Genomic DNA, 57671 nt, shown 5'->3' with positions numbered 1-57671 from the left:
GGGCAAGGGCGGCGCCAGGCGCACCGCCGAGGCAGCCAAGTACTCCAGAACCATCCCGGGCGTGGGTGCGCAGCTCCGCGCGCGCATCCCCGCCGACACACGGCAGGTCGTCGCCGTTCGCGGCGAGGGCGCCGACTCGCCCGACGCCACGCTGGCCCTGTACGAGAAGACGGCCAAGGGGTGGCAGCGTACGGCCGACTGGCCCGCGCACAACGGCAGGAAGGGCTGGACCAACGACCACCATGAGGACGACCTGCGCAGCCCGGTCGGCGTCTTCGGCCTCTCCGACGCGGGCGGCGTACTGCCCGACCCGGGCGCGAAGCTGCCGTACACCCATTCGGCGGCCTTCACCCCGCCCCCGTACTGGGAGAAGAAGACCCGGCACGATTTCGACCACGTCATCGCCATCGACTACAACCGCGTCCAGGGCACCTCGCCCCTGGACCCGACCCGGCCGCAGGGCCGGAAGAAGGGCGGCGGCATCTGGCTCCACCTCGACCACGGCAGCGGCACATCCGGCTGCGTGAGCATTTCCAAGGCGGGCATGGTCGCGCTGCTGCGCACCCTCGACCCGCGGCAGCACCCTGTCGTGGTCATGGGCGACACGGCGCACCTCGCGGCCTGAACGACCGCTGTACGTTCTCGCCTCGGAGACCGCGGGAAGGCCCTGCCTCCGGCACTGCGTCATGCCGGAATCAGAACGTGCAGGGCGTGACATCACTTGCCGTCGGGTACTATTCCTGGGCCGTCATCTTCCATTGACGCCCCTCTTCCGCCAGAAGGTCGTAGAGCCTGGACAGGCGGGCGTCGTACTGCGAGCCGGAACGCGTCGCGAGATAGAACGTATTGATCGGCGGTACCTCCGGGTCCAGCAGCGTCACCAGTTGCCCGCCCGTCAGTTCACGGGCGCACAGATAGGTGGGGACAACGGAGAAACCGGCGTCCGCCACGACGGCGGCGACGACGGCACGCAGGTCGGGTACGACAACGGCAGGGTGGGCCGGTGGCGGAATCTCGAATACCGTCCGCCAATAGCGGCGTATGATCGGCACGGTATCGGCATAGGCGATCAGCGGGACCTTCTCCAGCGCCCGGGTGAAATCCGCGGCGGCCAGTCCCGCAGGCAGGCTGTCGGCGATGCGGGGCGAGGCCACGAGAGCGAACTCTTCGTCGGTCAGCGGCAGGCCCTCGACACCGCGGCAGCGGGGCTGGATGGTGGAGATGGCGATGTCCAGCTGACCGTTCTTCAGGGCGGCGAGCAGTTCGGGCGATTCTCCGAGGCTGATGCGTACGTCGATGCCGGAGGCGATGAGCGGGCTGATCGAGGGAAGCACGCGGGCGGTGACCAGCTCCGCGGGCCCGCCGATATGCACGGGGCGGTTGCTCGACGTCTGGTCCAGATACCGGTCGACGGCCGCGTTGATCTGGGTGATGGGGGTTTCGATGTCGTGCGCCAGGGCTTTGCCTTCGACCGTGGGTTCGGCTCCCTGCGGAGTCCGGTCGAACAGCGGCTTCCCGAGATCCGCTTCCAGACCTCTGATGTGCTGGGTGACAGCCGGCTGCGTGATACCCAGAAGCCGCGCCGCCTTGGTGAATGATCCGGTGTGGTAAACGGCTATGAAGGTTTGTAACCAACCCAGTTGCATGTCGTCCGGCCCCCCGTTGCCGGCGGGGAAGGCTGCGCGCCGTTCAGCGTAATCCATACCGTCCCCCTGGTCATTGTGCCACGTAGATGATTCTGTCAAGCGCCGGCGGGCGCATCGCGCCCCTCCCCACATCCGGAATTCAACCTTTTCGCCCGCCGGTCACCCTCCGAAGAAAAGCAGGTCAGGCCGGGGTGGCCTGGAGAATGGCCAGTTCGGCGACCCTGGTGGCCGAGGCCGGATTCTGGCCGGTCACCAAACGGCCGTCGGCGACCGCGTGCGCGGCGAAATTCTCCACCTTGGTGATCTTCGCGCCCTTCTCGATCAGTGCGGTCTCCAGCGCGAACGGGACCACGTCGTCGAGGCCCACGGCGGCTTCCTCCTCGTTCGTGAAGGCGGCGACCTGCTTGCCCTGCACGATCGGGCTGCCGTCGTCCAGATCGGCCGAGAGCAGGCCGGCCGGGCCGTGGCAGACGGCCGCGACCACACCGCCGCGCGAGTAGATCGCGGAGGCCAGTGCGGCGAGATCGGTGGCGCCGGGGAAGTCCCACATGGTGCCGTGGCCGCCGACGAAGTAGATCACGTCGTAGTCGGCCGGATCGAGCTGGTCGGCGGAGGGGGTGTTCTTCAGCTCGTCGGCGTAGGCGGCGAGGAACGCGGCGGAGACGGTGTCGCCCTCCTTGACACCGTCCCGGGGGGCTTCACCGCCCTTGACGGATACCACGCCCACGTCCCACCCGGCCGCGGTGAACACCTCGGCGGGGTGGGCGATCTCGGGCACATAGAAGCCGGTGCGCCGGCCGGTGTCGCCGAGCCGGTCGTGGGAGGTCAGGGCGAAGAGAACCTTCGGCATGACGGTGTCCTTTCTTCGTGGATCAGGCTGTGAGAGCGGCCAGTTCGGGCAAGTAGATGCGTCGTTGCCCGCGGGCGACGGCGCGTTCGATGTGCTCGTCGGTGTGATAGCCCCACCAGGCCCACAGGGAGCGGGCGCCGGTGTCGCGTACCGCGAGCGCGTTGGTGATGTGATCGTCGACGAAGGTCACCGCGTCGTTCGGCAGGCCGTCGGCGGCTGCCAGGGCGAGGACGGCCGAGCGCTTGTCGGAGCAGTCACCGACCACTTCGACCACGGTGTTCTCCAACCGGTGGTGGGCCAGGATCTCCCACACGGAGGCGGCGTCCTTCGCGGTGACGATCGACGTGCCGCGTCCACGATGCCGGTGCAGCAGCTCGTGTACGCCTGGGTAGAGGGTGTGCATGTCCAGCCAGGGGCCTGGCTGCGCCGTACGCAGCGCGGCCCGGACGGCGCTCGCCCCCGAGGCGAGGGCGGCGAGCTTCTTGGGCGACAGGCGGGCCAGCAACGCTTCGTGGTCGGCCGTGCTGCGGATGGCCTCGGCGGCCGGATCGCGGGCCGCCATGAAGTCTTCCAGCAGCCGTGCGTACTTCCGTACGGTGCGGAAGCGGACCAGGAAGCTCTTGGGCAGCGCGTCGGCCAGGTCCCGGACCGGTCGGGCGGCCAGCTGCTCGGGATCGTGCTCGGCGTAGTAGGTGACCAGGGCGCATTCGAGGAACGCGTCGGCGATGACGCCGTCGAAGTCGAGTACCAGCAAAGGTGGTTCACCTCCAGGATCGTCGGCTGTGCGGGGCGCCGGCTCGCCGGCCGGGGGAAGCCTCCGGCGGCGCCCCGCACGCATCAGGGCGGCGTCCTGCCGGTCCGAAGATGCGCGGACGGATAGGGGTCAGCTCGCCGTCCGGGCCCGGTCCGGGTGCTTCGCGCCGACGGTGGCGAAGACCTCCCGCATGAACCGGCCCACGTAGGCGTAGTAGGAGCAGGTGATGATGTGGCCGTCCACGATCACATCGGAATCGACCACGTTCGCGCCCGCATTGATCACGTCGTCGCGGAGGCCGATGTAGGCGCAGGCGGTACGTCCCTTGAGAACTCCGGCGGAGACCATGATCCAGGGGCCGTGACACAGGCCGGCGACGACCTTCTCGGCGGCGTCCATGGCGCGCACGAATGCCAGGACGTGGGGGTCCTGGCGGACCCGGTCGGGGGCCTCGTGGCCACCGGTCAGGATGACCGCGTCGTAGGTGTCGGCATCGAGCCGGTCGAAGGCGACCAGCGGCTTGGCGGTCTTGTCCATCGGCAGCGGGACGCCGTACTTGCCGATGACATCGGCGCCGTTCTTGGTGGCGACATCGACGTGCCAGCCCTCTTCGATGAACCGGTAGTAGGTGTAGACGACGTCGTGGTCCTGGAATCCGGGCCCGGTGACGATCACCGCGTGGGGCATGGGTGTCCTCCTGGAGTCGGTGCGAAAGGTATCGGTGTGCGTGGTGCCGGGTCAGGCGAGGGCGAGGGAGAGGTAGTACTGATCCAGCGCCGGGCGCCGGTCGTCTGCCCTGGCGGGGGCGAGAACGTCGATCTCACCGGTGACCACGCCGGTCAGGCCCAGCGGTACGTGGAAGAGGTCCGCTGCCCGGCGGCGGTAGAAGATGTCGGCGCCGGCGCGGATGGAGAAGGCGAACTCGCCGTCGGGGGACCGCTCGCGCAGTCGGGCCTGGGGCAGGTAGGAGACCGGCTTGGCCGGGAGTTCGGGCACGTCGGCGTGGTCGGTCTCGTACGCGGTGTTCTCCCGGCTGTAGTGGTCGCGCAGCCGGATCAGGTCGAACTTGTTGCGGGGGGCTTCGAGTTCGGCCAGCCACAGCGGGCCGGGGCCCAGGCTGCGGGTGGAGTGGAAGGCGCCGCCCCCGATCCGCAGGATCGATCCGGCACCTACCGGGTACTGGGCGGTGAGGGTGTCGGTGACCCCCTGTCCGGCCAGGCAGAGCAGGTAGGTGAGCTTGCGCGGGTGGACATGCATCGAGGTGGCCTGATCCTCGTCGATTTTCAGATTCCACACGTCGATGAAGTCGTCCACGTAGATCCGGAACTCCATGCCCCAGGGTTTGGGGATCACTTCGTTGAGATGGTCGTCACCGTCGAGGCGTTCGTTGCCGATACGGCTTCCCTTGCGGACGACCTCGCTGAGTGCGGAGAAGTCACGCGGACCCGGATCTATCCGGGTGATGCGTTCGTGGATCTGGGCCGCCATTGGGCGGTGCGTCAACTCGGACATGAGCATGCTCCCCGTTGGTTGTCGGCCGCGTCCCCCGGCCGTCAACGAACCTAGGGATCAGCCGGGGAAGAGCCAAATAGACGGCACACCAGCCCCCCATAACGCCCCTTGACCCCGAAGCTTCCCTGATGCCCCCTGTCCGACTGGTTATTTGATTCCGTTGGTCAGGGGGTGTGAAGGTCGTCGGCAGGCCCCGGCAGGGGCACAGGCCGTTTCCTTCGAGGAAGGGAAAGCACACTGTGAATGCGCCCACTCCCATGCGCGAACGCCGGACCGCTCCGGAGGCCCGGACGCCGGGAACCCGCACCACTCAGATCGACTCCATCGGTGTCCTGGGATACGAATCGGTCTCCGAACAGGACTGCCTCACCCCCACCGAGATATTCAAGGGCACCGCGATGGTCCTCAACGGTTCCATCGCCCCCTGGCAGCGGGAAGCGGCTCCCCGGGACCTGAGCGTGCGTCTGATCGCCCTGGAACCCGGCGTGATCAAAATGCAGATGGGCACCAACGTCGTTCCCGACGGCGTCCTCTCGGAGGACGACCTGTTCGACATCTTCTATATCCCCGGCGGCGTCGGCTCGGCCGCGCTGCTGTCCGACGAGCGCGTCCAGAAGGCCATTCGGCGCCATCACGAGGCCGGCAAGGTGATCGCCGCCAACTGCTCGGGCGTAGGGGCGCTGACCCGCTCCGGCATCATCAACGGAGAGGTCCTCACCTCCGTCGCCGCCATCGCCCGCGGTATGCGCAACGAGGGCTTCAACGTGCCGGAGAACCGGCGCATGTGGTACGGCGATCCGGTCTCCCGCATCTGGACCTTCACCGGCTCCTACGGCATCAACGGCGGCGCGGTCGCCCTGGTCGCCCACTATTTCGGCCGGGAGGTCGGCACCATCGTCTCGATGATGTTCGACACCTACGGCGGCATCGGGGACGCGATTTTCGAGGAGACCGGCCCGGAGTTCTACCACCACCCGGAGCTGGAGGAGGCGTTCCAGAACCTCTTCGAACCGATGCTGTACCCGGCCAGGACCGACGACGAGCTGTGACCGGAAGGGATACCGCTCCCGTGGCTGCCCAGGTGACGCCCGTCTTCCTGCGCGACATCAGCTGGATTCGCGGAGCCCTCCAGACCGCTGTGGCGCTGGAGCACTCCACCATGCCGCTGTACTGCGCGGCCATGTATTCCCTGGAGGTACAGAACTACCCCTCCTACAACACCATTCGCTCGGTGCTGATGGAAGAGATGGTCCACATGGCCATCGCCGCCAACATGGTTGCCGCCCTAGGCGGCACACCGCGCATCGCCACCCTGGACCCGGCCTACGCCACCCGCGGTCTTCCCGGCGGCGTGGCACCCGACCTGCCGGTCATCCTCGCGCAGCTCTCCCCGCGTTCGCTGGAGAACTTCATGCGTCTGGAGGCGCCGGACTATCTGCTCGACTCCCGGCAGCGCGCTGCGGTCTACCCGACCATCGGCGCCTTTTACGACGCGATCCGCGAGGCGATCGACAACCACAAGGACGCCCTGCGGCGTGCCGTCGAACAAGGCGGGCCGGCCAATCAGATCGGTGGCAATCTCGGCTACCTCACCTTCGAGCCGGCCGAGGGCGCCGATCCCGTGGAGAAGTTCCACGCCGGGCTCGATCTCATCACCGAACAAGGCGAGGGCCGGGGAACCGGAACAGTGGAAGCCGGTGAGGACTTCCAGCGGGAGGGGTCCCACTACGCCCGCTTCGCCGAACTGCGGTACGGCCGGCGTTATCTCGCTCCCGAAGAGGGCATCGGGATCACGCGGGAGAACGAGGCCGCCTTCTTCCAGGGTGAAGAGATCGTGTGGCCGGTGGTCATCAATACCCTCGCGGTCCCCTCCGACGGCTATGCGGCCGTACTGGCCGAAGACCCGGACGCGGCGGAGGTCCGTAAGGAACTGGCAAGGTTCGACGACGCCTACACCGAAATGATGGCCTGTCTCGACCGCGCGTGGAACGGCCCGGCGGAAACCTGGTGGCCCTCCCTGGGGGCAGCGGTGACGCAGATGGACCAGATGCGGGTGAGGTCGTGTTTCACCATCATGCGCCACCGGGTGCCCGCGCAGGTCATCGGCCGCCTCGAAGAGCTTTACCCGCGTCAGTACAAAGCGCTTGCGCGGTACACCGAGCTGAGTCGGCCGGTTTTCTACGGACCCCGCTTCATCAACAACAACGGCGTCCGCTGATCCCCTAGGGTCTCCTGGCGGCTTCGGCCGTGAGGCCACCGGACGGCCCTGCCGTACTTCCGCGCCGCGCGGGGCCCACCAGACACTGTTCAACAAGGGGGAACGTCACCGTCGTGACACGTACACGTGGCACCTTTCCATTAGGTGGTCTGCTGGCCCTGGCCACTGCCGGGTTCCTGACCATGCTGACCGAAACCGTCCCTGCCGGTCTCCTGGGTGATGTCGGTCGCGGACTCGATGTCTCCGAGGCCCAGGCCGGTCAGCTCCTGACCGTCTACGCTGCCGGGTCCGTCATCGCCGCCATACCCCTGACCTCGCTCACGCGCGGTCTGCCCCGGCGGCCCCTGCTCGTGGCCACTGTCGCCGTCGTGGCACTGGTCAACATCCTCACCGCCGTATCCGACTCCTACGCGCTGACCATGGCCACCCGGCTCGTCGCCGGTATGGGGGCGGGGGTCCAGTGGGCCATGATCGCCGGATACGCCATGCGGCTGGTCGACGAGCCGGTCAAGGGCCGGGCCCTGGCCGTCTCCATGGCCGGCGTGCCCACCGCCCTGGCCTTCGGCGTCCCCGTGGGAACGTACGCCGGAGATCTTCTCGGCTGGCGCTACACCTTCGCCGTCATGGGCGGACTCGCCCTCCTCGTCGCCCTGTGGATCCTCACCACCGTGCGCCCCTTCCCGGGCGAGGAGGCCGCCACCCGCATGCCGCTGCGCCGCGTCTTCCTACTGCCGGGCCTGGTGGCCATCCTGGCCTCTGCCCTGCTGTTCGAGATCGGCCACATGAACCTCTACACCTATGTCGACCCCTACCTGCGGCGCGCCGGTCTCGGGGACGCGGTGAGCCCGGTTCTGCTCGCGTTCGGCGTCGCCGCCATGGCCGGGCTGTTCGCCGCCGGAGCGTTCATCGACAGAAACCTCCGTGCCGTCGTCATCGGTACGCTCGGCCTGTTCGCCGCCTGTATGGCCCTGTTCGGGCTGCTCGGAACCGAGGCGTGGCCGGTCGTCGTCGTGATGTTCGGCTGGGGATCGGCCCTCGGTCTCGCCCCGACCATGTTCCAGGCCGCGTCCGCCCGCGCCGCCGGACCGGCTGCCGATGTCGCCCAGTCGATGATCGTCACCGTGCTGAACGCGGGCATGTCCATCGGCTCCGTCACCGGCGGTGTCGCTCTGGGCTTCGGCGGTGTGGCCGTCCTGCCGTGGATCTCGTGCGCCGTCTTCGTGCTGGCGGCCGCCATCGCGGTGGGCGCGCGCCGCAACGCCTTCCCCGCACCGGTCACGGCACACGCGGCGCAGCCGGAAACCGAGCGGGAGAATGTGGCGTGAGCGACTTCTACCACGTCTGTTTCACCGTCCCGCATCTGGAGGCGGCGATGCGGGACCTGACCACGGCGGCAGCCGTCCAGTGGAGTGAGCCGGTCGAGGCATCGATCGGTGAGTGGGACTACCGAATCGTGTTCACCGCCGGCGGGGCGCCGTACATCGAGCTGATCGAGGCCCCGCCCGGCGGCCCCTGGGGTGATACGAGCAGGCCCGGATTCCACCACCTGGGGTGGTGGACCTCCGACTTCACGTCCGGTACGGACAGGCTCTCCGCGGCCGGCTTTCCGCAGACGTTCAGTGGCTGCCCCTTCGGGCGGCCGTTCGCCTACCACCGCCTCGACAGTCTCGGCGGGCACGTCGAACTGGTCGGACTCGGCCGCCAGCCCGTCTTCATCGACACCTGGAACCCCGGCGGAGACCCGATGCCCGCCATCAACGAGGAGGCATACCCATGGAACCCGTCACGCTGATCACCGGCGGCTCCACCGGAATCGGGGCCGAAACCGCGCGCCGGCTCCTCGAGCGGGGACACCGGGTGGCCGTCACGGCCCGCCGCGCCGAACGGCTGGCGGAGTTCGCCGACAGTACCGGCGCGGCGAAGGACCAGCTCATGACGCTGCCCGGGGACACCGCCGACGCCGAGCACGTGCGCCGGGCCGTCGACCTGACCGTGCAGTCCTGGGGGCAGCTGGACAACGTCGTCGTCAGCGCCGGATTCTCCCTCCCGGGCACGCTCGCCGACCACGTGCCCGAGGCGATGCGTTCGATGATCCTCACGAACGTCCTCGGGCCCGCGCTCGTCGTCCAGGCCGCCCTGCCGCATCTGAAGGACACCAAGGGGCGGCTGGTTCTGGTCGGTTCGGTGGCCGGCGTGAAGAACACGCCCGGCAACCTCTACTCGGTCACCAAGTGGGCCGTGCACGCCCTCGCGGAGAACACCCGGCTCATGGCCACCCCCGACGGAGTGGGCGTCACCCTGGTGGCGCCGGGCATGGTCGACACCCCCTTCTGGGAGAACCGCGGCGGACGTCCCAACGCACCGGTCATGACTGCCGGGCAGATCGCCGACTGCGTCCTGTTCGCCCTGGACCAGCCGGAGGGAATGGACATCAACCACATCCAGATGCGCCCCATCGGCCAGATCAACTAGTGCCGGGACCGGCCCGGGGGCCGGGCGCGGCATCAGGCCCGCCCGGCCCCGGCGCCGCTACCCCTTCGGCCTGGGAGAGTCCACCCCCGGGCGGGGCTTGTGCCACAGTCCGCGGGTGAAGTCCGGTATCTCCTGCGGCTCGCCCTTCGCCTTGATCGAGGCGTGGCTCAGCGGCACCGGCGCGCTCCACACCGCCGCGTCGTAGACGTCGAAGTCCGGTACCAGCCCGAGCTGGAAGCACTGCATGAGCCGGAACAGCATGATGTAGTCCATGCCGCCGTGGCCGCCGGGCGGGTTGGCGTGCTCCTTCCACAGCCAGTGGTCCCACTCCGCGTACTTGCTGAAGTCGCCCCACTGGTCGTCGGTGTGGTCGGGCTCGATGTAGATCCGCTCCGGGTAGTCCTCGAAGACGCCCTTGGTGCCGCCGAGGCTGTTGATGCGGCTGTAGGGGTGCGGCGTGGACACGTCGTGCTCCAGCCGCAGCACCCGGCCCCTGGCGGTCTGGATGAGGCTGAAGGTGCGGTCGCTCTCGATGTACGACTCCTTCCAGCTCGGGTCGCCCGGCGGCATGTGCGCCGCGCGGTACTCGGCGAGTCCCAGCGCGGGCGTGCCGAAGCTGGAGATGCGCAGGACCCGGTCGCCGCGGTTGACGTCCATGTAGTTGGCGATCGGCCCGAAGCCGTGGGTCGGGTAGAGGTCGCCGCGCAGCCGGGTGTGCCACAGCCGCCGCCACGGGCCCTCGTAGTAGTCCGGGTCGAACATCAGCTGGCGCAGATCGTGGTTGTACGCGCCCGCGGCGTGCAGCAGTTTGCCGAAGCGGCCCGCGTGCGCCATCCGCAGGACGCGCATCTCGTTACGGCCGTAACAGCAGTTCTCCACCTGCATGCAGTGCCGGCGGGTGCGCTCGGAGAGGTCCACCAGCTCCCAGAGGTGGTCCATGCGCATGGCGAGGGGACACTCCACGCCGGCGTGCTTGCCGTTGAGGAGCACGGCCCTGGCCATCTCGAAGTGCCAGTCCCACGGTGTGGCGATGTAGACGAAGTCGAGGTCGCCGCGCTTGCACAGGTTCTCGAAGTCGTGTTCGCCCTTGCTGTAGACGGCCGGTGCCGGCTGCCCGGCGCCGGTGACCAGCTGAACGGCCTTGGCCGCCTTGTCCTTGACCGGGTCGCAGACCGCCACGACCCGTACGCCCGGGATGGCGAGGAAGAGGGGCAGCATGCCCATGCCGCGGTTGCCCAGGCCGATGATGCCGACCCGTACGGTGCTGCGCCGCTCGAACGGTACGCCGATCATGGTCTTGTACCGGCGTCGGGGAGCCGCCGCCCCGGCCGCCGCCGCTTCCGCCGCCGACCGGCCGGCATCGGCCGCCGCGGCGCTGCCCGCGCCCAGTCCGCCGATCCCCAGGCCCGCCCCCGCCGCTCCGGCGGTCCACAGGACGGAGCGCCTGGTGGGTCTCGGTCCGTCGTGACCGGCGCCGTCCTCGTGACCGTCGTGCTCGTGGGGCTCGTGGCGCTGCGATGGTGCCTCGTGCATCGGTCCTCCAAAAGGAACGGATGGTGCGTGGCGGAAGCGTGAACCTCGGAAAGGACCTTGACGGTTGAGCGGTACGAGGCACAAGAGGGCCGTTCGGACGGATTTCCCGGGTGGGCGGCCTCGGCACCGGCAGCGACCGGCGCGCACCACGACCGCCGGACGCGTCGGCGACCTGCGGGTGCCGGGTGGGGACGGCTTACGCGTGGACGCCGCGCAGTACGTGGCTGCCGCCGGTTACGTCACGGGCTGAGGAGCCGTACGGCACGTCCGTCTCTCCCTCAAACCCCCACCCGCGTCGCCTTCTCCAGGGCGATCAGGGCCGAGTGGTAGCCCCGCCCGCCGGTCGCGTGGTCCATTCCCACCTCGCACATCCGGTTCGCCGACAGGTGCGCGTCGAAGTGACGGGACGTCACCTCGGCCGCCTCCTTGGCGGTCGCCGCCTCGGTCAGTTCCTTGTGCAGCAGGCCGCGGTCGCCCGCGAAGGCGCAGCAGCCCGCGTCGTCCGGGACGACGACCTCCGTCGCGCACGCCTCGGCGACGGCGCGCAGCTGCGCCTCGTCGCCCAGGTGCCGCATGGAGCACGTCGGGTGGAGTACGGCGGAGCCGACCGTACGCCGGATCTCCAGGTGCGGCAGCAGTTCCTCGGCCGCCCAGACCACGGAGTCGACGACGGTCAGCTCGGCGTGCAGCTCCCGGTTGTCCGGGGTGAGGTACGGGACGACCTCGTGGGCGATGCCCAGGGTGCACGAGGACGCGTCCACGACCAGCGGCAGCCGTCCGCCCGCGGTCCAGCCCCAGGCCGCCTCGACGATGCGGTTGGCCATCACCGCGTTGCCCTCGTCGTAGCCCTTGGAGTGCCAGATGGTGGCGCAGCAGGTGCCCGTGACGTCGTCGGGGATCCACACCGGCTTTCCGGCGCGCGCGGACACCGCCACGACCGCCTCGGGAAGGGAGGGCCCGTCGAAGCCGTCCGGTTCCCCGAAGATGCGGTTGACGCAGGCCGGGTAGTAGACCGCGCTGGCTCCCACCCGCCGGGTGACGGGCAGTTTCCGGGCCGCCGCGCCGGGGATCTGCGGCAGCCATTCCGGTACGAGGTCGGGCCGTACGGCCTTGCGGGCCGCGACCGTCAGGGACTTCAGCAGCCGGTCGCCGCGCTCTCCGCCGAGCCGGTCGCCGATCTTCGCGGCGGCGGCCACCGCCAGCCGCGCCGACCGCTCCACCGCCGTGAAGTGCCGGGCGGTCAGCGCCGCGGCGCGTTCCTCCGCGGGGGAGTGGCGCCGGTGCCGGAACTCCTTCATCATCGCGCCGGTGTCGATGCCGACCGGGCACGCCAGCTTGCAGGTCGAGTCGCCCGCGCAGGTGTCCACCGCGTCGTATCCGTACGCGTCCAGCAGGGCGCCGGTGACCGGTGACCTCGGGGTCTGGCGCATCATCTCGCGGCGCAGCACGATGCGCTGGCGCGGCGTCGTGGTCAGGTCCTGGCTGGGGCAGGTCGGTTCGCAGAAACCGCACTCGATGCACGGGTCGGCGACCGCCTCCACCTGCGGGATGGTCTTCAGGCCGCGCAGGTGCGCCTTCGGATCGCGGTCGAGCAGGACGCGCGGGGCCAGGATGCCGTGCGGGTCCACGGTCTGCTTGATACGCCACATCAGCTCCGTGGCGCGCGGCCCCCATTCCAGCTCCAGGAACGGCGCGATGTTGCGGCCGGTGGCGTGCTCGGCCTTCAGCGAGCCGTCGAAGCGCTCGACGGTCAGGGCGCAGAACTCGTCCATGAAAGCGGCGTAGCGCTCGACGTCCGCGGGCCGGGCGGCGTCGAAGGCGAGCAGGAAGTGCAGGTTGCCGTGGGCGGCGTGGCCCGCCACCGCCGCGTCGAAGCCGTGCCGGTCCTGGAGTTCGAGGAGCGCCGTGCACGCTTCGGCGAGCCGGGACGGCGGTACGGCGAAGTCCTCGGTGATCAGCGTCGTACCGGAGGGGCGGGAGCCGCCCACCGCGGTGACGAACGCCTTGCGGGCCTTCCAGTACCCGGCGATGACCGCGGCGTCGCGGGTGAACGTGTTGGTGACGGACGCGACGGGGGCGACCAGCTCCAGCCCCGCCAGCACCTTCCGCGCGGCCTCCTCCTGGGCCTCCCGCGCCGCTTCGTCGGGCGCGCGGAATTCCACCAGCAGCGCGGTGGTCGTCTTCGGCAGCTCCGCCCAGTCGGCGGGCACCCCGGGCACGCTCACCGAGGCGCGCAGCGTGTTGCCGTCCATCAGCTCGACGGCGATTGCGCCCGCCTCGTTGAACAGCGGTACGGCCGCCGCCGCGGCGCTCAGCGACGGGAAGAACAGCAGGGCGGTGGAGGTGTACCGGTTCAGCGGCAGCGTCTCGAAGACGGTCTCCGCGATGAAGCCGAGGGTGCCCTCGGAGCCCACCGCGAGCCCGCGCAGGATCTCGGCCGGTGTCGCGCCGTCCAGGAACGCGTCCAGCCGGTAGCCGTTGGTGTTCTTGATCTCGTACTTGGCGCGGATCCGGGCCACCAGGTCCGGGTCCGCCTCGATCTCCGCCTTCAGCGCCAGCAGGCCCGCGCACAGGGCGGGCTCGGCGTGCGCCAGTTCCTCGTCCGCGGCCGGGTCCCCGGTGTCCACGATCGTCCCGGAGGGCAGGACGAGCGTGACCGAGGCGAGCGTCCGGTAGGAGTTGCGGGTGGTGCCCGCCGTCATGCCGGACGCGTTGTTGGCCACCACCCCGCCGAGCGTGCAGGCGATGGCGCTGGCCGGATCGGGGCCGAGCAGCCGGCCGTACCGGGCGAGTGCGGCATTGGCCCGTACGACCGTGGTGCCGGGCCGGATGCGGGCCCGGGCACCGTCGTCCAGTACCTCGACGCCCGCCCAGTGCCGCCGCACGTCCACGAGGATGTCCTCGCCCTGCGCCTGCCCGTTGAGCGAGGTGCCGGCGGCCCGGAAGACGACGTTGCGGCCCTTGCCGTGCGCGTAGGAGAAGACCGCGGAGATGTCGTCGACGTCCTCGGCCAGCACGACGACCTGTGGCACGAAGCGGTACGGGCTCGCGTCGGAGGCGTACCGGACCAGGTCGGAGACGTGGTGCAGCACCTTGTCCGGGCCGAGCAGCGCCACCAGGTCGTCCCGTAGCCGTTCCGGTGTGCCGGACGCCTGCCGGTCGGCCACCCGGTCGTGGTACGGCCCTTCGGTGGCGGCCGGCCGCAGCGCCTCGGGCTTCGGTTCCAGCAGGGGCATGACGACGTACCTCCGGTCCGCTCGGCTCGCTCAGGTGGCGTCCCGGCGTCCGGAACGGCCACCCGGGCCAGTGTTTCAGCAGCGTGCCGCCGACCCGTCGACCAGGGTGGACAACAGGCCGCCGAGCACGTCCCGCTCTTCGGCGGTCAGTGGGGCCAGGATGTCCCGTGCGGCGGCCCGGCGCGCGCCGCGCAACGCGCGCAGCGTCGAACGGCCGGTGTCGGTCAGTTCGATCCGTACGACCCGGCGGTTGGCGGGGTCGGGCACCCGGCGCACCGCGTCCTTCGCCTCCAGCGCGTCGACCAGCGTGGTGACGGCCCTCGGGACGACCTCCAGGCGCGCGGCCAGATCGGCCATGCGGGGCGGCGCCTGGTCGTGGTAGTGGTCCACGATGCGCAGCAGCCGGGTCTGCGCGGGGGTGAGGGCGATGTCGAGCGATGCCATGTGCCGCTGCTGCGCGCGGTGCATGCGGCGGGTGAGGCGTACGAGTTGTTCCGCGAGGTCGGGTTCGGTGGCGGCCGGGTCGGGGAGGGACATGGCCGGAGGGTATCAGGACCAAGCTCATTGTGAGTATAGGTAACAATGAACTATGCTCGGCGGGTCCCGGCCCCCGTACCCCTTCCGAAGGAGCCCATGCGCCCCGACGAACCCGAGTGGACCCCGCCGCCCCGCGACCCGGCCCAGCCGGCCCAGGTGCGGCGCATCCTCGCCCTCTTCCGCCCCTACCGCGGCCGGCTGGCCACGGTGGGCGTGCTGGTGGCCGCCTCCTCCCTGGTCTCGGTCGCCTCCCCGTTCCTGCTCCGCGCCGTGCTGGATGTGGCGATCCCCGAGCGGCGTACCGGCCTGCTCACCCTGCTCGCCGTCGGCATGATCACCACCGCCGTGCTGACCAGCGTCTTCGGCGTTTTGCAGACCCTGATCTCGACCACCGTCGGCCAGCGCGTCATGCACGACCTGCGCACCGCCGTCTACGCCAAGCTCCAGCGGATGCCGCTGGCGTTCTTCACCCGCACCCGCACCGGCGAGGTGCAGTCCCGCATCGCCAACGACATCGGCGGCATGCAGGCCACCGTCACCTCCACCGCGACCTCCCTGGTCTCCAACCTGACCTCGGTGGTCGCCACCGTCGTCGCCATGCTCGCCCTCGACTGGCGGCTGACCCTGGTCTCCCTGCTGCTGCTCCCGCTCTTCGTCTGGATCAGCCGCCGGGTCGGCAACGAGCGCAAGAAGATCACCACCGCACGGCAGAAGCAGATGGCCGCGATGTCCGCCATGGTCACCGAATCGCTCTCGGTCAGCGGCATCCTGCTCGGCCGCACCATGGGCCGCGCCGACTCCCTCACCGGGAACTTCGCCGCCGAGTCCGAGCGGCTGGTCGGCCTGGAGGTCCGCGCCAACATGGCCGGCCGCTGGCGGATGGCCACCATCGGCATCGTCATGGCCGCCATGCCCGCCGTCATCTACTGGTCGGCCGGACTCGTCCTCCAGCTCGGCGGCCCCGCGTTCTCCCTCGGCACCCTCGTCGCCTTCGTCACGCTCCAGCAGGGCCTGCTGCGCCCCACCGTCTCCCTGCTGTCCACCGGCGTGCAGATGCAGACCTCGGTCGCGCTCTTCCAGCGCATCTTCGAATACCTCGATCTGCCGGTCACCATCACCGAACCGGCCCACCCGGTACGCCTGGCCGAGCCGCGCGGTGAGATCCGCTTCGAGAACGTGACGTTCGCGTACGACCACCAGGACCGCGGCCCCGACGCGCCCGCGGTGCCCGCCGCGGCGACCCTGCGCGACATCGACCTGACCGTCCCGGCCGGCAGCAGCCTGGCCGTCGTCGGGGCGACCGGCAGCGGCAAGAGCACCCTGAGCTACCTGGTGCCGCGCCTGTACGACGTGACGGCGGGCCGGGTCACCCTGGACGGCACCGACGTGCGCGACCTGGACTTCGACTCGCTCGCCCGCGCGGTCGGCGTGGTCTCCCAGGAGACGTACCTCTTCCACGCCTCCGTCGCCGACAACCTCCGCTTCGCCAAGCCGGACGCCACCCACGAGGAACTCGAAGCCGCCGCCCGCGCGGCGCAGATCCACGACCACATCGCGGCCCTGCCGGACGGCTACGACACCCTCGTCGGCGAGCGCGGCCACCGCTTCTCCGGCGGCGAGAAGCAGCGGCTGGCCATCGCCCGGACCATCCTGCGCGACCCGCCCGTCCTCGTCCTCGACGAGGCCACCAGCGCGCTGGACACCCGGACGGAACACGCGGTGCAGCAGGCCATCGACGCGCTCTCCAAGGGCCGTACGACGATCACCATCGCGCACCGCCTGTCCACCGTCCGCGACGCCGACCAGATCGTCGTCCTCGACGCGGGCCGGATCGCCGAACGCGGCACCCACGAGGAACTCCTCGCCGCCGGCGGCCGGTACGCGGCCCTCGTACGGCGTGACGCACACCTCGTGCCCCACGGTGACCAGCCCCTGTCCGCCGACCTGACCCCCGGGTAGGGGCGGCCCCGGCCGCACCGGACCGCCCCCGAAATGCGCGGGTGCGCCACCCGGCTGCGCCTCTAGGGTGAGCCGCATGCCTTCCCACCCGGACCTGCCGCCCTTCGAGTTCGCCTATCCGGGCCCGCTGCGGGACCGGCTCGTCGCCGCCGTCCTCTCCGGTGCCAAGACCACCACGACGGGCCTGCTGGCGGACTACGGGCACGCGGGCGATCCGCTGCCGCGAGCCGGTGACCGCTACCAGGTTCCCGCCTCCGACGGCCGCCCCGTCGCCGTCATCGAGGTGACGGACGTACGGGTGCTGCGCCTGGTCGACGTGGACCTGCGCCACGTGCTGGACGAGGGGGAGGGCCACGCCACCGTGGCCGACTGGCGGGCCGACCACGAGAGCTTCTGGCACGGCCCGCAGATGCGCGAGGCCCTCGGCGACCCGGAGTTCAGCGTCGACGACGACACCCTGGTCGTGGCGGAACGGTTCCGGGTCGTCGAGCGTTTGTAGGGCGGCGGGGCGGGTTCAGAGCTCCGCCAGGCCGATCGCCTCCGCCATCGCCCGGTATCCCGCGTCGTTCGGGTGTTTGTGGTCGCCGCTGTCGTAGGCGGGCCGCAGGGCGTCCGGGTTCGACGGGTCGGCGAGGGCCGTCGCGAAGTCGGCGACCGCGTCGAACGCGCCGGAGCCGCGTATCCACGCGTTGATCTCCCGGCGCTTCGCCTCGGATGCTGGGGTGTGGTATTCGGCGCCCTCGAACGGCAGGAGCGTGCCGCCGATGATCCGTACTCCGGCCGTGTGGGCTTGCGCGATCAGGTTGCGGTAGCCGGTGATGACCGCTTCGGCGGACCGGTCCGGGTTCGGGCGGTACGTCGGGTACGTGGCCGGGTCCACCTCGCTGAAGCCGATGTCGTTGAGGCCGGCGAGCACGATCACGGTCCGTACCCCGGGCTTGTCCAGCACATCCCGCCGAAAGCGCGCTGCGGCCCGCTCGCCGAACCATGGCGCGTCGCTGAGCAGCAGGTTTCCGCCGATTCCGGCGTTGAGGACCGGGCGGTCCAGGCCCGCTTCGGCCAGCCGCCCGGCGAGCGCGTCCGGGTAGCGGTGGTCGGTGTCGGGGGTGGAGGAGAAGCCGTCGGTGATCGAGTCGCCGAACGCCACCACGGTGTCCCGCCGGGCCGGGCCGGCACCGGCCAGTTCGACGTCGGCGAGGAAGTACCAGGAGACCGTGGTCTCGGTGAAGACCGCCGGGTCGGCGGCGGTCAGCTGGTCGCCCGCGGCGCGGTAGGCGGTGGCGAACGCCTGGGCGTGGAAGGTCGCGGGGCCGGTCGGGCGGGCGAAGTACAGGCTCACCGTCAGCTTGTCGAAGGGGGCGGCGGGGACGTCGGCCGCGTCGCTCCAGACCTCGCCGCCCGCCGGGACGCGCACGGTTCCGGCGCCCGCGAAGGTCAGCCGGCGTGTGGTGCCGTCCTGGACGGCCGCGCCCCGGTCCGTACGGGCGAGGGTGGCGCCGGTGATCTCCAGCGGGGCCGTGCCGTAGCGGTTGGAGAGCTTCACGCGGGCCGCCGTGCCGGAGCCGGTGACCCGGACGACCTGACGCACCGTCTGGTCGGCGAACCCCTCCTCCGCCCAGTTCTTGTCGAAGCCGGAGCTGGGGCGCTGTACGGCGGTGCTCCAGCCGGCCTGCCACACGATGGCGTCGCTCATGACGGTCACTCTCTTCCCGGTCGTCGGTGCGGTGATCATGAGTCTGCCGAGCGGGCGCGCGGCCACCCAGCCCTCCGGGCTGCGTACGCACCGGGTGCCTACCCATGCGAGGGTCACCCTGCGGCCGAAGGCGGGAGCCGGGGACGGCGAGCGGGTGAGCGGCGCGTCACCGCCCGGTCGGTCGAAGTTGGCGCAATCTTGATCGTGATAGGGCAGAGGGCGTGCCGAGGGGAGTTTCATGCGGTCACCCCCGGCAAGGCACCCGACACAGACCTCTCACCGGACGGCACGCACACCCCTACGGACACACGGAGGCGACGTGGTCGACAGCGCACCCGGCCGGCCCGCGGCCGACGACGGACACCCGGCGGCCCGGCAGGCGGCCCGCGCACCCACCGGCCCGAACGGCCCCACCAGCTCGACCGGCCCGACGGACGCGACCGGCCCCACCGGCCCGACCCATGCGACCGCCTCGAACGGGCGCCCGGCGCGCGAGCCGGGCCGCCGCGGCGTCCTGACCGCCACCGCGGCGGCCGGCCTCGGCCTCCTCACCGCGTGTGCCGGCAAGTCGGACGGCGACGCGGCACCGGCCGGCGCGGCGCCGCCCCGGACCGCGGACGCCGGGAAGAGCAGCCCCTCGCCCGGGCCGGCCAGGAAACGGCCCCAGCTGCCGCGCGGGGGCCGGGAGCTGTTCCCCCGTCACCGGCTCGTCGGCTTCTGCGGCCTGCCGGGCTTCGCGGCCCTCGGCCGCCTCGGCACCGGCGGCCTGGACGAGCGTGCCCGGGAGATCGAGAAGCTCGCCCACACCTACGCCGCCGACCGCGAGCCGCTGCCCGTCCTGGAGCTGCTGGCGGTGGTCGCCAACGCCGAGCCGGGCTCCGACGGCACCTACCGCTCCCGTACCTCCGCCGACACCGTCCGCCGCTTCCACGCGGCGGCCCGCAAGCACCGCGCGCTGCTGCTCCTGAACATCCAGCCCGGCCGCGCCTCGGCCCTCGGCGAGGTCAAGGCGCTGCGCGAGTGGCTGGTACACCCGGACGTGGGCATCGCCCTGGACCCCGAGTGGGAGATGGGCCCCGGCGAGACGCCCGGCGACACCTACGGGAGCACCGACGGCCGCGAACTCACCGAGATCGCCCGCTATCTCTCCGGCCTGGTCCACGAGCACGACCTGCCGGAGAAGCCGTTCATCTTCCACCAGGTGGCCGGCTCGGTGGTCCGGGACCAGTACGCCTTCCGGCCGCAGCCCGGTGTCGCCGCCGTCAAGTGCGCCGACGGGATCGGCTCTCCGGGGCTGAAGCGGGAAACCTGGAACCACCTGGTCAGGAAGCTGCCGCAGGGTATGCACACCGGCTTCAAGCTCTTCTACGACGAGGACACCGAGGGCAGCCGCCTGATGACGCACAAGGAGGTCCTGGCCCTGCGCCCGCAGCCCGAGTACATCATGTACGAGTAGGTCATGCACGAGTAGGGCGTCCCGTGTACGAGCAGGACGCCACCGGGCCACGGGCAGGGTGCCCCCGCCGGGGCGGGGGCACCGGCGTCACGCCGGCCGCAGCCGGTACGCGTAGCTGTAGACCCGGTCGGCGTGCAGCACGTACTTCTCCAGCGGCGGCGCGCCCCAGGAGTCGTTCCCGCCGACCCCCGTCTGGCGGTGGTTGACGCCGAGGAAGGTCTCGGGGCGCCGCTTCAACTCGTACGGGTGCTCATGCCGCTCGCTCTCCAGGTCGGACGGTGCGAAGTGCAGGGCGCTCAGCTCCAGCAGCGGCGCGCCGTCGCCGGGCTCCGCGCGCACGGTCAGCCCCGTACCGTCGCTGGCGGTGAGCGAGGCGCTGCGCACATCGGTCACGTTGCCGGTCTGCTGGGGCCGGACGTACGGGCCGAACTGGGCGTCCACGCTGCTGCGGTAGCGGCCGACGAACGCCGCCGTACGCCGGTCCCAGTAGTTCTCGTGCGGCCCCCGCCCGTACCAGCCGAAGGTCTCCAGCCCGGCCGGTACGGTCAGCAGCGCGCCCACCATCGGCAGGTCGGGCAGCCCGGCGCCCGGCGTGAGCGTGTGCCGGACCCGCACCTCGCCGTCGCCGCGCACGGTGAAGACGGTGTCCCAGCGGGAGGCGGCGGGGGCGGTGGGCAGGGTGGCCGAGACCTCGACGGTCACTTCCGAGGCGGACGGCTGCGCTGCCGTCACCCGCGTCACGGTCCGCTTGGCGCCCGCCTCGCGCCAGGTGCGCAGTGAGGTGTGCGCGCCGCGGCCGATGTCGTTGTCGGTGGGGCCGCGCCAGAAGTTGGGCACCGGCCCGGCGGTCAGCAGCGTCCGCCCGCGGTGGCGGTAGGCCGACAGGGTGCCGCTCGCCTTGTCCAGGACGAGTTCCAGGTCCCGCCCGCTGACCGTCACGGCCCGGTCCGTCTCGGTGAGGTCGAGCGGCGGCAGCCCGGCGGGGGAGGGGCCGGCGGGCGCGGGGGCGTGCCAGGGGAGTGCGAGCTGTTCGGCGGCGACGCTGTGGCCCGCGTCCGCCCACCGGGTGGCGTGCCGCAGGACGAAGGACAGGTTCAGCCAGTACTCGGCGCCCGGGGCGGGCCGTTCGGGCCGGGTGAAGGGAATCCGTACGGTCGCGTCCTCGCCGGGCGCGGCCTGTGGCGCGGGGAGTGTGCCGTGCTGGATGCGCTCGCCGTCCTGGGTGACCTCCCAGCGCAGCTCGTAATCGTCCAGCCCCAGGAACAGCTGCCGGTTGGTGATCCGTACCGTACCGGCGGCGAGGTCGGCGGCGGCTGCCCGGACGGCCTGGTAGACCTTCTTGACCTCGTGGATGGCCGGGTGCGGCACGCGGTCGGCGGACACGATGCCGTTGCAGCTGAAGTTCCAGTCGGTCGGGTAGCCGGGGTGCCAGTCGCCGCCGTAGGAAAGGTAGGTGCGCTGCGGGTCGCCGGGGACGGGGAGGCGGATGGCCTGGTCGACGAAGTCCCAGATGAAGCCGCCGTGCAGGTTCCGGTAGCGCTCGAAGACATCCCAGTATTCCTGGAAGTTGCCGGTGCTGTTGCCCATGGAGTGGGCGTACTCGCACAGGATGAACGGCTTGGGGTTGCCCGACTTCCCATAGCGCTCCACCTCGTCCGGCTTGGCGTACATCCGGCTCTCGATGTCGGCAACCGCGTTCATGCCCTCGTAGTGCAGCGGGCGGGACGGGTCGCGGCGGCGCGTCCAGTCGGCCATCGCCACGAACGTGAGCCCCTGGCCCGCCTCGTTGCCCAGCGACCACACCACGACGGACGGGTGGTTCTTGTCCCGCTCGACCATCGACCGCATCCGGTCCACGCACGCCCCCGTCCACGCCGGGAGGCTGCCGGGCAGCCAGTCGCGGACCCCGTGCGACTCCAGGTTGGCCTCGCCGACGACGTACAGCCCGTACTCGTCGCACAGGTCGAGCCAGCGCTGGTCGGCCGGGTAGTGGGAGGTGCGGACGGCGTTGATGTTGTGCTGCTTCATGAGGCGGATGTCCTGGAGCATCCGTTCCTCGGGGACGGCCTGCCCGTGGTCGGGGTCGGTCTCGTGCCGGTTGACGCCGCGGAAGACGACCGGCCGGCCGTTGACGGTGAGCCGGCCGGGCCCGTAGGAGACGGAGCGGAAGCCGACCCGGGTGCTCTGCACGTCCACGGTGCGGCCGGTTGGTCCGGTGAGGGTGAGCACGAGCGTGTAGAGGTTCGGGGTCTCGGCGGACCACAGGGCCGGGGCCTGGACGGTGGCCTGCGGAGCGACCGTGACGTCCGGCCCGCCGGTGAAGCGGACCGCGGCCGTCAGCGGCGCGGGCAGCACCGGCCGCCCCCGCCCGTCGTACAGCACCGCTTTGAGCCGGTGCTCGCCCGCCGCTGCCGCGCCCCGGTTGCGCACGGTCGCGGACACGGTCAGCTCCGCGTCGCGGTGCGCGGCGTCCAGAGCGGTGCGCACGTGCAGGTCCTGGAGATGCACCGGCGCGAGGGAGTACAGGTACACGTCGCGGAAGATCCCGGACAGGTCGATCATGTCCTGGTCCTCCAGCCAGCTGCCGTCGGACCACCGGTAGACCTCGACGGCCAGCACGTTCGTGCCGGGCCGCAGCCATTGGGTGATGTCGAACTCGGCCGGGGTGTAGCTGTCCTCGCTGTAGCCGGCCCGCTCGCCGTTGACCCACACGAAGAACGCGGACTTCACGCCCTGGAAGGAGAGCAGGGTGCGGCGGCCGTCCCAGTCCGCGGGCACGGTGAAGGTACGCCGGTAGGAGCCGACCGGGTTGAAGCCGTGCGGCACGTGCGGCGGGCGCGGGTCCTCGTACCCGATCCACGGGTACTTGACGTTGAGGTAGATCGGCTCCGGATAGCCCTCGATCTCCCAGTTGGACGGCACGGTGATGTGGTCCCAGCCGCTGTCGTCGTACCGGGGCGCGAAGAAGTCGCGGGGCCGCTCGCCGGGGTTCTTCGACCAGTGGAAGCGCCAGCGGCCGTTGAGCGAGCGGTAGTACGGGGACGCGGTGAACCTCCCGTCCAGCGCCGCCCCGGCGTCCGCGTACGGGACGAGGCGGGCGCGGGCCGGTTCGCGGTTGACCTGGAAGATCCGCGGCGCGGCGTCCCACGCGTCGCCGGCGGCGGGAGCGGCACCGGCCGTGGCGGCGAAGGACCGTTTCTGGGCGGCGAACGCCGCCCACCCGGCCAGCGCGGCGCCGGTGGTGAGGAACGACCGGCGGTTGATGCGGCGTACGTTCATGCGACAGCTCCGAACGCAAGGCAACAGGAAGCGTCAGGGTCGAACCGGCACGGTGCTCAACACAAGCCCACCGCTGGCCACTTCACGCCGCCGCCCTCCCGGGCGCCTCACTCCTTGAGGAGGATCACCTCCAGCTTCCGCGGCCCGTGCACCCCCTCCACCCGGTCCAGCTCGATGTCACTGGTCGCCGACGGGCCCGAGATCCACGTCAACGGCCGCGTGGGGTCCAGCCGTTCCAGCGCCTGCGGCACCGAGTCGACGACCTGGTCCGGGACCCGCACGACACAGATGTGGTGATCGGGGACGAGCGAGATCCGGCGGCGCCCCTGGTCGGGCGAGCCGTCCAGGACGATCGTGCCGGTCTCCGCGACGGCCACCGCGCAGCCGGTGACGACACTGTCCACCGCGTCGAGCCGGCGCGTGGTGCTCTCCGCCCGGTCGTGGACGGGGGTGGCATCGGCGGCGGCCGGCCACCGCGGGTCCAGCCCCGGCGGTACGAGCACGGAGCGCGCGCCGTGCTCGTTCAGCAGGCGCTTGATCAGCATGTGCACGTCGTCCTCGCCGGAGTGATGCACCAGCGCCCGGTACTCCGCCAGGTTCTCCGCCAGCAGCGCCACCCGCTCCTCCGCCGTGCGGGAGCCGTGCACACGCAGGTAGTCGCGCGGCACCGGCGGGTCTTCGGGCCCCTCGCCGCGCGGTACGTCCGCCAGCGCCCGGCGCACCCGCGCCAGCACCACATCCCGGCTGCTCACTTGCCCCGCTCCTCTCCACGCGTACGCCGCCACCAGTCGCGGAAGGACTCGGCCGGCACCGGCGGCAGGTCCCGGGTGTCCGACCAGGCGTGCCCCGGCCCCGGCAGCCAGCGCGGATGCAGCCGCCGGGTGCGGCCCGCCAGCCGCTGGCCCGCCCGCAGCACTCCCGGGTGGTCGAAGGCGAATCCCGCCGCGCGCATCACGGCCCGCTCCGCCGCGTGCCCCTTGGCCGGTTTGAGGACGGTCTTGACCCCGCGCCGCGTCACCTTGCCGCCCTGCACCACCCGCTCCCGCAGGTGCACCAGCACCTCCGGGATGTCGATGGCCACCGGACACACCTCGTAGCAGGCGCCGCACAGCGATGAGGCGTACGGCAGCGAGGCGTCCAGTTCGCTCGCCGTACCGCGCAGCTGCGGGGTGAGGATCGCGCCGATCGGACCCGGGTACGCCGAGCCGTACGCGTGCCCGCCGGCCCGCTCGTACACCGGGCACACGTTCAGGCAGGCCGAGCAGCGGATGCAGCGCAGCGCCTGGCGGCCCACCGTGTCGGCGAGGGTGTCGGTGCGCCCGTTGTCCAGCAGCACGAGGTGGAAGGTGCGCGGGCCGTCCCCGTCGGTCGTCCCGGTCCACATCGAGGTGTACGGGTTCATCCGCTCGGCGGTCGAGGAGCGGGGCAGCAACTGGAGGAAGATCTCCAGGTCCTGCCAGGTGGGCACCACCTTCTCGATGCCGACGACGGAGATCAGCGTCTCCGGCAGGGTCAGGCACATCCGCCCGTTGCCCTCGGACTCCACGACGACGAGTGTGCCGGTGTCCGCCACCATGAAGTTGGCGCCCGAGATGCCGACCTTCGCGTTCAGGAACTTCTCGCGCAGGTGCAGCCGCGCCGCCTCCGCCAGCTCGTTCGGCGCGTCGGACAGCCCCTCGGGCGCCGGGCGGCCCCAGCGGCCCATCCGCTCGCGGAAGATGTCCCGGATCTCACCCCGGTTGCGGTGGATCGCGGGCACCAGGATGTGCGACGGCAGATCGTCGCCGAGCTGCACGATCAGCTCCGCCAGATCCGTCTCGTACGCGCTGATGCCCGCCTCGGCCAGCGCCCGGTTCAGCCCGGTCTCCTGCGTCGCCATCGACTTGACCTTGACGACCTCGCGCTCGCCGGTCTCCCGCACCAGCCGGGCGACGATGGCGTTGGCCTCGGCGGCGTCCGCCGCCCAGTGCACCTGCCCGCCGGCCGCGGTCACCGACTCCTCCAGCTGCTCCAGGTAGTGGTCGAGGTGGCGCAGCGTACGGTCCTTGACGGCGGCGCCCGCGGCCCGCAGCCGCGCCCAGTCGTCCAGCTCGGCGACCGCCTTGGCGCGCTTGTCGCGGATGGTGTGGGTGGCGTACTGCAGATTCGCGCGCAGCCGGGTGTCCTGCGTGGAGGACGCGGCGGCCGCGGGGAAGGCGGGCATGCCGAGGTACGTGCCGCTCACCGCGGGCTCCCTTCCGTGGCGGAGGCGCGGGCGGGCTCCCGCGCGTCGGCTTCCGTGGCGGCCAGGATCTCCGCGATGTGCACGGGCCGGGCCGCCGCGCCCTCCCGCCGGAGCATGCCGCCGATGTGCAGCAGACAGGAGTTGTCGACCGTGCAGACCGCCTCCGCGCCCGTCTCCCGGACGGCCCGCACCTTGTCGGCGCCCATCGCGGCCGACACCGCCGGGTTCTTCACCGCGAAGGTGCCGCCGAAGCCGCAGCACTCCTCGGCGCCCGGCAGCTCGCGCAGCTCCAGCCCCCTGACGTGCTCCAGCAGCCGGCGCGGCCGGTCACCCAGGCGCAGCATCCGCAGGCCGTGGCAGGTGGGGTGGTAGGTGACGGTGTGCGGGTAGTACGCGCCCACGTCCGTCACCTTCAGCACGTCCACCAGGAACTCGGTCAGTTCGTACGTCTTCGGCACGGTGTTCGCCGCGGCCTCGGCCAGGTCCCGGCCGCCGCGCCCCTCGGCCGCGGCCCGCTCCGCGATCCGCGGGTAGTTGTCGCGCACCATCGCCGCGCACGAACCGGAGGGGGTGACCACGTAGTCGTAGTCCCGGAAGGCCCGGTCGAAGCGGCGCACCAGCGGCTCGGTCAGATGCCGGTAGCCGGTGTTGAACTGCGGCTGGCCGCAGCAACTCTGTTCCTCCGGGAATCCCACCTCGACGCCGAGACGTTCCAGCAGCGTGATCACCGCCCGGCCGGTGTCCGGGTGGAGCGTGTCGTTGATGCAGGTGACGAAGAGTGCTACACGCACGTTGCCATCTCCTTTCGGCCGCCGTGACCGCTGGCGGCGGGCCGCCCCACCGGTACATGATCACCTGTCGGCTCATCCTGCCCCAGCGGCGGGCCGAGGAGAAGGACCCCGAGCGGAGGACCATGACACGTGCGGAGCAGGCCGCGGACATAACGGAACAGGGAGCGCCGGACGGCGCGCCGCGACGGGTGTCGCAGCTGCGCCAGCTGGCCGCGGCGTCGGTCGGCAACGCGGTGGAGTGGTACGACTGGTACGCGTACTCCTTCCTGGCCGTCTACATCGCCGACCGGGTCTTCCCCGAGGGCACCGGCAACTCCCTGGTGCCGCTGCTGTCCACCTTCGCGGTGTTCGCGGTGGGCTTCTTCATGCGCCCGATCGGCGGGCTGCTGATGGGCGCGGTTGCCGACCGCCGGGGACGCCGCGCCGCGCTGACCGTGACGATCCTCCTGATGGGCGGCGGCAGCCTGCTCGTCGCCGTCACCCCCACCTACGCGGCCACCGGCGTGCTGGCACCGGTCGTGCTCGTGGTCGCCCGGCTCGTCCAGGGGCTCTCGGTCGGCGGGGAGTTCGCCGCCTCCACGACCTTCCTGGTCGAATCGGCGGGACCGGGCCGGCGCGGGCTGTTCTCCAGCTTCCAGTACGTCTCCACCACCGCCGGCCAGCTGCTCGCGTCCGGCACCGCCGCCCTGCTGGCGGGCGTCCTCACCGACGGCCAGATGGGGCAGTGGGGCTGGCGCGTGGTGTTCCTGATCGGCGCGGTGCTCAGCCTGATCGGTCTGTGGGTCCGCAGCGGGGCGCGCGAGACGCGCAGCGCCGAGCAGCGCGCCGCCACGCGCCCCGGCCTCTTCGAGGCGCTGCGCCGCCACCCGCGGCAGTCCCTGCTGATCTGCGGCATCACCGCGGGCGGCACCCTCGCGTACTACACCTGGACCACCTACCTGCCCACGTACGCGCAGGTCAACGCGGGCTTCGACAAGAGCCAAGCGCTCACCGCGGGCACCCTGTCGCTGCTCTTCTTCACGGTGCTCCAGCCGCTCGGCGGCATGCTCTCGGACCGGATCGGCCGCAAGCCGCTGCTGCTCGGCTTCGCGCTGGGCTTCGCGGTGCTCGCCGTACCGCTGCTGCACCTGGTGACCGACGCGTTCTGGTCGCTGCTGCTGGTGCAGTGTGCGGGCATGGTGCTGCTGACCGGTTACACGGCGGTGGCCGCGGCCGTGAACGCCGAGGTCTTCCCGGCGCGCGTCCGGGCCGCGGGCATCGGCTTCCCGTACTCGCTGACCGTGGCCCTCTTCGGCGGCACGGCGCCCTATGTCGGCACCTGGTTCAAGCAGGCCGGGCACCCTGACCTGTTCCCCTGGTACGTGTCCGCGCTCTGCCTGGTCTCCTTCGTCGTGTACCTGACGCTGCCGGAGACCGCGAAGCAGAAGCTGGAGACCTGAGGCACGGGTGCGCGCGGGCCGTCCGCGGTCCGCGCGCACACCGGACGGCCCGCCCGCCGGATCACGGCCCGGACGTCACCTGCGGGCGACGATGGCCGCGTTGGCGCCGGGCGCCTCGAACGGCACCTTGCGCACCTCGGAGAACCCGGCGTCGACCAGCCAGGAGCTGTACTCCGCCGCCGTGTAGTTGCGGCCGCCCTCGGTCTCCACCAGCATGTTCAGGCTCATCAGGGCGGCCGGCGCGGGCCCGGTCAGATCGTCGTCCACCATCAGCTCGCTGATCACCAGGGTGCCGCCGGGCGGCAGTGCCGCACAGCACTTGTCGAGCAGCATGCGGTTGGTGGCCTCGTCCCAGTCGTGCAGGATCATCGACAGCACGATGACGTCGTGCCCGCCGGGGAGCGCGGGCTCGGAGAGGAAGTCGCCGGGGTGGGTGCCGATCCGGTCGGCGAGCCCGGCGTCCGCGATGTTGCGGTCCGCGACCGGACACACCTTCGGCAAGTCGTAGACCGTCGCCTTCAGGCCCGGGTGCCGCCGGCACAGCTCGATGGCGTACGCGCCGGAGCCGCCGCCCACGTCCAGCAGCCGCGTCCCGGCGGTGAGGTCCACCACCTCGCCGAGCCGCTGCGCGGTCCACGACGACACCGCGTGCATCGCCTCCCAGAAGACGGACAGCAGCCCCGGGTCCTCGGTGTCGAACAGGTGCAGCTGCTTGTCCGGGTCCCAGGTCGTGGGCCGGTTGGTGCGCACCGCCTCGCCGAGCCGGCCCCAGCCCGGGTACAGCCGCTGGTCCAGCATCCGCAGCCAGCCGCTGAAGTGGTACGGGCGGCCGGGCACCAGATAGGCGTCGGCCAGCGGCGAGTTGACGAACCGGCCGTCCCCGCGGCGTTCCAGCAGGTCCAGCGCCGCGCAGCCGGTCAGCAGCATCCCCGCGGGCCGTGTGCCGATCTCCAGCTCCTCGGCGCACTCCTCGACCGTGCCGCCGCCCAGCCGGTCGAGCAGGCCGAACAGGCCCAGCTCGTCGGCGGTGGCCAGCGTCTTGAACGCCCAGAACCCGGTGGCTAACTGCATCAGCGGCAGCGGGGATGCGGTCGGCGCGACGGGGAGCGGGGATGCCATGGGATGCCTCCTGGGGATCGTTGCGGGGGGTGGTACGGGGGACGTGCGGGGGACGCACGGAAGTTCACGGACGCGAACATACGTCCGCGTCCGTGATCACTACCACCGCGGGGAGGCTGTCACACACGGAAAACGGGCACCGCTCGGCGGTGCCCGTTTTCCGGCCGGGTCAGGGCGCCCGGCCCTGTCAGGACGACCGGTCCTGCCCGGGGGCCCGGCCGTGCCGGGCGGCGGTGTGGCCGTGTCCGTCGCCCGTTTCCACGGTGCCGCCCAGCGCGGCCCGGAGCGGTGCCAGCGCGCTCGGGGACGGGCCGGTGACCGACCAGCGGGTGCCGACGAGATATGTCCCTCCGTACGCCTGCGCCTCGGTGAGCCAGGCGCGCTTCTTGGCGTCGCTGCTGAAGGTCAGGATGCGGAAGGCCCCCGCGCCGGTGGTGCAGCCGCCTTCGCGCAACTCCTGTGCGTCGACGATGATCTCGGCGCGGCAGCCGAGGACGGCGGCGATCCGCGCCATCGGCACCGGCGGGCCCGACGCGGCGGGGGAGGGGAGGGCGTGCGCGGTCCGCGGGGGGCGCTGGGCGGCCGGCGCCGGGCCGCCGTTCGCGTAACCGGCCACGACGATCGCACAGGACAGACCGCCCGCCGCGAGCAGGGGCAGCACCGGGCCGGACGGCGGTCTCATGGCACGACGACCGCCTTTCACCGGCAGTCGCGGCCGGAATTGACGCAGTCCACGGCCGTACGCATCAGCCGCTGCGGCATCACGTTGATGAAGTCACCGTGATCCGTCACCGGGTTGTGCAACTGGTCGGGAAAGCTGTCCACCGCGTACGGCGTGTTCGGCGGAATGGCGTAGGTCAGCCGCTGCACCAGCCGGGGAACGGCGCGGAATCCGTCGCGGCACCGTCCGTTTCCGTCCGGGAAGACCACATGCGTACGGTGATTGGCGCTGTCGATGTTGCGCCCGTCCCAGCAACTGGGGAACACCAGCGACCGTACGACCTTGCTGCCCCGGGGACAGACCGGGTACTTGTTCTTCAGCTGCCGGTCCTCGAAACCGGTGCAGCTCCACGACGCGTTCGCGTTGGCCGGTCCGTTCGTCAGCGCTTTCGCGTCACCGGTGAGATTCCGCAGGAACGGCGGCATGGCGGACACCTTTCCGGTGCCGGTCCCGTCGAAGGTCAGCGATACCTCGGCGGGACGCAGGATCGTGCCGACATTGCCGTCCTGCCCGCCGCCGGGTGCGTCGGCGTCCCGCTCCCGCCCGTTGTCCCGCAGCCGCAGCACCGGCCAGTAATACGTGGACCGGTCCCCGTTGCCGCAGGTCGTACCGGCCCCGGCCAGTTCCCGGTCGGAGGAGAACGCGTCCGTCGCCAGATTGCCCACGTAATCGTGCATGTGGTGGGCGCCGTTGCCGACACCCGGCGCGACGATCAGGTTGTCCGGGTTGTTGTGCCCGTTCTCGTTGCGCCCGCATTCCGAACGGAACGAACCGGAGGCCGCGCCGCGTCCCCGCTCGGCGCCGTCCCGGGTATTCGGCCGTACGGTGGTGATGTCGACGAAATCGTCGCGGAACGGGCCGTTGTCCGCGCTGTTCCCGTCCCGCGCGCCCCGGGGCACGTTCTGTGCGGCGGCGGAATCCCGCTCCGTCGGGCGGCAGGCGCTGAGCCCGTCGAGCGTGCCGGGTTGTCCACCGGCCCGGCGCAGCGCGTCCGTGATGCGTCCGATGGTGGCCTTGCGGTCCTGCTCCAGGCCGCGCAGCACCCGGTCCTGCGCCCCGGGATCGGCTGTCCACCGCTGGAACGCCCGGGCGACCTGCTCCTCCAACTGCCCGAGCTGCCGATTGACTTCGGGAGCCGCTGCGGTCGGCAGGCTGCGCAGCCGCTGTCCCACGTCCGGGCAGCTGATCGTCCGGCCGGCCACCGTGCCCGTGCCGCCGCCTGCCGGCGTGTCCGCGCGGCCGGTCCCGGGCGCGCCCGTCCCCGCCAGCGCCTGGGCGGCGATCACCGCCGTACCGCCGCACCCGGCCAGCGCCGTGAGGATCAGCGCACCGCTCCGCTTCGAGAGGCGGGCCCTTTTGTGCGGACGCGCCGATCGTGCAGATATCCGTTTCTGCCGTTTCATGTCATCACTTCCCGGGGGTCGGATGGAGTCCTGTGGCGTTTCCCGCGCCGGTTCCTGCGGCGATTCCTGGTGGGCAATGCCTGGTGCGGCAACGTGCTCCTGCGGGAATACGTAAGCGCGGGTGCGGTTGTTTCACGGGTGGCCCGTGATCGTATGGACGATTACGGGGGCGGTCACGCGGACGGCTGCGCGGGCGGCGGCGCAACCGTAGCCGTGCCCGGACCGCCGGATGCCCGGCCGTCGGCGAGTGCTGCGAAATCGACCAGTCCGGTCTGTTCCAGAGCCGTGATGTGATCGAGGACGACGGAATTGGCACGGGTGGCCAGGTCCCGGATCATGGAATTCTGGGTGTCCGCCCGCACCTGCGCGACCAGGGAGAAGACCTTTCCGTGCGCGCGGCGGGCCAGATTCGCGAACAGCCGCTCATAGGTGTCGCCTTCGGCCGCGTCGAGCTGGGCGAGCCAGCCCTGCTGCTCGGGGGTCGGCTGCCCGGGGAGCGTGATGTCCAGCGCGCGGGCCGTGTCGGCGGCACGCTGATTGAGATCGGTGTGGCCCTCCATCAAATGCCGGCCCGCGTGCTTGACGGCCTGCCGCGTCCCGCGTCGCAGCGCCTCCCGCCCCGCCGGCAGTTCCCAGAGCCCGGCCTGCCGTACTTTTCTGACGAATTCCCGGTCGAGCGGGGACAAGGGACCCCACGGCGTGTTCCACACCCCGAGCCCGTCGTCCTGCGCGGCGGGCGCGGAACGGTCCGCCGCGCTGCCGCTGCTCGCGAACAACTGCACCGGCAGCAGGATGGCCACGGCCGTCAGGGAAAGCCCGGCGACGACCAGCCCGGTGCCCACCGAGAACCGCGACCGGACACCGCCGGTCACCGAACGCCGCCGTCCGACGTTTCGCAACGTGACCTCCTTCTCCGGGGGACGGAGAAGAGGACGCTAATGCCGTACCGGGCCGTCTTCGCACGGTTGGCGCCAACCCGACAAAGACCCGCCACGGCGGTCCGCGCTTGCTAAGGTGCCGGGCCGCAGCCGTACCCCGGCCGTCGGCGCGCGCCGGCCCCGGAGCGCCGGTGCCCCCTCCCGCGCGCCCTCTCTTACGCTGCTCCGGCCCACCGCCCCGGGATGACACACCGGGAGTCATCGGGCGAACGGGTGATTCGCGGGCGGGGCCGTCACCACCGGGGCAGGGGCGTCAATACCTGTAACAAACACAGCAATGCCGCGGTCGTCCGCCGCTGCCGACCGCAGCCGTACGCGAAGGAGACATCCCCATGTCCGCACCGCGCCGCCTGTTCACCACGGCCTGTGTGACCGCGCTCGCCCTCACCGGGTCCCTGGGCGGCAGCATCTCCCTGGCCGCCGCCCCGGACGGCCCGCGCCCGGTGCCCCCGCCCCACCAGGAGCTGACCCGGTTGGGCAAGGGCGTCGGGAACTTCTGCCTGACCCCCGGCGCCACCCGCGCCCTGGCCAAGGCGCATGTGCGGCTCAACGCCCTCCGCCCGGCCCGTCTGACCGGCACCCGTGAGCGGCGGTGCGTCACCGCCCCGATCACCGGCGGCGCCTTCAACCGCGCCCTCACCAAGGGCGACATGGACTTCGACGGCGGCTTCGACTTCACACGCGGCGGCCGTTATCTGCGGGTCAACCACCTGAAGGCCGACTTCGCCACGGGCCGGGTCTCCGGGGACGTACGGGGCGCCCGCCCGGCGAGGACGGCGTTCCTGGCGTTCAAGCTGGACCCCAGGCAGGCCCGGGTCGCCGCGGACAAGCTCACCACCCGCGTCACCTTCACCGTGACGGAGCAGGGCGCCGCCTCCTTCAAGAGCGCTTTCGGTGCCGTCCCCGTCAAGGCGGGCGAGCAGCTCTTCGAGGGAGACGGCTCGGCGGAGGTCCGTACGCCGCACCCGTCCCACACGCTGCGCCCGGCCCAGCAGACGCTCGACGTCACGCAGTGACCGGCGGCGGCCGTACGCCCTCGGTGCGACAGCATCCCGGCGTACGGCTCACCAGCTGACCGGAAGGGTGAGCGGCGACTTGGCCGGGGAGGCGTCGTCCCAGGTGGGGCTGTGTCCCTCGGCCAGGCGCAGGTGCGGGAAGCGGTCCAGCAGCGCTTCCAGGCCCACGCTCAGCTCCGCCCGCGCCAGATGGGCACCGATGCAGTTGTGCGGGCCCCGGCCGAACGCGATGTGCGGGTTCGGCCGGCGGCACAGGTCGAGCTTTTCCGGCTCGGTGAACACGGCCTCGTCGCGGTTGGCGGAGGCCAGCGCCGGAAAGACCGCCTCGCCCGCCCGGACCGTCTGCCCGCCCAGTTCCAGATCCTCGGTGGCCTGGAGCACCACCACCCCGTTCATCACCGGCACGTAGCGCAGGAACTCCTCCACCGCGCCCGGCAGCAGGCCGCGGTCGTCGCGCAGCCGGGCGTACTGTTCCGGCTCGGTCAGCAGCGCCACGACGGCGTCGGACAGAAACATGGTCGTCGTCCGGTAACCGGCGACGAGCATCGACAGCCCAAAACTCAGCACGCTCTCTTCGTCCAGCTCGCCACGGTCGCACCTGCGGGTCAGAGCGCTGAGGATGTCGTCGGCGGGCGTCCGCTGTTTCCGGACGATCAGCGACCGGACGTACTCCCGCAGCAGCGGTGTGGCCCGCCGCGCCTCCTCCAGGGTGAGCAGCGCCCCCAGGGCCGCGTCCGCCAGGGGCAGATAGGAGTCGCGGTCCTCGTACGGGATGCCCACCGACTCGCACACCACCCGGAGCGGGAAGGGCTCGGTGTACCCGGCGACCAGATCACCGGGCGGGCCGCCGGCGGCGAACGCGTCCAGCAGCTGCTCGGCGCTCCTGCGGATCCGCGGCAGCCGGCGCCGTACGGACCGCGCGCTGAACGCCCCGGACAGGGCCCTGCGCAACGCCGTGTGCCGCGGGCCGTCCATCTCCATCATCGTGATCAGCTCCGGGCCGTCCGGCCTGTCCTCCTCCGGCAGGAACGACCAGCCGCTGACGCTCGGCCTGACCAGCCGCGGATCGCCGATCACCGCCCTGACGTCGTCGTACCGGCTCACGAACCAGCTGGGCGTGTCCGCGTCCCGCAGCCAGGCCACGGGGCACTCCCGGCGCAGCCGGACATACTCGGCGGGCGGCCCCATGGTGCCCGGCGGCGGCAAGGGGAGATCGATCGACGGCGCCCCACGAGGCGGCGACGAAGGGGAACCACCGGACGGCTGCGGCGTGCTCGGCACCAGACCACCCCACCTCTTCCACGTGCTGTCCGCCGCGACCGACGCCCCGGCCGTAACCGTGACCGCCTGGCGCAACTCCCCGCCCTCACCCGGAAATTTCCCCTTTGCCGCAGCAGTGCACACACAGGCGTACGAACGGGGTGGGTGTGCGAATCAGCCCGTAGCCTCCCGTCAGTCGGGCGTGACGGCCCCGGGCGCCGCCAGGGCCCCCGTCCCCACCCCGAGGAGCTGCTGGATGTCCCGCACCGCGGCACGTCCCGCGCGGTTGGCGCCGATGGTGCTGGCCGAAGGGCCGTAGCCGACGAGGTGGACGCGCGGGTCCCGGACCGTGCGGGTGCCCTCCATGCGGATGCCCCCGCCGGGCTCGCGCAGCCGGAGCGGGGCGAGGTGGTCGAGGGCGGCGCGGAAGCCGGTGGCGTACAGGACCGTGTCCGCCTCGACGGTACGGCCGTCGGCCCAGACCGCACCGGTCCCGGTGAGCCGGTCGAACAACGGCAGCCGCTCCAGCACGCCGCGCTCGCGCGCCCGCCGCATCGCTTCCGTCATCGGCAGCCCCGTGACCGACACCACGCTCTGCGGCGGCAGCCCCCGGCGTACCCGCTCCTCGACCCGGGCGACGGCGGCGCGGCCCTGCTGCTCGTCGAACGGGCCCTCGCGGAAGACGGGCGGGCGGCGGGTCACCCAGGCCGTCGCGGCGGCGGCCTCCGCGATCTCCAGCAGCTGCTGCACGGCCGAGGTCCCGCCGCCCACGACGATCACCCGCCGGCCCGCGAAGTCCCGCGGCCCCCGGTAGCCGGAGCTGTGCAGCTGCCGGCCGCGGAACACCTCCTGTCCGGGGAAGCGGGGCCAGAAGGGGCGGTCCCAGGTGCCGGTCGCGCTGACCAGGGCCCGGGTGGCGTACGTCCCTTCCGAGGTCTCCACCAGCAGGCGCCCGTCAGCGCCGTCACGCACCGCCCGGACGTCCACCGGCCGGTGCACCCGCAGCCCGAAGGTGCGCTCGTACGTGTCGAAGTACGCGCCGATGACCTCGGCGGACGGCCGGTCCGGGTCGGCGCCGGCCAGCTCCATTCCGGGCAGCGCGTGCATGCCGTGGACCTTGCCGTACGTCAGCGTGGGCCAGCGGAACTGCCACGCGCCGCCCGGCCGCGGCGCGTGGTCCAGCACGACGAAGTCCCGGTCCGGCTCGTACCCCACCCGCCGCAGGTGGAACGCGGTGGCCAGGCCCGCCTGCCCGGCACCGGCCACCACGACCTCGGCTTCCCGCACCCCGGTGTAGTTCATGTTTCTACCAACCAGGGTGCGGCCCGGAATCTTCCGGGCTCGCCATGACCCTCAGCGACCGCCCGCGACCAGCAGCGGCGCCCCGCCCGGCGCGGACGCCGGACGGCCGTCGGCCGCCGGGACACCGGTCAGCGGGGACGGCCCGGCGGGCAGCAGCCCCCGGGCGGCCAGCTCGGGCCGTACCCCCTCGCCGAACCAGTACGCCTCCTCCAGGTGCGGATAGCCGGACAGTACGAAGTGCTCGATGCCGAGCGCGTGGTACTCCTCGATGCGGTCGGCCACCTCCGCATGGCTGCCGACCAGCGCCGTCCCCGCCCCGCCGCGGACCAGCCCCACCCCGGCCCAGAGGTTCGGCGCGATCTCCAGCTTGTCGCGGGAGCCGCCGTGCAGCGCCAGCATCCGCTGCTGTCCCACCGACTCGCTCCGGCCCAGCGCCTGCTGCGCGGCGGCCACGGTGGCCGGGTCGAGATCGTCCAGCAGCCGGTCCGCCGTGGCCCACGCCTCCCTCGCCGCATCGCGCGAGATGGTGTGCAGCCGGATGCCGAAGCGGACCGTGCGGCCCTCCCGCGCGGCCAGGCCCGCGATCCAGTCGATCTTCTGCTTCACCTGCTCGGGCGGCTCGCCCCAGGTGAGGTAGACATCCACATTGCGGGCGGCGACCGGCCCGGCCGCCGCCGACGAGCCACCGAAGAAGATCTCCGGGAGCGGGTCCGGCGGCAGCGCGGTCAGTCCGCCCTCCACCTGGTAGTGCTCACCCTGGAAGTCGAACGGGGTGCCGCCCCACACACCCCGCACCACCTGGAGGAACTCGTCCGTACGGGCATACCGCCGGTCGTGGTCCAAGGCGTCGCCGAACCGCCGCTGCTCGGTGGAGTCGCCGCCGGTCACCACGTTCAGCAGCAGCCGGCCCCCGGAGATCCGCTGGTACGTCGCGGCCATCTGCGCGGCCAGTACGGGCGAGATCACCCCGGGCCGGAAGGCGACCAGGAACTTCAGCCGGTCGGTGACCTGGGTGAGCGCCATCGTCGTCAGCCAGGCGTCCTCGCACCACGTACCCGTCGGCGTGAGGACCGCCTCGAAGCCCAGCTGCTCGGCCGCCTTGGCGATCTGCGCCAGGTAGTCGATGCCGGGGGCCCGTACGCCGCTGACCGGGGTGATGCGGTCGCGCCGCACCCCGCCGTCGGTGTACGCGTGCCGGTCGACGAGCGTGCGCCCGTCGCCGCCGGTGGGCAGGAACCAGTGCAGATGTACGGTCATGGCGCTCAGCCGGCCTTTCGTTGTGAGCCATAGGTACGCGGCGCCGTGCTCGAAGGCGGCAGGCTGCCGTTGAAACGGGTGTCGACGAACGACGAGAAGTCGAAGCGCCCCGGGATCAGCTTCAGTGCGGCGAAGGTGTCGGCGATCCGCTGCTCGGAGGCGACGGCCGGCCGGTCCAGGGCTACCGTCACCGCCGTACCTTGCGTACGTTTCACCGAGGCCAGCGCCACCTTCCGCGGCAGCCCGGTCTCCTCGGCCCATGCCTTCGCCCAGGCGTCCGGGTGCCGGTGGACCCAGTCCTGCGCGCGGCGCAGCCGGTCCAGGTAGTCCTTGAGCGCCGCGGCCTTCTTCCCGTCGGCCAGGGCGGCGGGCGCGGCGACCTGGAAGCTGAGGCCGTCGACGACGCCTTCGCCGGTGGTCAGCACCCGCGCGTCGCTCCGTTCGAGGGCCTGTGAGGTGTACGGGTCCCACACCGCCCAGGCGTCCACCCGGCCGCGGGTGAACGCGGCCAGCGCGTCGGCCGGCTGGAGGTGGCTGAGCGTCACGTCCTTCGGCGTCAGCCCGGCCTTCTTCAGGGAGGCGACCAGCTGGTAGTGCGCGGAACTGCCCTGCGCCACCGCGATGACCTTGCCCTTCAGCTCCGCGGGCCGTGTGATCGGCGAGTCCTTCTTCACGAGGATCGCCTCTCCCGCGGACGAGCCGTGCGATGCCGCGATCACCTTGATCTTCGAGTGCGCGGCGGCGGCGAAGACCGGCGGCGTGTCGCCGACCGCGCCGACGTCCACGGCACCGGCGTTGACCGCCTCCAGCAACGGCGGACCGGAGGTGAAGGTCGACCACTGGATGCGGTACGGCAGATCGTCCAGCTCCCCGGCCGCCCGCAGTACCGACTCCGAACCGCCCCGCTGGTCACCGGCGTTGAGTGTCACCGGGCCCGCCCCGTCGCTCCTGCCGCGGGACCCGCCTCCGGCACCGTCCGCCCGGGACGCGCCGCCACAGGCGCTGAGCAGGAGGAGGAGCGGGAGGAGGGGGAGGAACACGCGGGCGGGGGAGCGGCGGCGTGGCGTGGAGGGGTGGGGCGAGCGGGGGTGTCGTGATGCTCTCATGTGCGGTCCGTTTCGTGATGCTGCGTACTTGGCTGTGTGGGGCGCATGCCTGTGTGGAGTCCTTGCCTGTGCGGGGCGCTTGTCTGTGTCGGGCGTGCGGGCGTCGTGTGCCGTCAGGCAGCAGCCCCTGCCACGTCGGCCCCGTCCTCCAGCTCGGCCTCCACTCCCAGGCGGCCCAGCAGTCGGGCGCGCAGTGCGGCGAACCGCGGGTCGGCGACGGTGCGCGGGCGTGGCAGACCGACCTCGCTCTCGTACGCGATCACGCCGCCCTCCATCACCAGCACGCGATCGGCCAGCAGCAGCGCCTCGTCCACGTCGTGCGTGACGAGCAGCACCGCGCAGCCGCGCTCCTGCCACAGTTCGGCCACCAACTGCTGCGCCTTGATGCGCGTCAGTGCGTCCAGTGCGCCGAACGGCTCGTCCAGCAACAGAAGGTCGGGTTCGCGCACCAGCGCGCGGGCCAGCGAAGCGCGCTGCGCCTCGCCGCCCGACAACGTCTTCGGCCACGCGTCCGCCCGGTGCGCCAGCCCCACTTCGCCCAACGCCCGTTCGGCCGCGCCACGTCCGGGCTTCCCGGGCAGCCCGAGCAGCACATTGCGCCATACCCGCTGCCACGGCATCAGCCGCGGCGCCTGGAAGGCGACGGCCTTGCGCTGCGGTACGAGCACCTGGCCCTCGATCTCCCGGTCCAGCCCGGCCAGTACCCGCAACAGCGTGGACTTGCCGCAGCCACTGCGCCCGAGCAGCGCCACGAACTCGCCCGGCGCCACGTCCAGCCGCAGTCCGTCGATGACGGCCCGGCCCCCGAAGACCCGGCGGAGTTCCCGTACCCGTACGGCAGCACTTTCGCCCGCCGCGCCGGCCGGACCGTACCGCCCTTCCGTTTCCGTCTTCACTGTCCGGTGAACGTCGGTCGCCATTGCAGCAGCAGCCTTTCCAGAGTGCGGACGAGGAAATCGGCGAGCAGCCCGAGGACCGCGTACACCACCAGGCACACCACGATCACGTCGGTACGGAAGAATTCCCGGGCCTGGTTCATCAGGAATCCGAGTCCGTCGTCGGCGTTGATCTGCTCGCCGAAGACGAGGGCCAGCCAGGCGGTGGCGAGCGAATAGCGCAGCCCGGTCATGGCGCCCGGCAGCGCACCGGGCAGGACGACGTGCCGGATCAGCCCCCAGCGCCCGAGCCCCAGTGAAGTGCCGGCCTCCACCAACTGCGCGTCCACGCCGCGAATCCCGGCGTGGACGTTCAGATACAGGTGAAAGGCCACACCGAGTGAAATCAGCGCGATCTTCGGTGCCTCACCGATTCCCAGCCAGATGATGAAGAGCGGAATCACGCCCACCCACGGCACGGACCGCAGCATCTGTACGACGGGGTCGACGAGATCCTCCCCCAATCGCGACAGCCCGGAGGCGAGCGCCAAGGCCACCCCGGCGACCACGCCCACGGTGAGGCCGACCGCGACCCGTTGCAGGGACACCAGCATCGCCGAAGGCAGCGTGCCGTCGGACACCAGCGTCCAAGCCGTGTGGGCGATGGCTCCCGGTGAGGCGAGGATGTCACCCGGCAGCGACCCACTGGCGCTGAGCACCTGCCACAGCACGAGCAGCGACACCGGCAGCACGGCCCGCCGCAGCCACCGCGGCACGGTCTTGCGCCGGGCCGACACGGGCACGACGGGCACCAGCTCCGGCCCGGTACGCGGCGGACGCGGCGGTTCGGTACGGGGTGGCCCGGTAGGCGGTGGTTCGGTGCGCGGCGATTCGGCCACCGGCCGCCCGACGCGCGACGACGGCGCCCCGGGCGGCGCGTGTCCGGGCGCGGCCTGCTCAACACTCATGAAGGCTCCAGGTCGGAAAGGGCACGCACCCCTTCCGCCACACGCCTGTCCCGGGCCCGGCGCCTGCCACGGGGCAGCACGAGGAGCCCGGCGGACGGAAAGGGGGAACGCGCCGGGAACGCGCCGCACGACCGGCGCGAAAAGAATTCGAGAAGACGAAAACGCGGCAGGCACGCAGCACGGCTACGCGTGACAAAGACGCCTCAGCGGCGTGCCGACCTCAGCAACCGCGGCGACACGCGGCGGACGCCACCCGCAGCAGGTCGATATGACCGCGCGTGGTGAGCCGGGCTGACGTAGACATGTCGCTGAACGTAGCGGCGCATCTGAAGACGGGTCAAACGTCGTCTCATCTGCTGGACCTTTGTTGCGACGGCATTGCGCCCGCAGGGGGAAAGAAGCCATGAACAGCGCAGTGAGCCGGACACGGGCCCAGGCGCGGGCCCGTCCCGTGCGCATGTCGGTTTTCGGCGGCCGTCTCTGCGAGGATCGGCATATGGCTGAGAGTTTCACGACACGAGAAATCGACGTCCGGACCGGCTCGCACGAGGTGGTGCACGACCTGACCGCAGAATGCGCCTCCTTCCTGAGGGACGTCGCCCGCGGCCGGGACGGACTGCTGAATGTCTTTACACCGCACGCCACCACGGGCGTGGCGCTGATCGAGACGGGCGCGGGCAGCGACGACGACCTGCTGGCCGCGCTCCACGACCTCCTGCCGGCGGACGACCGGTGGCGCCACAAGCACGGAACCCGCGGCCACGGCCGCGACCACGTGCTGCCCGCCCTCGTACCGCCCCATGCCACGCTGCCCGTGGTCGGGGGAGAGCTGGCGCTGGGCACCTGGCAGTCTGTCTGTCTGGTGGACACGAACGTGGACAACCCGAACCGGCAGGTCCGGCTGAGTTTTCTCGGTTAGGGCGCCGCGTCAGTGGGACTGTAGAGGCGAAGTCCGGCCGCACCAGAGCCTCATGCTCGGACTGCCCGAGCAGTAGGTATCGGGTGGCCTCGCGAGGACTCCGGGGAGAAGATCTTCTCCCCGGAGACGGGGTGGTTTCCGTTTTCCGTGGATCAGTTTGCAGCGAGCGTTGCACTACACGAGTGGATTTACGGACGGTCCGGCTCGGCTCAGCTTATTCTTGTAGCGGCAGGCGTGGAGCGGTCGCGTCTGTCTCTCCCCGCGGGGTAGAACCCGCCAGCGCAGTAGGGTTCTTTCACCGTCGTCAGCCTGAGAGATGCGTGATCGAGCTGTCGGAGATGATGCGCGAGCTGCGTCGTGAGTTCATGGCAGCGCTTTCGGAAGGGGACGGGAAGCATGTGCGGTTCGATCCGCGGCTCGTGCAGGCCGCGCACTCTGCCGACGGCCGCCTTACTCAGTTTCTTGCCAGTGCACCGGAGTTGATACGCCGCTACCGGCACGAGCCCCCGTGTCCGCGCGAGGTCTCCTCTGGGCGGCCATGGACGTCGGCCTGGACACGGTCCGCGCCTGCCGCGGACGTTTCTGGAGCAGGCTGCCTCGGGCTACCTCAGTGACGATGAATGGGACATGTTGGATGATGCCTGGTTCGAGCAGACGTTCGCCTATCTAGCGTGTCGGGGCGCCAGAGGTCAACTGCGCCCGAACCGCCCTCGCCCTGTACAGCGGAAGTCAGCCGGCCGTGCTATCAGCTCGCCGACTACCTTGAGCAGCACGCCCATGTCGAACGTCTGCATAAGCACAAGGCAGCGGAACAGTGCCCCGATGAGGCGAAACTCGCCCCGCTGTGAAATTGTGCCGAGCCTTTCGAGTCCCGGACGCGACGCGAGCGGCGCCCTTGCGAGAAGCCGCTTCGGACATGAAAGCCGCTGAGGGGTTGATAGCCGAGACGGTCGAGGAAGGGAACGCGCGGCTCTTGTTCAGCCTGGCCTTGATCAGAGAACTGGTGGGAGACCACGAGGCGGCTACTCGGTACGCACTCGAAGCTGCCGATCAGGGTGACTCCGGTTTCCTCGGCGTCTTGACGGAGCGGAGGGAACGGGATCGCCTCCCGGCAGCTCGACGGCTGGCTCACCGCGCAGCTGATGCTGGGTACGCGCATGCCCAGCGGGCCGCCGTCGGCAGTCTGCTCCTGCGGAGGAGTTTCCAAGGACTTGTCCAATAGGGAAGGACCCAACCTCCGTGGCCACGGGAAGGAAAGGATCGCATGCAGAGGTCCCACGGCCATGCTACGAAGGCAACACGCGGCGTCTCGGAAAACCTTAGATGCCATTTGCGGTATACGAGGCAACAGGAAGGTTGTCGGGGTTGCCGGCGCGGCTTCGCCTTGCGAACATGCGTGGGATGTCGCGAAGACCTGACGTGACAGACAAGATCGATTCGGGGCGGCGGCATGCGGGCGTGGGTGGTCAGAGCGGGGCGGCGGGGCGAGCGTGAGGCGGAGGCGCTGGAGCGCGGGCTGGTGATCGCCGGCTGGCCCGGTACCGAGGACCTTTCCAGCAGTACCGGTCGCAGCGAGATACGCCGTGTCGTTGATGCTGCATATCCGGATGAAAACGCCTACACCCGCGGCAACTGGACGGGCCAGCTCTTCCGCTTCCGGCACGAGATGGCCGTGGGCGATCTCGTCGTGCTGCCCCGAGCCGACGGCACGTACGCGATCGGGTTCGTGACCGGTGAATACACATTCCGGCCGGGCGAGCCGGACGGAATGCGTCACGTGCGTTGCGTCGATTGGAAGATCAGGGAACTGACGCGTGACGCCTTCCGGCCGGATCTGTTGCAGTCGCTGGGGTCGTTGCAGACCGTCTTCGAGCTGCGTCGTTACGACGCGGCGAGACGTCTCGCGGAGGTGGTTCAGGGGAATGCCGACCCCGGCAGGCCGGATGACGGGGAGCCTGGCGCGAGTCTGGTCGCCCGACGCCAGCTGATCGAGAGGGTAGGGGACGAGGACCGACAAGCGGTTGAACCCACCCGGCTCACCGTTCGCAAGCTCCTGGAACTGTGGGATGCGGAGCGACGCTCCCCGACTGCCGTGGCACGGATCCAGCGCGACCTCGACGACGCGGGCCTGTTGTCGATTCCGCCCTTCACGGAAGGCACGCTCGACAGCGTCATCGCAGTGGTGGCGGCGGGCGAAGAACCGGTTGCGGACGGAGCCACTCTGCTCACGCGGCTTGCTCGTGCCGAGGCAGTGGGCGAACCTGCCGGTGCACCGACCTTCGGGGAGAGCATGCCGGAGGCTCGTGACATGTCCGGTGTGGTTCAGCGGGTGGTCGGAGCGACGCACACGGGCCTTCCGGGGCAGCGAGCGGGCAACACCGACCAAGGCGCGGGGACGATTTCGACAGGAGTGCCGACCGCCAATGCGGACGAGGCCGGCGAGGTGGACGCGGACGGGGGCACGGGGCATCCGTCTGTCGCCTATCTCGTTGGCAACCTCCCCTCGGCGAACGTCCCAGTTGACTTCGTAACGCCCGCGGACACCCTGGCGAACGCGCAGACGCGGATGATGCTGAAGGAGTTCAGTCAGCTACCCGTCCTCGACGACAATGGCCGGTTGCTCGGCGCCGTCAGCTGGACATCCATCGGTGGTGCGCTGATGTTCAGCCCCGACGCGACTCTGGCCGACGCTACCGTCCCTGCTCCGGAAGTCCCTGCGACGGAACATCTCCTCGATTGCATCGGTCTGATCGAGAAACACGGCTTTGTACTGGTCAGAAACGACGCGCACCGGGTGTGCGGGATCGTCACTCCGTCTGACATCGCTGTCGAGTTCCGCACTCGCGTCAGCCCGTTCGTACTGATCGAAGAGGTCGAGCAGCGACTCCGGCGGATCGCCGACCGGTGTCTCGGCATCGAGCACATCCGTGCATGCATCGCGAAGACCAACAAGAAGAGGGCGGGCCTGGCCGAAGACGCCTCGGCGCTCAGCTTGGGCAACTACCCCCACCTCTTCAGGGACCCGGCTACCTGGGAGCACGCTCGGCTCCCTCTCGACCAGAAGCACTTCACCGATGCCCTCAAGCAATGTGCCGAGCTGCGCAACGACCTGATGCACTTCAGTCCGGACCCGATCGGTCAGGAGCAGATCGACTTTCTGAACGGTCTGCTCGGTCTGCTGCGGAAGCTGGATGCGTCAGGATGACGGCCCCACTGTGGTGCGGCCGCGGGCACTCGAAACCGGCCAGGGGCGAAGACCTGGGATTGTCGTCCCGAGTTCGCGAGAGGGCTCCCGGCCGCACACCGGTGATCAGTATGCTGATGCGGTGATGTGTCATTGCTTACTCCCTCCGCCCATTGCTTGCGCCAAGGCGGACATGTACGTGCCGGGGGCGGTCGCATCGGAGCGGCCGGCGGGGGGAGTCAGGTGAGCGGCTTGAGTCATCCGAAGCGGATCGGGCCGTACGCCGTCGAGAGGCGCCTCGGTGCCGGCGGGATGGGGGAGGTCTACCTCGCGTATTCGGTGGCGGGCGACCCGGTCGCGGTGAAGGTGATCCGCCCTGAGCGCACGAACGCGCACAGTCGAGCACGTTTCGAACGAGAAGCGGCCATCGCGCGTACCCTGACCGGTACGGGGCGCGTCGCTCGCTTCATCGATGCCGACCCGACCGCCGACCTGCCCTGGCTGGCCACGGACTACGTCCCAGGCCGGTCCGTATACGACACCGTGGACCACGGCGAGCCGCTGTCCGTACTGCACGTGGCCAGCTTGGGCGCACTCCTGGCCGAAGGGCTCGCCGCCGTGCATGCCGTAGGCCTGGTACATCGCGACCTCACGGCCAAAAACGTCATGATGGGCGACTTCGGCCCGGTGATCATCGACTTCGGGCTCGGCGCGTTCGTCGGTGCGGAGAAAGGCTCGATGTCCCAGGACGGCACCATCCTGGGCACGGTGGCCTACATCCCCCCCGAGCAGGCACTCGGAGTGACCGATGTGACACCGGCGGCCGACGTCTATGGCCTAGGGACGGTGCTGCTGTACGCCGCCACAGGCCACGCGCCGTACAGCGGAGCATCGTGGCCCGCCGTCGCTGCCCAGGTGTCCAACCCTGAGGTCGCCCCCGACCTGTCGGGCCTGCCTGGGGAGCTGGCCGCAGTCGTCACACCGATGTTGGCCCACAAGCCGGTCGACCGCCCCCCTCTCGCGCACGTGACGCGCCAGTGCGCCGACCTCCTGCGTCGCATGGGCACGAGCCCGGCCCGAGCCCGCCGCTCCCTGATCGAGCAGACGACGCCCAAGGACCATCCCACGATGGTGCTGCCGCAGCCCGACGCGCACATGCTCGATCGCCTCGACGAGCTGGACCGGCAGTTGCGCGAGGAGTCGGAGCCAAAACCGCCCGTTGTGGAGGAACCGGCTGTTCCCGTCCCGGCGTCCCCGGGCAGAGGGCGGCCCCCGGCCTCACGCCGGGTCGCCGGTGAGCTTCGCGAGCGCTATGCGGCGCGCCGAGAGCTTGCCTGGTCGAGCCGCTGACACGACCGTGACATCACGGCGGCTGTCGGTCGGCACAGCCCTGCGGTACACGTGAGTACAACATCACCAGCGTCATTTTCGACGCGTATCAACAGCATCAGAGGAGCAGTACGTGACCACGGCGAGGCAGCCCGAGATACCCGAGGCGTGCGACGTCGCCCCGGCGGCCTCGCCGGGCACAAAGGCGGCGTTCGCGCCCGGCGCCCAGGTGCGCGTGCGTGACGAGCAGTGGTTGGTCAAGTCCGTCGACGAGTCCCGTGACGGGTTGATGCTCGAGGTCAGCGGCGTCTCTCCGTTCGTACGCGGCACCGACGCGGTCTTCTACGAGGGCCTCGACCAGATCGACGTCCTCGACCCGCGCCGCACCCGACTGGTGCCTGATGACACCTCCAAACACGCCAAGGCGCGCCTCTACCTGGAGGCGGTCATCCGCAAGACTGCCCTCCCACAGACCGAGCACGGTCTCGCGTTGGCGGACTCGCACCTCATGGACCGGCAGGAGCACCAGCTGCGCCCCGCTGAGCTGGCGCTGTCCATGCGCAACCCGCAGCCCCGCCTCCTGATAGCCGACGTGGTGGGCCTCGGCAAGACCCTTGAGATCGGTATCACCCTGGCCGAGCTGATCCGGCGGGGCCGTGGCGAGCGCATCCTCGTGATCACCCCCGCGCATGTGCTCGAGCAGTTCCAGCGCGAGCTGTGGACCCGCTTCTCGCTGCCCCTCGTACGGCTCGACTCCACCGGCATTCAGCGCATCCAGCAGGAGATCCCGGCCGGGCGGAATCCCTTCGCGCACTTCAAACGGGTCATCGTCTCGGTCGACACGCTCAAGTCGGCCACGTACGCACACCACCTGGAGAACATCTCCTGGGACGCGGTGGTCATCGACGAGTCGCACAACCTTGTCAACAAGGGCACCCGCAACAACCGCCTCGCCCGCCGCCTGGCCGAGCACACCGACGCGCTGATCCTGGCCTCCGCAACCCCGCACAACGGCGACGCAGAGTCGTTCGCCGAGTTGATCCGCATGCTCGACCCGGCAGCGATCGCCGACCCGAAGAACTACAAGGTCGCCGACCTCGACCACCTCTACATCCGGCGCACGAAGACCGACCGCGAGGTGCGCGACGGGCTCAAGGACAAGCCATGGGCCGAGCGCGGGCCCTCGGTTCCGGTCCCAGCACCGGCGACCCCCAAGGAGGTCGCCGTCCTGGAGAAGCTCGCAGCCGAGTGGACCCCGGGTGAGACGGGCCGGTCCTCGATATGCGCCGACCCGCTGGTCGCCTACAACTTCCTCAAGGCGTTCCTCTCCTCGCACAAGGCCCTGCAGCAGTCCGTCACCAACCGCCGCGCCTACCTGGACGACCCCAAACGCAAGACCGACACCGACGAACGCCGTGCCGCGCTTGCCACCGAGCGGACCGCGCTGACCGAACTCGGCGCATTGCTTGCCGACTTCACCGACGCCGACTCCGCCAAACTCGACGCCCTCGTACGCACCCTCAAGGACCTCGGCGTCGGCCCGCGCTCCGAGCGACGCGTCGTCGTCTTCTCGGAGCGGATCGCCACCCTGACCTGGCTCGCCCAGGAGGTACCCGCCCGGCTCGGCTTCAAGCAGAAGGCGACCGACACCGATGAGTCCCGCCCTTGGAAGGCGTACGGCGGCACCGTCGAGGTCATGCACGGCGATACGACCAACGACCAGCAGCAGCGCGAGATCGTCGACCGCTTCGGCCGTGCCGACGAACCCGTACGCCTGCTCTTCACCGGCGACATCGCCTCCGAGGGCGTCAACCTGCACCACCAGTGCCACGACCTGATCCACTACGACCTGCCCTGGTCCCTGATCCGTATCGAGCAGCGCAACGGCCGCATCGACCGTTACGGGCAGGCCGTGAGTCCCGAGTTCCGCGCCCTCACCCTCACCGCCGACGTGCCCTGGCGGCGCGACGAGGAGACCGGCGAGCAGCTCACCCTCGACGACCGGCTCGTCGGTACCCGCCTGCTGCGCCGCGAGGCTCAGGCGCACGAGATCGAGAGCGGCGAGGGCAGCGCGGAGGCGGTCACGGGTCTGTACGACGACAAGAAGGAAGAGGACCGCCTCACCCGCGATCTCATCAAGGGCAGCACGGTCGACCGGTCCATCAAGCAGTCCCAGGCAAGTGCCGGCGGCGTCCTCGCCGATCTCCTGGCCAATGCCAATGCCCGTCTCACCGACCGCACAGCAGCGCAGGCGGTCAGCGTCACGGCCCCGGTGCGTGAGGCCGATGTACCGCACGTCTTCGCCGATACCCGGGCATACTTCCACGCCGCGATGGACCTGATCTATCCGGAAGCCGAGCGTGAGGCCCTCAACTGGCGGCCGGAGACGGCTGGGGGCCGCATCGAGTTCACGCCGCCCGACGATCTGCAGTACCGGTTCCGCGAGCTGCCCAAGTCGTACCTCGTACAGGAGAAGATCCTCACCACACCTCGGTACGACGGCACCCTGAAGATCACCTTCGACAAGGCGTACGCCGCCCAGCGCCTGGAGGCGGCCCGCAACGCCAAGCAGGGCAAGGGCGACGAGCCCACCTCGCAGTGGCCCAACGTCAGCTACGTCGGCGACATCCACCCGGTTCTGGACTGGGTGACGGACAAGGTGCTCGCCAAGCTCAAGTACGACGAGGCGTTCGTCCTCGCCTACCGGGCCGATGCGGCCAAGGCCGCGGCCATCGATCCCGGCCTTCCGACCACGCTGACCGGGCCGGTCTTCCTCCTCCAGGGCGCCTACTCCAACGCGGCGGGCCGCCCGACGGTCGTCGAGTGGATGGCCGTCACAGGCTTAGCCGACGTGAATCCCCGCGTCTGGCGCATGGATTCGGCCTTCCTCACCGCCTGCGGAGTCGGCCCCGGCATGCCGGGCCGCGACAAGCCCGTCGAACCCGAACTCCTCCAGTCCTTAGTGTCTCCGGCCGTTGATGCCGCCGAGGCGTACCTGCGCGAGCGCCGCGCCGACTACGACCGGCAGGTCGACGCCTACCTCGCCCCGTACGAGGAGAAGGTGCGGGACTGGGAGCAGGAGGCCCTGTTCGCGGTCGGTACCGGCAAGCGGAAGCAGGAGGTGTACGAGACCGCCGAGCGGCGTCGTGCCCTCGTCCGCCGCCTGCGTACCGCGGGGGGCCCGATGCTGCGGGTCCTCGCCGTACTCGAACCCCTTCACTCACCGATCCCCGGCGACGCTGAGGAGTCCGCCCGATGAGCTACACCTACGACTCCTTCGCCAACCGCGGCGAATACCTGGCAGCCCACTACTTCAGCGAGGAGCTGGAGAACACCCTCAAGCGCAACAAGGCGGGCGAGGAGGGGCTGTTCAGCCTCTGGACCAGCCGCGAGACCGACCCGAACGACTCCCGGCTCACCCCGCGCGAACTCCTGCCGAAGCTGCGCGGGGAGTACACCGCCACCGTACGGCCCCACCTTGCGGCCCGGACGCAGGAGGGACACGAGGACGTCACCGGCGAGTGGGCCGAGCGGGTCGCCGCCTGGCACGCGGACGTCCTCGCGGCCCTGGGTTACGGGGAGTCGGGCGGCCGGACGCTCACCGTGCACAACGCCGGCCGGGAGTACGAGCTTCAGGTCGCCTGGCACGGTGACGGCATCGTCGCCCTCGACTGCGGCTGGACCGGCAGTCTGGATGACGCCCTTGACGCCGACGGGCCGGGGTCGGTTCTGCACCCGCTGAAGACCGCCGAGGGCACGCTCACGGCAGGGGAGAAGCTGGCCGGCTGGCTGTTCCAGAGCGAACTGCACAAGGCGGGCGGCGAGCCGCCCCGCATCGTGCTCCTGCTGTGCGGCGGAGTCCTCGTGCTCGCCGACCGCACCGCCTGGGCCGAAGGCCGCTACATTGCCGCGAGCCTGGACGCGGCCTTGGCCCGTAATGACACCTCGAAAACCGGTGAGCTCGCACTGCTTGCCGCGCTCTTCTCCCACGACATGCTCGCCCCGCGCGCGGACGGCAAGGGCCGCCGCGTCGATGACCTGCTCAAGGCGTCGCGCGACAACGCCGTCGGCGTCAACTCCGACCTGCGCAAGGGGCTTCAGCGCTCCGTAGAGATCATCGCCAACGAGGTACTGGAGCGTCTGCGCGAGGCGGGCATCGAGCCGATCGAGATCGAGGACCCGCAGCAGGGTCCCTTCGCCAAGCAGCTCACCCGCGAGTCGCTGCGCTACCTCTACCGCATCCTGTTCCTCCTGTATGCCGAGGCCCGCCCTGAGCTCGGCATCCTGCCCGCCGACGACTCCACGTACGAGGCGGGCTACTCGGTCGCCCGCCTGCGCGAGCTGGTGGCGCGCGAGCGCAAGCTGGTCGATGAGGAGAGCCGGCGCGGCTTCCACCTGTACGCGTCCCTCGACGTCCTCTTCAACAAGGTCAACTTCGGGCATCGCCCGCACGGCACCGAGCGTGATGATCACCTGGACGCCGGTGAGCGCAGTGAGCTTCGCGGGCTGCGCTTCGAGGCGCTGCGCAGCGAACTCTTCGACCCGAAGGCCATCACGCTCATCGGCCGCAACGTCCTCCACCCCGAGTGCGATGAGGAGACGCAGCCGCGGTGGCTCGACCTGCGGCTGCGCAACGAGGCCCTGCACCAGGTACTGCGCCTGCTCACCATGAAGGAGGCGGGAGCGAAGGGCCGGCAGGGCGGCTTCATCTCGTACCGGAACCTGGGGATCAACCAACTAGGCGCGGTCTACGAGGGGTTGATGTCCTACACCGGCAGGATCGCGGAGGAGGAGCTCGCCGAGGTCGCCAAGCCGGGCAGCAAGAGCGGCGGCAAGCAGTACGGCGACCCCGAGAAGGGCTCGTGGCTCATCCCCGCGCACCGGCTGAACGACTACCCGGAGAACACGCACGTCGTGTACTCCGCGCAGGACGCCGAGCAGCACGGACTGCGCGGCCCGAAGAAGTACGCCAAGGGGACATTTGTCTACCGCCTCGCGGGACGCGACCGCGAGACCTCCGCGTCGTACTACACCCCCGAATCCCTGACCCAGGTCACCGTCGAGCTGGCGCTCAAGCACCGCATCACGGACGAGACGCGGGCGAGCGACCTGCTGAAGTTCACGATCTGCGAGCCGGCGCTCGGGTCGGGCGCGTTCCTGAACGAGGCCATCAACCAGGTCGCCGAGGAGTACCTGAAGCGGCGGCAGGAAGAGCTGGGCGTCAGCCTGGACACGTCGAAAGCGCTTGATGCGAAGCAGAAGGTCAAGGCGTACATCGCGCTGCACAACGCGTACGGGATCGACCTGAACTCGACCGGCGTCGAGCTGGCCGAGGTGTCCCTGTGGCTGAACACCATGCACCCCGGCATGCGCGCACCGTGGTTCGGGCTGCACCTGCGGCGCGGCAACTCGCTGATCGGGGCGCGGCGTTGGGTATACGAGGCGGACCGCGTTAAGAACGAGCGGACAATCGGGGCGGTTACGCCGACGAAGCTGCCGTTCCGGTCGCGGGACGACGGCGCAGAGCAGGCGCTGCCCGAGGGGGCTGTGCACCAGTTCCTGCTGCCGACGCCCGGGTGGGGTGCGGTCGCGGGTGCGAGCGGGGATGCGAAGAAGCTCGTTGAGCAACTGGCCGGGGACCAGGTGCGGCAGCTGAAGGCCTGGAAGAAGGCGATCGCCGCCAAGCCGAAGTCGACGGGCGGGAAGAGCAGTGAACTGGCCCGGCTGCAGGCGGTGGCGCGGCGCGTCGAGTTCCTGTGGCAGCTCGTCGCCAAGCGGATGGAGCTCAGCGAGCGGGAGATCGCACGCACGATCGACGTGTGGGGTGCCGAGGGGGAGGAGTACGGCTTCCTGCGGCGCGACAAGCAGGTAGGCGACGATGGGCTACCGCTGACCAAGGAGAAGGTCTTCGCGGACCTCTTCGAGGCGGAGGGATCTCCGTACTGGCGGCTCAAGCAGGTCATGGACGCGTGGTGCGCGCTGTGGTTCTGGCCGCTGGATCAGGTGGGGCTGCTTGACGGGTCGGACCCGGAGTACGCGACGACGCCGGTCGTCGCGGCCGGGGAGGGCGTCGACCTGGACGGGCTGCTGGCTTCGGTGGCGGACGCGCCGGCGCCCCGGTACGTCGAGCAGATGGCCTTCGGGGTTGAAGGCGAGGGCGAGGTTGTCGAGCAGCAGGAGATCAAGGGCAAGCGGGCGGCTTCGGGGGCGAAGAAGGGGAACGGCCTGGCACCCCGTCGCGCGATCGTCCCGCTGACGAACCTCGCAGACTGGCTCGACTTACTTGAGTCCATGGTCGGCAGGAGGGACGTGAAGGAGGGCACGATCGTCTCCTCCGTCGACTCCCTGGAGGAGCTGAAGCACCTCGAGGAGGTGATCCAGACCCAGCCCGAGATGGACATGGACGAGGCCCGGAAGGCGGTCGAGCAGCGGTATCCGTGGATGCGGGTGGTGCGGGACATTGCCGAAGAGCAGGGGTTCCTGCACTGGGAGTTGGACTTTGCGGGGGTGTTCGCGAGGGAGGGCGGAGGGTTTGACCTCCAGGTGGGGAATCCACCTTGGGTGCGGCCTACGTGGAAGGAAGACCCCGTCATCGCGGAGTACGAACCCTGGTTCATGCTCAACGAGAAGCCGAAGGCTGAAGAGAAGAACCGGCGGCGGGAGGCGGAGCTTGCGCGCGGGGAGGTGCAAGGGTACCTGCTCGGCGAGGTGACCAACACGGTGACGACGGCCGATCATCTGTCGTCCGCGCCGGTGTACCCGCTCATCGCGGGGAGCCAGCCTGACCTGTATCGGGCGTTCATGTGCGAGGTGTGGGACCACTCCGGGCTGCATGGAACTGCCGGCATGCTGCATCCTGACTCGCATCTGTTCGGAGACAAGGAAGCTGAGCTGCGGGCGGCGGCGTACAGGCGCCTTCGGGTGCATGGTGACTTCGTCAATGCAGGTCAGCGCTTCTTCCCAAGGCCCGTCAGTGATGCCACCCATTTCGGAGTGCACATTTACGGCAACGCGGGTCCGATCCGTTTCGACTCGCTCTCGTGGCTGTACGCGGTCGATACGCTGCGGTTTTCGGCGAGCGCTGACAACACAGGAGCTGACCCTGGGCTCAAGTTCGACGGAGACTGGGACGAGCGCCCGCACCCAAAGCGGGTGGTCCGCGTGACGACAGACACCCTGGAACGCTGGCAGCGGCTCGCCGGTGACGAAGGGCCGGTGGAGCACACCCGGATGCTCACCCCGGTGAGCACGGCAGAGGATCCGGCGATCGATGCGCTGGGGCTCTACCCGCTGCGGCTCGGTGCGCTGGGCCCCAACATCACCCGCGGCTACGACGAAAGCGGAGCCAAGAAGGCGCAGTTCGGTCTCGGCAAGAACCAGAGGCTCATCGACTACAACACTGGCATCGACGGCCAGGACGACTACCACGCCGCTTCGTGGAACGATGTGATCCTGAAAGGGCCGCAGATTGGTGTGGCCAACCCGCTGTTCAAGCAGCCGAGCCAGGGCGCTGGCGAGGCGCGCGGTCTCGACCCGCAGGCGCTCGCGGATGACGCGGTGCCGGAGTCGGAGTACCGGCGGGCGACCTCGGAGGACGTGTTCCTGGGGGCGCAGGACCGGTGGACTGACTGGGACGCGTACGAGGCGCTGCTCGCGTCGGACGAGGAGCGGGCGCTGGCGCGGCTGAAGGTTGCCGAGAAGCGGAAGGTGTTGCCGGAGGACGTCGAGGACGCAGAGATCGAGGCGTTTCTGTGGGCGAAGGCCGGCACGCCGTACAGCGAGCGGTATCGGGTCGCATGGCGGCGCCAGATCGCCCCTGATACAGAGCGTGCACTCTACGCTGCCTTGGTCCCTCCGGGGGTCTCACATGTCCACATGGTGCACAGCGCCCGAGCGGGGACGCGGCGTGCCACAGTGCTCAATGCTGGATTCTGGGCGTCACTGTCGCTGGACTACTTGCTGAGGACATCGGGGCGTGGTGATCTCCAAGTTGCCGGCGCGCGAATGATGCCTGCTCCGCAGTCCGACCACCCCCTAGCCCCCGCCCTCCTCCTCCGCACCCTCCGCCTCAACTGCCTCACCACCGCCTACGCCGAACTTTGGCCCGACCTCTACGATCCCAAGTGGCAGGCCTACGAGCCCTGGGCGATCACCTGGCCGGGTATGCGCACCAAGCTGTACGAGGTCACCCCTACCTGGCAACGCGACACCCCACTCCGTACCGAGTACGCCCGCCGGGCTGCGCTCGTCGAAATCGACGCGCTGGTCGCCATCTGGCTCGGCATCGACGCGGACACCCTCATCGCCATGTACCGGGCCCGCTTCCCGGTGTTGCAGGGCTACGACCAAGTGACGTGGTTCGACGCGACGGAGCGGAAGATTGCCGGGGCTCGGAACACCTACGGCTTCGACCAAACCAAGGACCACTGGACCCAGTTCGAAGCCTTCCGCGAGGCCGTAGGCGATCCGAGCCCCGAGGGCGTGCTCCCTGCCGACCCCGCCACCCCGCTCCCCGAGTCACCCCCCGTCCCCGACGGCTACACCGCCCCCTTCTACAAGGCCAACCGCGAGCGCGAGATGCGCGCGGCCCACGCCTACTTCACCCAGCGCCTTAACGAGGCCATCGCCAAGGGTCTGTGGGACCCCGTCAAGATGGAGGTTCCGAAGCCGTGAGGCCGACGCTCGAAGCGCAGGGGCTGAAAGAGAGCCTGCTCCAGTACCTGTCCACCACGTACGGGCTCGCCGACGAGGGTGTGCGGAAGGCGTTGCACGCGTTTCTCGGGGACGAGTCGGCCGGGATGTTCCGGGGGCCGTACCTGCGCCTTCGGACCCCCTTCACCCGCGCCGACGACGGCTGGCAGGAGCACCTGGACTGGCGCCGTACCGACGGCTGGGCGCCGTACGCGCACCAGGCCCGCGCCTTCGCGCGCCTCACCACGCGCAACGGTCACACTCCTGAGCCCACTCTCGTCACCACTGGCACTGGATCCGGCAAGACGGAGTCGTTCCTCTACCCCGTCCTCGATCACTGCGCCCGTGAGCGCGCCGCAGGCCGTAACGGCATCAAGGCCGTCTTCCTCTATCCGATGAACGCCCTGGCCACCGATCAGGCCGGCCGTATCAACGAACTGCTCACCGAGCACGACGCGCTGAACCGTGTCCGTGCCGGCCTGTACATCGGGGACAAGGCCGCGACCGAGTACGACCGGGTCTACACCCGCCGCCAGGACATGCAGCTGTCTCCGCCGGACATCCTGATCACCAACTACAAGATGCTCGACCTGCTCCTCCAGCGTGCCGCCGACGCACCGCTGTGGGAGGGGTGCGACATCCGGTACGTCGTCGTGGATGAGTTCCACACCTACGACGGTGCGCAGGGCACCGACGTCGCCATGCTCCTGCGGCGCCTCGCCTCTGCCGTCGGAGCCACTCGCCCCGACCGGCCGCTGGGGACGATCACGCCCGTCGCTACCTCGGCGACCCTGGCCTCCGGCACGGACGCCGACGGCGTACGCGACCTGCTGACCGTAGCCACGAACGTCTTCGGCACGGCCTTCACCGAGGACGCGATCATCGACGAGGACCGGCAGACCGTGGACGCGTTCATTCCCGAGGCGAAGTTCCTGCCCGGTGAGGTCCCGTTACCCGAGGCGATCACGACCCTGCCCGATCCGGCGTCCGGCCCCGACGCGTTCGCCGCACTCGTCGAGGTCATTACTGGTGTTCGCATCACCGACCCGGTCGAACTCGGGCGTGTCCTCAAGCGCAACCGGCTCACATACGCCGTCCTCAAGGCCTTCGACGGCAACGTCCGTACGTACGACGAAATCCTCGATGTGATGCGCCGCAGTGGTGCGAAGCGCTGGGAAGAGGCGATCACCACCCGCCCGCACCTCGCCGCGCTCGCGCTCGCCCGGTTCGTCGCCCTGCTCTCCGTGGCGCGCGATCCGGACGCGCCCGCCGGTCTCGTCCGTCCGTTCGTGCAGGTGGAACTGCATCAGTGGGCACGGTCCGTGTCGCGGATGCTGCGGGGCGTGCTGCCGTGGCCACGGGCCGAGTTCGCGTGGGACGGTGACGGGGCGCCGACGCCGTCACGGGCCACGCCGGACACCACGGCCTCCCGTAACACCGACCTGTTCCTTCCTGCCGTGTACTGCCGGGAGTGCGGGCGTTCCGGGTGGTCCGTCCTTGCACCCGAGTCGGACCTGGAGGAGCTGACCCTCAAGCCCCACAAGATCCGCCGGGCCTCCGTGACGGCCGACAAGGCCAAGGTCCGCACGCTGGTCGCGGCCACCGACAACGAGGCCCGCGAGGGCAACGGCCGGACGCCCATCGACCGCGCGGCGCAGCGATCGCTGACCACCGGCGGTGCGGGGGTTCTCATGATCCTCGACGGTGCGGCGGGCCGTCTTCGCCTGCCCGACCCGATCGAGGACTACGACGGCGACGGCAACCCACGCCCCGCAACCGCCGATTCGGCCTTCGTGCTCGCCCTCCTCGGAGACACCGCCGAGCGGGCCGCCAAGGACGACTGGTGTCCGGCTTGCGGCACCCACAACGCGATCCGCTTCCTCGGTACCGGCTCCGCCGCCCTTGCCGCCGCATCCGTCACTCAGCTGTTCACCGGTGGGGAGATGGACAGGGAACAGCGCGAGACGAAGACGCTGATGTTCAACGACTCGGTGCAGGACGCCGCGCACCGGGCCGGGTTCGTCGCGTCGCGCTCGTACACCTTCTCCCTGCGGGCCCTGTTCGCCAAGCACCTCAGCGAGCAGCGTCCCAGCGCCCTCAACGACCTGATCGCCGACGTCGTCGAGGCCACCACCGACCGTGAGACACTCGCCGCCGTCGTACCGCCCGACCTGCACGATGACGCGGGCGTGGACCGGCTGCTCTCGGGCAAGGGGCGCGGCGGGGACAAGCGGACGTGGGATCTCATCGGGGAGCGTTTCGCGTTCGAGGCGGCGATGGAGTTCGGCCACCGCTCCCGGAACGGACGCACCCTGGAGCTGACCCGTACCGCCGCCTCCTGGGTGGACATCCCCGACGCGCAGGCCGCGATTGCCCTCGTGCGTACCGCACACGAAGAGGCCGCGCAGCGCGGGCTTCAGCTCACCGAGCACGACGACGCGCGCTATCTCGCCTTCCTGCGCGGGACGTTGGAGCGACTGCGCACGCGCGGCGCGGTCGGGCACCGGTGGCTCGCCAAGTTCCTGGACGAGGCGGGGACCAGCCGCTTCTACATCTGGGGCGGCCGTCCGCGCGGCATGAAGGCCTTCCCGAGCGGAGTCTCCGCGCCGACGTTCCTCCTCGCCCGGCCCAAGGACAAGAGCGAGTTCGACTTCGCGACCGGGCGCCTGTCCTGGTTCCAGACGTGGGCACAGCGCTGCCTGGACATGACCCGCGAGCAGGCCGACGACTTCTGGGTGCGCCTCCTGCCCCGCCTCGCCGACGCAGGTCTGCTCTCGGCACGCACTCCGCGCGACACGACGGCCCGCCTGTACGGGCTCCAACCGGGTGTGCTGCGGCTGCAGCTGCTGGCCGACAAGGAGGTCAACGAGGCGTACGTGCGCTGCCCCAAGTGCTTCTGGGAGCAGACCGTGCACCCCACCCTGCTCGACCAGTACCATCAGCAGCCCTGTCCTGCGTACCGGTGCTCGACCGGACGCCTGATCGCCGGGGACCGGTGGCGGGAGACCGTGGACCGGCACGACCGGGACCGCGACTACCGCGAGGACTACTACCGCAGTCTGTACCGGCGGGCCGGCACGTACCAGGTCATCACCGCCGAGCACACCGGCCTGCTCTCCCGGGGCCGGCGCGAGCGCGTCGAGGAGGCCTTCCGCAAGGGGGAGGGGTTCAACGACCCGAACGTGCTTTCCTGCACGCCCACCCTGGAGATGGGCATCGACATCGGAGACCTGTCCGCCGTGGTGCTCGGCGCGCTGCCGCGCCGGCCGGCGAACTACGCGCAGCAGGCGGGGCGCGCGGGTCGGCGTACGGGCAATGCCTTCCTGCTGACGATCCCGGGCCGTTCGCGGCGTGACCAGTACTTCCTGGAGCAGCCACGCGAGATGATCGACGGGCTGATCGTGCCGCCCGGCTCATACCTCTCGGCGATCGAGATCCTGCGCCGCCAGTACACCGCGCATCTGCTCGACCTGGCGGCTCGCGGACGGCTACTGCGCGAGGACGGCAAGCCGCTGGCCGCACTGTCACGGAGGGTGGACGAGCTGTTCGGGCCCTCCGGCTACCTCGCCGACCTCACCGATGCCGCCCTCGCGCGCGGGGAGGAGCTCGTCGCGGAGTTCCTGGCGCTCTTCCCGACCGGGGTGAGCCGGACCGCCGCCGAGGAGCTCAAGCAGTACGCGACGCGCGGCATCCGCAGCGCCGTGGAGAAGGCTGAGCGGGAGTGGGAGCGCGAGAACAACAAGCTGCGCACCCGCATCCGCACCATCCGGGCGGCGATCGACGAGCTGAAGGACGGTGACGAGGAACAGGAGCGGACGAAGGCCGAGTTGGAGGCCGAGTGGCACGCCCTGTCCAAGGCGGGCGGGACTCGGCAGCGGCAGCCGTCCCAGAACGTGCTGTGCGACCTGGGGCTGCTGCCGAACTACGCGCTGGCCGACGCGACGACGACCCTGGACGCCACCGTCTACTGGCCCGAACCCGCGC

Annotated in this window: 41 protein-coding genes (2 of these 41 cut by a window edge); 17 read left to right on the top strand and 24 right to left on the bottom strand. The window is 70.6% G+C overall.

The genetic code is table 11. The annotated features are described in order from the left end of the window. Positions 1 to 625: the 3' portion of a L,D-transpeptidase family protein gene (locus ACH4FX_RS03750; protein WP_398474784.1), read on the top strand. The gene continues 110 nt to the left of window position 1, outside the view; only the last 625 of its 735 coding nucleotides appear in the window; its start codon lies off the left edge, out of view; the stop codon is at positions 623 to 625. Positions 626 to 734: 109 nt separating this feature from the next. On the opposite strand, the gene ACH4FX_RS03745 is transcribed toward ACH4FX_RS03750, so the two are convergent. The 5 genes from ACH4FX_RS03745 to ACH4FX_RS03725 form a co-directional block, all read right to left on the bottom strand. Continuing rightward, the gene (locus tag ACH4FX_RS03745; RefSeq protein ID WP_398474782.1) at positions 735 to 1703 is read right to left on the bottom strand and encodes a LysR family transcriptional regulator; all 969 of its coding nucleotides are present in this window, start codon (positions 1701 to 1703) and stop codon (positions 735 to 737) included. Between the two features lie 124 nt (positions 1704 to 1827). Beyond that, on the bottom strand, positions 1828 to 2496 hold the full coding sequence (locus tag ACH4FX_RS03740) for a type 1 glutamine amidotransferase domain-containing protein (RefSeq protein WP_398474781.1): 669 nt from the start codon (positions 2494 to 2496) through the stop codon (positions 1828 to 1830). Between the two features lie 22 nt (positions 2497 to 2518). Continuing rightward, positions 2519 to 3250 carry an HAD family hydrolase gene (locus ACH4FX_RS03735; RefSeq protein ID WP_398474780.1) on the bottom strand — a complete coding sequence of 244 codons (732 nt, stop codon included), beginning with the start codon at positions 3248 to 3250 and terminating at the stop codon, positions 2519 to 2521. Between the two features lie 129 nt (positions 3251 to 3379). Beyond that, entirely contained in the window at positions 3380 to 3937 is a 558-nt protein-coding gene (locus ACH4FX_RS03730; RefSeq protein WP_150244012.1) for a type 1 glutamine amidotransferase domain-containing protein, read from the bottom strand. Between the two features lie 51 nt (positions 3938 to 3988). Next, positions 3989 to 4762 carry a cupin domain-containing protein gene (locus ACH4FX_RS03725; protein WP_398474779.1) on the bottom strand — a complete coding sequence of 258 codons (774 nt, stop codon included), beginning with the start codon at positions 4760 to 4762 and terminating at the stop codon, positions 3989 to 3991. Positions 4763 to 5019: 257 nt separating this feature from the next. Between ACH4FX_RS03725 and ACH4FX_RS03720 the strand changes: the two genes are divergently transcribed. From ACH4FX_RS03720 to ACH4FX_RS03700, 5 genes are read left to right on the top strand one after another with little or no spacing between them, the layout of a single operon-like run. Beyond that, positions 5020 to 5811: a DJ-1/PfpI family protein gene (locus ACH4FX_RS03720; protein ID WP_398474777.1), complete on the top strand. Its 792-nt coding sequence runs from the start codon at positions 5020 to 5022 to the stop codon at positions 5809 to 5811. A gap of 20 nt (positions 5812 to 5831) precedes the next feature. Then, positions 5832 to 6980 (top strand): ferritin-like protein, encoded by a 1149-nt coding sequence (locus ACH4FX_RS03715; protein WP_398474775.1) that lies wholly within the window; start codon positions 5832 to 5834, stop codon positions 6978 to 6980. A gap of 29 nt (positions 6981 to 7009) precedes the next feature. After that, a complete protein-coding gene (locus tag ACH4FX_RS03710) occupies positions 7010 to 8305 on the top strand; it encodes an MFS transporter (protein ID WP_398474774.1) in 1296 nt (431 codons plus the stop codon). Next, entirely contained in the window at positions 8302 to 8772 is a 471-nt protein-coding gene (locus tag ACH4FX_RS03705; protein ID WP_398474772.1) for a VOC family protein, read from the top strand. Before ACH4FX_RS03710 ends, ACH4FX_RS03705 begins: the two co-directional genes overlap by 4 nt. After that, positions 8754 to 9452 (top strand): SDR family oxidoreductase, encoded by a 699-nt coding sequence (locus tag ACH4FX_RS03700; protein WP_398474770.1) that lies wholly within the window; start codon positions 8754 to 8756, stop codon positions 9450 to 9452. Before ACH4FX_RS03705 ends, ACH4FX_RS03700 begins: the two co-directional genes overlap by 19 nt. 57 nt (positions 9453 to 9509) lie before the next feature. Here the strand turns inward: ACH4FX_RS03700 and ACH4FX_RS03695 are convergent, their stop codons facing one another. From ACH4FX_RS03695 to ACH4FX_RS03685, 3 genes are all read right to left on the bottom strand, one after another. Beyond that, on the bottom strand, positions 9510 to 10985 hold the full coding sequence (locus ACH4FX_RS03695; protein WP_398474768.1) for a Gfo/Idh/MocA family protein: 1476 nt from the start codon (positions 10983 to 10985) through the stop codon (positions 9510 to 9512). Between the two features lie 278 nt (positions 10986 to 11263). Next, positions 11264 to 14221 carry an FAD-binding and (Fe-S)-binding domain-containing protein gene (locus ACH4FX_RS03690; RefSeq protein WP_398474766.1) on the bottom strand — a complete coding sequence of 986 codons (2958 nt, stop codon included), beginning with the start codon at positions 14219 to 14221 and terminating at the stop codon, positions 11264 to 11266. Positions 14222 to 14296: 75 nt separating this feature from the next. Continuing rightward, positions 14297 to 14758 (bottom strand): MarR family winged helix-turn-helix transcriptional regulator, encoded by a 462-nt coding sequence (locus tag ACH4FX_RS03685; RefSeq protein WP_398474764.1) that lies wholly within the window; start codon positions 14756 to 14758, stop codon positions 14297 to 14299. A gap of 96 nt (positions 14759 to 14854) precedes the next feature. On the opposite strand from ACH4FX_RS03685, the gene ACH4FX_RS03680 reads away from it, so the two are divergent. Together ACH4FX_RS03680 and ACH4FX_RS03675 are read left to right on the top strand one after the other, a co-directional pair. Next, the gene (locus ACH4FX_RS03680; protein ID WP_398474762.1) at positions 14855 to 16717 is read left to right on the top strand and encodes an ABC transporter ATP-binding protein; all 1863 of its coding nucleotides are present in this window, start codon (positions 14855 to 14857) and stop codon (positions 16715 to 16717) included. 76 nt (positions 16718 to 16793) lie between these two features. Continuing rightward, the gene (locus tag ACH4FX_RS03675; protein ID WP_398474760.1) at positions 16794 to 17216 is read left to right on the top strand and encodes an ASCH domain-containing protein; all 423 of its coding nucleotides are present in this window, start codon (positions 16794 to 16796) and stop codon (positions 17214 to 17216) included. A gap of 15 nt (positions 17217 to 17231) precedes the next feature. On the opposite strand, the gene ACH4FX_RS03670 is transcribed toward ACH4FX_RS03675, so the two are convergent. Then, positions 17232 to 18410 carry an SGNH/GDSL hydrolase family protein gene (locus ACH4FX_RS03670; RefSeq protein WP_398474758.1) on the bottom strand — a complete coding sequence of 393 codons (1179 nt, stop codon included), beginning with the start codon at positions 18408 to 18410 and terminating at the stop codon, positions 17232 to 17234. A 319-nt stretch (positions 18411 to 18729) separates the two neighbouring features. Between ACH4FX_RS03670 and ACH4FX_RS03665 the strand changes: the two genes are divergently transcribed. Beyond that, positions 18730 to 19866, top strand: coding sequence for a hypothetical protein (locus ACH4FX_RS03665; RefSeq protein ID WP_398474756.1), 1137 nt, complete (start codon positions 18730 to 18732; stop codon positions 19864 to 19866). 87 nt (positions 19867 to 19953) lie between these two features. Here ACH4FX_RS03665 and ACH4FX_RS03660 read toward each other — a convergent pair whose 3' ends face one another. The 4 genes from ACH4FX_RS03660 to ACH4FX_RS03645 form a co-directional block, all read right to left on the bottom strand. Next, on the bottom strand, positions 19954 to 23145 hold the full coding sequence (locus ACH4FX_RS03660) for a glycoside hydrolase family 2 TIM barrel-domain containing protein (protein WP_398474754.1): 3192 nt from the start codon (positions 23143 to 23145) through the stop codon (positions 19954 to 19956). A gap of 107 nt (positions 23146 to 23252) precedes the next feature. Then, positions 23253 to 23897 carry a lactate utilization protein C gene (locus ACH4FX_RS03655; protein ID WP_398474752.1) on the bottom strand — a complete coding sequence of 215 codons (645 nt, stop codon included), beginning with the start codon at positions 23895 to 23897 and terminating at the stop codon, positions 23253 to 23255. Further along, positions 23894 to 25369 (bottom strand): lactate utilization protein B, encoded by a 1476-nt coding sequence (locus ACH4FX_RS03650; RefSeq protein WP_398474750.1) that lies wholly within the window; start codon positions 25367 to 25369, stop codon positions 23894 to 23896. The genes ACH4FX_RS03655 and ACH4FX_RS03650 overlap by 4 nt, the downstream gene beginning before the upstream one ends. Then, on the bottom strand, positions 25366 to 26160 hold the full coding sequence (locus ACH4FX_RS03645) for a (Fe-S)-binding protein (RefSeq protein ID WP_398474748.1): 795 nt from the start codon (positions 26158 to 26160) through the stop codon (positions 25366 to 25368). The genes ACH4FX_RS03650 and ACH4FX_RS03645 overlap by 4 nt, the downstream gene beginning before the upstream one ends. A gap of 122 nt (positions 26161 to 26282) precedes the next feature. On the opposite strand from ACH4FX_RS03645, the gene ACH4FX_RS03640 reads away from it, so the two are divergent. Then, positions 26283 to 27599, top strand: coding sequence for an MFS transporter (locus ACH4FX_RS03640; RefSeq protein ID WP_398474746.1), 1317 nt, complete (start codon positions 26283 to 26285; stop codon positions 27597 to 27599). A 75-nt stretch (positions 27600 to 27674) separates the two neighbouring features. Here the strand turns inward: ACH4FX_RS03640 and ACH4FX_RS03635 are convergent, their stop codons facing one another. From ACH4FX_RS03635 to ACH4FX_RS03620, 4 genes are all read right to left on the bottom strand, one after another. Next, positions 27675 to 28718, bottom strand: coding sequence for a methyltransferase (locus ACH4FX_RS03635; protein ID WP_398474744.1), 1044 nt, complete (start codon positions 28716 to 28718; stop codon positions 27675 to 27677). Between the two features lie 187 nt (positions 28719 to 28905). Then, the gene (locus tag ACH4FX_RS03630) at positions 28906 to 29400 is read right to left on the bottom strand and encodes a hypothetical protein (protein WP_398474742.1); all 495 of its coding nucleotides are present in this window, start codon (positions 29398 to 29400) and stop codon (positions 28906 to 28908) included. Between the two features lie 17 nt (positions 29401 to 29417). Continuing rightward, on the bottom strand, positions 29418 to 30842 hold the full coding sequence (locus ACH4FX_RS03625; RefSeq protein ID WP_398474740.1) for a DUF1996 domain-containing protein: 1425 nt from the start codon (positions 30840 to 30842) through the stop codon (positions 29418 to 29420). 173 nt (positions 30843 to 31015) lie between these two features. Then, on the bottom strand, positions 31016 to 31741 hold the full coding sequence (locus ACH4FX_RS03620; protein WP_398474738.1) for a DUF4142 domain-containing protein: 726 nt from the start codon (positions 31739 to 31741) through the stop codon (positions 31016 to 31018). 371 nt (positions 31742 to 32112) lie between these two features. Between ACH4FX_RS03620 and ACH4FX_RS03615 the strand changes: the two genes are divergently transcribed. Further along, on the top strand, positions 32113 to 32796 hold the full coding sequence (locus tag ACH4FX_RS03615) for a hypothetical protein (protein ID WP_398474736.1): 684 nt from the start codon (positions 32113 to 32115) through the stop codon (positions 32794 to 32796). Between the two features lie 48 nt (positions 32797 to 32844). Here the strand turns inward: ACH4FX_RS03615 and ACH4FX_RS03610 are convergent, their stop codons facing one another. The 7 genes from ACH4FX_RS03610 to ACH4FX_RS03580 all read right to left on the bottom strand — a co-directional run bounded on the left by ACH4FX_RS03610 (position 32845) and on the right by ACH4FX_RS03580 (position 39868). Beyond that, positions 32845 to 33939: a cytochrome P450 gene (locus ACH4FX_RS03610; RefSeq protein WP_398474734.1), complete on the bottom strand. Its 1095-nt coding sequence runs from the start codon at positions 33937 to 33939 to the stop codon at positions 32845 to 32847. Positions 33940 to 34248: 309 nt separating this feature from the next. Then, positions 34249 to 35358, bottom strand: coding sequence for an NAD(P)-binding domain-containing protein (locus tag ACH4FX_RS03605; RefSeq protein WP_398474732.1), 1110 nt, complete (start codon positions 35356 to 35358; stop codon positions 34249 to 34251). A gap of 51 nt (positions 35359 to 35409) precedes the next feature. Beyond that, complete coding sequence (locus tag ACH4FX_RS03600) at positions 35410 to 36615, bottom strand: LLM class flavin-dependent oxidoreductase (protein WP_398474730.1); 1206 nt, start codon at positions 36613 to 36615, stop codon at positions 35410 to 35412. A 5-nt stretch (positions 36616 to 36620) separates the two neighbouring features. Continuing rightward, positions 36621 to 37721, bottom strand: coding sequence for an ABC transporter substrate-binding protein (locus ACH4FX_RS03595; protein WP_398474728.1), 1101 nt, complete (start codon positions 37719 to 37721; stop codon positions 36621 to 36623). Positions 37722 to 37834: 113 nt separating this feature from the next. Next, positions 37835 to 38641 (bottom strand): ABC transporter ATP-binding protein, encoded by an 807-nt coding sequence (locus ACH4FX_RS03590; RefSeq protein WP_398474726.1) that lies wholly within the window; start codon positions 38639 to 38641, stop codon positions 37835 to 37837. Continuing rightward, complete coding sequence (locus tag ACH4FX_RS03585) at positions 38614 to 39564, bottom strand: ABC transporter permease (RefSeq protein ID WP_398474724.1); 951 nt, start codon at positions 39562 to 39564, stop codon at positions 38614 to 38616. The genes ACH4FX_RS03590 and ACH4FX_RS03585 overlap by 28 nt, the downstream gene beginning before the upstream one ends. Before the next feature lie 220 nt (positions 39565 to 39784). Beyond that, positions 39785 to 39868 carry a putative leader peptide gene (locus ACH4FX_RS03580; RefSeq protein ID WP_385227559.1) on the bottom strand — a complete coding sequence of 28 codons (84 nt, stop codon included), beginning with the start codon at positions 39866 to 39868 and terminating at the stop codon, positions 39785 to 39787. 192 nt (positions 39869 to 40060) lie between these two features. Here ACH4FX_RS03580 and ACH4FX_RS03575 point away from each other — a divergent pair, with 192 nt between their 5' ends. The 6 genes from ACH4FX_RS03575 to ACH4FX_RS03550 form a co-directional block, all read left to right on the top strand. Then, on the top strand, positions 40061 to 40483 hold the full coding sequence (locus tag ACH4FX_RS03575) for a YjbQ family protein (protein ID WP_398474722.1): 423 nt from the start codon (positions 40061 to 40063) through the stop codon (positions 40481 to 40483). Between the two features lie 1450 nt (positions 40484 to 41933). Next, entirely contained in the window at positions 41934 to 43688 is a 1755-nt protein-coding gene (locus tag ACH4FX_RS03570) for a CBS domain-containing protein (RefSeq protein WP_398474720.1), read from the top strand. Positions 43689 to 43910: 222 nt separating this feature from the next. After that, entirely contained in the window at positions 43911 to 45017 is a 1107-nt protein-coding gene (locus ACH4FX_RS03565) for a serine/threonine-protein kinase (RefSeq protein WP_398474718.1), read from the top strand. 112 nt (positions 45018 to 45129) lie between these two features. Then, entirely contained in the window at positions 45130 to 48255 is a 3126-nt protein-coding gene (locus ACH4FX_RS03560; RefSeq protein ID WP_398474716.1) for a DEAD/DEAH box helicase, read from the top strand. Then, a complete protein-coding gene (locus tag ACH4FX_RS03555; RefSeq protein WP_398474714.1) occupies positions 48252 to 53669 on the top strand; it encodes a hypothetical protein in 5418 nt (1805 codons plus the stop codon). Before ACH4FX_RS03560 ends, ACH4FX_RS03555 begins: the two co-directional genes overlap by 4 nt. Next, a protein-coding gene (locus ACH4FX_RS03550; RefSeq protein WP_398474712.1) for a DEAD/DEAH box helicase crosses the window boundary here: on the top strand, positions 53666 to 57671 show its 5' portion. Its footprint extends 2663 nt past the window's final position; the window shows 4006 of its 6669 coding nt (coding positions 1-4006); it begins with the start codon at positions 53666 to 53668; its stop codon lies beyond the right edge, outside the window. The genes ACH4FX_RS03555 and ACH4FX_RS03550 overlap by 4 nt, the downstream gene beginning before the upstream one ends.

The organism is Streptomyces sp. NPDC018019 (assembly GCF_044327805.1).
Lineage (GTDB): Bacteria > Actinomycetota > Actinomycetes > Streptomycetales > Streptomycetaceae > Streptomyces.
The sequence above is the reverse complement of the archived record's forward strand: the minus strand, read 5'-3'. Positions and strand labels throughout refer to the sequence as shown.

What these genes read in the sequence shown, in the direction of transcription:
- ACH4FX_RS03745 (WP_398474782.1), bottom strand. Translation starts at nt 1,703, where the DNA reads ATGGATTACGCTGAACGGCGCGCAGCCTTCCCCGCCGGCAACGGGGGG.
- ACH4FX_RS03740 (WP_398474781.1), bottom strand. Translation starts at nt 2,496, where the DNA reads ATGCCGAAGGTTCTCTTCGCCCTGACCTCCCACGACCGGCTCGGCGAC.
- ACH4FX_RS03730 (WP_150244012.1), bottom strand. Translation starts at nt 3,937, where the DNA reads ATGCCCCACGCGGTGATCGTCACCGGGCCCGGATTCCAGGACCACGAC.
- ACH4FX_RS03725 (WP_398474779.1), bottom strand. Translation starts at nt 4,762, where the DNA reads ATGTCCGAGTTGACGCACCGCCCAATGGCGGCCCAGATCCACGAACGC.
- ACH4FX_RS03720 (WP_398474777.1), top strand. Translation starts at nt 5,020, where the DNA reads ATGCGCGAACGCCGGACCGCTCCGGAGGCCCGGACGCCGGGAACCCGC.
- ACH4FX_RS03700 (WP_398474770.1), top strand. Translation starts at nt 8,754, where the DNA reads ATGGAACCCGTCACGCTGATCACCGGCGGCTCCACCGGAATCGGGGCC.
- ACH4FX_RS03695 (WP_398474768.1), bottom strand. Translation starts at nt 10,985, where the DNA reads ATGCACGAGGCACCATCGCAGCGCCACGAGCCCCACGAGCACGACGGT.
- ACH4FX_RS03690 (WP_398474766.1), bottom strand. Translation starts at nt 14,221, where the DNA reads ATGCCCCTGCTGGAACCGAAGCCCGAGGCGCTGCGGCCGGCCGCCACC.
- ACH4FX_RS03685 (WP_398474764.1), bottom strand. Translation starts at nt 14,758, where the DNA reads ATGTCCCTCCCCGACCCGGCCGCCACCGAACCCGACCTCGCGGAACAA.
- ACH4FX_RS03680 (WP_398474762.1), top strand. Translation starts at nt 14,855, where the DNA reads ATGCGCCCCGACGAACCCGAGTGGACCCCGCCGCCCCGCGACCCGGCC.
- ACH4FX_RS03675 (WP_398474760.1), top strand. Translation starts at nt 16,794, where the DNA reads ATGCCTTCCCACCCGGACCTGCCGCCCTTCGAGTTCGCCTATCCGGGC.
- ACH4FX_RS03670 (WP_398474758.1), bottom strand. Translation starts at nt 18,410, where the DNA reads ATGAGCGACGCCATCGTGTGGCAGGCCGGCTGGAGCACCGCCGTACAG.
- ACH4FX_RS03660 (WP_398474754.1), bottom strand. Translation starts at nt 23,145, where the DNA reads ATGAACGTACGCCGCATCAACCGCCGGTCGTTCCTCACCACCGGCGCC.
- ACH4FX_RS03640 (WP_398474746.1), top strand. Translation starts at nt 26,283, where the DNA reads ATGACACGTGCGGAGCAGGCCGCGGACATAACGGAACAGGGAGCGCCG.
- ACH4FX_RS03635 (WP_398474744.1), bottom strand. Translation starts at nt 28,718, where the DNA reads ATGGCATCCCCGCTCCCCGTCGCGCCGACCGCATCCCCGCTGCCGCTG.
- ACH4FX_RS03630 (WP_398474742.1), bottom strand. Translation starts at nt 29,400, where the DNA reads ATGAGACCGCCGTCCGGCCCGGTGCTGCCCCTGCTCGCGGCGGGCGGT.
- ACH4FX_RS03625 (WP_398474740.1), bottom strand. Translation starts at nt 30,842, where the DNA reads ATGAAACGGCAGAAACGGATATCTGCACGATCGGCGCGTCCGCACAAA.
- ACH4FX_RS03615 (WP_398474736.1), top strand. Translation starts at nt 32,113, where the DNA reads ATGTCCGCACCGCGCCGCCTGTTCACCACGGCCTGTGTGACCGCGCTC.
- ACH4FX_RS03605 (WP_398474732.1), bottom strand. Translation starts at nt 35,358, where the DNA reads ATGAACTACACCGGGGTGCGGGAAGCCGAGGTCGTGGTGGCCGGTGCC.
- ACH4FX_RS03600 (WP_398474730.1), bottom strand. Translation starts at nt 36,615, where the DNA reads ATGACCGTACATCTGCACTGGTTCCTGCCCACCGGCGGCGACGGGCGC.
- ACH4FX_RS03595 (WP_398474728.1), bottom strand. Translation starts at nt 37,721, where the DNA reads ATGAGAGCATCACGACACCCCCGCTCGCCCCACCCCTCCACGCCACGC.
- ACH4FX_RS03590 (WP_398474726.1), bottom strand. Translation starts at nt 38,641, where the DNA reads ATGGCGACCGACGTTCACCGGACAGTGAAGACGGAAACGGAAGGGCGG.
- ACH4FX_RS03585 (WP_398474724.1), bottom strand. Translation starts at nt 39,564, where the DNA reads ATGAGTGTTGAGCAGGCCGCGCCCGGACACGCGCCGCCCGGGGCGCCG.
- ACH4FX_RS03580 (WP_385227559.1), bottom strand. Translation starts at nt 39,868, where the DNA reads ATGTCTACGTCAGCCCGGCTCACCACGCGCGGTCATATCGACCTGCTG.
- ACH4FX_RS03575 (WP_398474722.1), top strand. Translation starts at nt 40,061, where the DNA reads ATGGCTGAGAGTTTCACGACACGAGAAATCGACGTCCGGACCGGCTCG.
- ACH4FX_RS03570 (WP_398474720.1), top strand. Translation starts at nt 41,934, where the DNA reads ATGCGGGCGTGGGTGGTCAGAGCGGGGCGGCGGGGCGAGCGTGAGGCG.
- ACH4FX_RS03555 (WP_398474714.1), top strand. Translation starts at nt 48,252, where the DNA reads ATGAGCTACACCTACGACTCCTTCGCCAACCGCGGCGAATACCTGGCA.